Raw genomic sequence first — 57239 nt, forward strand, 5'->3', positions numbered from 1 at the left:
CTGAAACGCCGTATCCATTTTCCTTTTATCTTAAAATCAGCGTATAATGCGCGCCAAATCCCTGGTGAATGGTTTCAGCGCTTGGAATACAAAAAACAACCTAAAACTTCCCCTCTCCTTCGTTGGGCTGTCACTCAGGCACACTTTCTTCTGCACGCTCATTTGATGTCTCCTATCCTTAGTGCGTGTCATATACTCTTTTGCAACACAGGTTTGACTCCGCGGCGGTGCGCCCCCGGAGCGAGATTTCCATATCCTTCCCAACTTAAAGACTAAGACTGTCATGAAAAAGACGAAAATTGTTTGTACTATCGGCCCGAAAACCGAATCCGAAGAGATGCTGAGCAAAATGCTGGACGCCGGCATGAACGTGATGCGTCTGAACTTTTCCCACGGTGACTACGCGGAACACGGTCAGCGTATCCAGAACTTGCGCAACGTGATGAGCAAGACCGGTAAAAAAGCGGCGATCCTGCTCGATACCAAAGGTCCGGAAATCCGTACCATCAAACTGGAAGGCGGTAACGACGTCTCTCTGAAAGCGGGCCAGACCTTCACCTTCACTACCGACAAATCCGTTGTCGGTAACAGCGAAATCGTTGCGGTAACCTATGAAGGCTTCACCACCGATCTGTCTGTGGGTAACACCGTGCTGGTCGACGATGGTCTGATCGGTATGGAAGTGACCGCTATCGAAGGTAACAAAGTTATCTGTAAAGTGCTGAACAACGGCGACCTGGGCGAAAACAAAGGCGTTAACCTGCCGGGCGTTTCTATCGCGCTGCCAGCACTGGCTGAGAAAGACAAACAGGACCTGATCTTCGGCTGCGAACAGGGCGTTGACTTCGTTGCGGCGTCCTTCATCCGTAAGCGTTCCGACGTGGTTGAAATTCGTGAGCACCTGAAAGCCCACGGTGGCGAGAAGATCCAGATCATCTCCAAAATCGAAAACCAGGAAGGCCTGAACAACTTCGACGAAATCCTCGAAGCGTCTGACGGCATCATGGTTGCACGTGGCGACCTGGGCGTTGAAATCCCGGTTGAAGAAGTGATCTTCGCGCAGAAGATGATGATCGAGAAATGTGTTCGCGCGCGTAAAGTGGTTATCACCGCTACGCAGATGCTGGACTCCATGATCAAAAACCCACGCCCTACCCGCGCTGAAGCAGGCGACGTGGCGAACGCCATCCTCGACGGTACCGATGCAGTGATGCTGTCCGGTGAATCCGCGAAAGGGAAATACCCTCTGGAAGCGGTCGGCATCATGGCGACCATCTGCGAACGTACAGACCGCGTGATGACCAGCCGTCTGGACTTCAACAACGACAGCCGCAAGCTGCGCATCACCGAAGCAGTATGCCGCGGTGCGGTAGAAACCGCTGAGAAACTGGAAGCGCCACTGATTGTGGTTGCGACTCAGGGCGGTAAATCTGCGCGCGCAGTGCGTAAATACTTCCCGGATGCCACCATCCTGGCCCTGACCACCAACGAAACCACCGCACGTCAGCTGGTGCTGAGCAAAGGCGTGGTTGCGCACCTGGTCAAAGAGATCGCCTCTACTGACGATTTCTACATTCAGGGTAAAGCAATGGCTCTGGAAAGCGGTCTGGCGCAGAAAGGCGACGTTGTTGTGATGGTTTCTGGTGCACTGGTACCAAGCGGAACAACCAACACTGCCTCCGTTCACGTGCTGTAATAATTCACGAACGAATTAAATTTGATAAAAAGCGCCCAATGGGTGCTTTTTTTATTAGCGGTATTAGCCAAATTCATTCAAAAAGCAAATCGGGTTTTTCTATTTAAATGCGATTTATCTAAGATGAATCCGATGAAAAATGCCTTTTTTTACATAGCTTTTTACTCAAAACGCACTGATTCGATGCTTCTTTGAGCGAACGATCAAAAATAGGCGTATTCCCATCAAAAAAATATTCTCAACCCAAAAAAGTTTGTGTAATACTTGTAACGCTACATGGAGATTAACTCAATCTAGAGGGTATTAATAATGAATCGTACTAAACTGGTACTGGGCGCGGTAATCCTGGGTTCTACTCTGCTGGCTGGTTGCTCCAGCAACGCTAAAATCGATCAGCTGTCTTCTGACGTTCAGACTCTGAACGCTAAAGTTGACCAGCTGAGCAACGACGTGAACGCAATGCGTTCCGACGTTCAGGCTGCTAAAGACGACGCAGCTCGCGCTAACCAGCGTCTGGACAACCAGGCTACTAAATACCGTAAGTAATAGTACCTGTTAATAAAATGGCGCACATTGTGCGCCATTTTTTTTGCCTGCGTCAAACCCCTACTGCGTTACCTTCTCCCCTTCCTCTTCTGCTACCGCAGCAGACACCCGGCTGTTCTGCACTGACAACACGCTGTTGCTGGCCGACGGACCGCTGCCCGCGGATACAACCACCGGGATCCCCGCACGGCGCGCCAGCGCTTTATCAATAAGCGCTTTATCGCTTCCGGACTGAGAAACAAAGGCGGCAAAGTCTGCGGAGTGGGTAATGGGCGAAATTTGCGGGTTCTCGCCTTCCACCTGCGCCAGCGGACGGTGGACCTCAATATAGCGCTTGCCGTCCGGCTCAACCGAGAATTTGACCGGCTCATTGATAATTTGTACCCGCGTGCCGACCCGCACCTGCTCAAACAGGGCTTTAATATCCGGGGCGTTCATTCGCATACAGCCGGAACTGACGCGCAGGCCTACGCTGTCCGGCGCGCTGGTGCCGTGAATAAGATATTCCCCATTACCAATACCCAGACGCAGTGCGTAACGCCCCAGCGGGTTATTTGGTCCTGCCGGGACGACGGGAGGCAATTTAATTCCCTGGGCCAGGGAACGCGCTCGGATGCCCGCCGTTGGCGTCCAGGTTGGATTAGGTATTTTTTGGCTAACGCGGGTGGTGCTTACCGGCGTTTCCAGCCCCAGCTGTCCGATGCCGAGCGGGAATACCTGGACAATATTTTCTCCCGGCGGGAAGTAGTAGAGCCGAAGCTCGGCCAGGTTCACCACAATGCCCTCGCGGGGCGTATCCGGCAGCAGCATCTGCGACGGGATGGTGATAACGGTACCCGGTGCGGGGTTTACCGGCGCAATGGTATTGTTCGTTTCAAGGATCACCTGCGCCGCGGTATTAAACCGACGGGCGATGGTCTGAAGCTTATTATCCCCTTCCTGTATCGTGTAGGTTTGATTTTGCCCAATCAGGCGGCTGCCTGCGGGCGGCAACGGATAGTCCATCGCGCGGGCCGAATTAAACGTACCGAGCGAACTGAGGAGTAATAGAGTTATTAGAGACGCGCGCTTCATGCTGAGATTCCTTATTCACTGGCAGGATGCCAGAAAGCTGAAAAACCAGCGAGGCGGGAACCACCTCGCGAAACAGAATGAATGCTGTTCTGTAAGTCTAGCTAAGGATTGCAGCTTTGGCGCGAATGGCGCGAATCATCGCTTCCAGCCCCTGGGAGCGGGACGGGGTGAGGTGTTGGGTCAGGGCCATTTTTTCAAACCACGGGCGGACATCGAACGCGACAATATCCTGCGCCGACATCCGGTGGTAAAGAATAAAGACCACCGCAATCAGCCCTTTTACAATGGCCGCATCGCTGTCGCCGTGCAGTGCGATTGTGCCGTCATCAGACTGCTCCATCACGATCCACACCTGGCTCTGGCAGCCCTGAATAATGTTTTCCGGGTTATGCGCCTCTTCTCCGAGCGGCGGCAGACGCTGCCCCAGCTCGATGATGTAAAGGTACTTCTCTTCCCAGTTTGCACAACGCCCAAAGTTGCGCAGCAATTTGTCTCTGTCCGGCAGTTCTGCCATCTTTTGCCTCTTCTTAGCCCAACAGCTGGTGAATGCGCTTAAGCCCCGCCACCAGCCTGTCGACCTCTTCCATTGTGTTATACATCACCAGCGATGCGCGGCACATTGCCGGAACCTGGTAAAAGGCCATCAGCGGCATGGCGCAGTGGTGCCCGGTCCGGACGGCCACGCCGTAGTTATCGAGGAAGCTGCCCACGTCATAGGCGTGGTGTTTCCCCAGGTTAAACGCAATTACGCCCTGCCGGTCAGCCGGGCCATACAGGGTAAGATCCGGCACGCTGGCAAGCTCCTGCAGCGCGTAGTGCATCAGCAGCTGTTCGTACTCCTGGATGGCGTCCAGGCCGATTGCTGAGACGTAAGACACCGCCGCCCCCAGGCCGATAATCCCACCGGTATTGGGGGTGCCCGCCTCGAAACGCCACGGCGCTCGGGCGTAGGTCGTCCCTTCCGTCAGGCTGACGGTGGCGATCATCGATCCCCCCCCTTCCCACGGCGGCATCGCCTGCAGGATGTCCTCTTTCACATACAGCACGCCGATCCCAGTAGGCCCATAGAGCTTATGCCCGGAAAATACGTAGAAATCGCAGTCCAGCGCCTGCACGTCCACCGCGTGGTGCATCACCGCCTGCGCGCCGTCAATCAGCACCTTCGCGCCGGCCTGATGGGCTTTTGCGATAATCTCTGCCACCGGGTTTTCGGTGCCCAGCACGTTAGAGACCTGGGTGACCGCCACCAGCCGCGTCCTGTCGTCCAGCAGGGCGTCAAGCTGCTCAAGCTGCAGCGTGCCGTCTTCGTTCAACGGAACGACCCGCAGCTGCGCGCCGACACGCTCGCAGAGCATCTGCCACGGCACAATATTGGCGTGGTGCTCCATCTGGGTGATGATGATGTTATCCCCCGCGCGCACCTGGGCGTTTCCCCAGCTGTTGGCGACAAGGTTAATCCCCTCGGTGGTGCCGCGCACAAACACCAGCTCTTCCGGCAGGCGCGCATTGAGGAAGGCTGCAATTTGCGTGCGCACGTTTTCCATGCGCTGGGTCGCCTCGGCGCTCAGGGTATGAATACCGCGATGCACGGCGGCGTAGCCGTGGCGGTAAAACTCGGCTTCCGCATCCACCACCTGATTCGGCTTCTGCGCGCTGGCCGCGCTGTCAAGATAGGCCAGCGGCAGGCCGTTCACTTCACGGGTCAGAACCGGGAAATCGGCCCGCACTTTTTCTACGGGAAAACTCATGCTTCGCCTCCGGGCAGACGCTGACCAATGCGGGCCAGCACCTGCTGCTTCAATACGCCATCGTGCAGCGCTTCCGTAAGCTCCGCCGCAAAGGCGTAGATGATCATTTTCTGCGCCGCCTGCCGGTCGATGCCGCGCGAGCGCAGGTAGAACATTTGCTCATCGTCGATCCGCCCGACCGTCGCGCCGTGGCTGCATTTTACGTCGTCGGCGTAGATCTCCAGCTGCGGCTTGGTGTCAACTTCCGCCAGGCGCCCCAGCAGCAGATTGTTGTTGGTCATCTGCCCGTCGGTTTTGATGGCGTGCTGGGCCACGTTAATCAGGCCGTTAAACACCGCCCGCCCTTTATCGCTGACGATGGTTTTGTGCAGCTGGCGGCTGTTGCAGTAGCCTTTGTTGTGCTCAAGCCAGGTGCGCGTGTCGCACACTTCTGATTTGACCGGCATCGCCAGGCTGTTGATGCGCAGCGTAGTGTTTTCTCCGTTAAGCTGCGTGCTGGTGTTGTGGCGCAGCACCGCGCCGCCGAGCAGAAAGCTGTGGCTGTACGCCGCGGCATCCTGGCCCAGCAGGATATCGTTATGGGCAAAATGGTGGCTCTGCGGATTCTCAAACGCCAGCTTAATGTGGTGAAGCTGCGCATTCGCGGCGACGTTCATCGTCAGCCTCGACCCGGTAAAGTGGCGGGTTTCGTTGAGACTGACGTAGTGCTCGATTACCGTGGCCTCCGCCCCCTCCGCCAGCTCAAGGTGATGGCGATAGTGCGCGGTATTAATTTCATCGCCGTCCAGTCCCTGGGTGATGTGCATCAGAAGCAGCGGTTTTACCGGGCGCTGGTTACGCTTCACGCGGATATGCGTCACGCTGCGGGCCAGGCTCTCGGTCAGGTGGAGAAATACTTCCGGCTGAACCGGGGCGCTCAGGCTCTGGCGATCGTCGTTAATGATGATATCGAACCCGCTTTCCTGGGCGTCGTCGCTCAGTTCAGGGCGCCAGACGCCGTCGACGAAGACCAGACGCACCGCATCCACCGTCAGCGCCAGGGCGTCGCGCCGGGCCGGGTCAATCTCCGCCAGACGCGTCACAAACTCGCCGTTCAGCAGGCCGTCGAGCGGGGTGTATTTCCAGTTCTCATGCTTACGCGTCGGCAGGCCGAGACGCAGCATCTGCTGCAGGTGCTGCTGCGCCTGCTCGGAGCGCGTATGCCCCTGCTCCTCAAACAGCCTGTGCCACTGCTGGAGCGCATTACTGCTGTTCGGTAAGCCAGCCATAGCCCTGCTCCTCCAGTTGTTTAACCAGCGTGAAATCACCGGATTTCACAATACGTCCCTGGTAAAGCACGTGGACGTAGTCCGGCTTGATGTAGTCCAGAATGCGCTGGTAGTGGGTGACGATAATGAACGAACGCTTGCCGTCGCGCAGGGCGTTCACCCCGTCGGCGACAATCTTCAGGGCGTCGATATCCAGACCGGAGTCCGTCTCATCCAGAATGCACAGCTCGGGCTCCAGCACCGCCATCTGCAGGATGTCGTTACGCTTTTTCTCACCGCCGGAGAAGCCAACGTTGACCGAGCGGGTCAGCAGGTCTTCCGGCATTTTGAGCAGCTTGATCTTCTCTTCCATCAGGTCCTGGAAGTCAAAGCGGTCCAGCGCCTCCTGGCCGCGATACTTGCGCACCGCATTCAGCGCCGTCTGGAGGAAGAACTGGTTGCTGACGCCCGGAATTTCCACCGGGTACTGGAAGGCCATAAAGATGCCCTCACCCGCGCGGTCTTCCGGCGACATCTCCAGCAGATCTTTGCCGTTGAATTCGACCGAGCCGCCAGTCACTTCGTAATCTTCGCGTCCCGCCAGCGTCGCTGAAAGCGTACTTTTCCCGGAGCCGTTCGGCCCCATGATGGCGTGAACTTCACCCGGCTTGACGTCAAAATTGAGACCGCGCAGGATGTCTTTCTCTTCCACGCTAACCTGTAAATCTTTAATGCTTAACATGTGCTTTCCTTAACCGACGCTGTGTTCAAGACTAATGGCGAGGAGTTTTTGTGCTTCAACGGCGAATTCCAGCGGCAGTTCAGAGAACACGTCCTTACAGAAGCCGTTCACAATCATCGAAATGGCATCTTCTTCGCTGATGCCGCGCTGCAGGCAGTAGAAGAGCTGATCTTCCCCGATACGCGACGTGGTCGCCTCGTGCTCAAGCTGAGCCGTGTTGTTGCGACACTCCACGTATGGGAAGGTATGCGCCCCGCAGTCGGCACCGATCAGCATCGAATCACACTGGGTGAAGTTACGCGCGTTGGTGGCCGTCGGCATGATTTTCACCAGCCCGCGATAGCTGTTCTGGCTGTGCCCGGCGGAGATCCCCTTCGAAATGATGGTGGATTTGGTGTTTTTCCCGATGTGGATCATCTTGGTGCCGGTATCGGCCTGCTGGTGCCCGCTGGTGAGCGCCACCGAGTAAAACTCACCGATGGAGTTATCCCCGCGCAGAATACAGCTCGGGTATTTCCAGGTGATGGCGGAGCCGGTTTCCGACTGCGTCCAGGACATTTTGCTGTTTTCGCCTTCGCACAGCGCGCGCTTGGTGACGAAGTTCAGGATACCGCCGGTGTTGCCGTCGCCGGGGAACCAGTTCTGCACCGTGGAGTATTTCACCTCGGCGTCTTTGTGGATGATGACCTCTACCACCGCCGCGTGCAGCTGATAGCTGTCGCGCACCGGTGCGGAACACCCTTCGATATAGCTGACGTAGCTGCCTTCGTCCGCCACCAGAATGGTGCGTTCAAACTGGCCGGTTTTTTCGGCGTTGATGCGGAAATAGGTAGAGAGCTCCATCGGGCAGCGCACGCCTTTCGGCACGTAGATAAAAGTGCCGTCAGAGGCTACCGCGGCATTCAGCGCGGCGAAGAAGTTATCGTTGCTCGGTACCACGGTGCCGATGTATTTCTTCACCAGCTCGGGATGGTCATGAATGGCTTCGCCAAAGGAACAGAAAATGATCCCCTGCTCGGCCAGCTTTTCACGGTAGGTGGTCGCCACCGAGACGGAGTCAAAAATGGCGTCCACCGCCACCTCTTTCCCCTCGCGCACGGGTACGCCGAGCTGATTGAAGGCCTCTTCCACCTCTTTGCTCAGGAAGCTGTTCTCGGCACCGGTCTGCTGGACCGCGCCGGGCTGCGAGGCGCAGGTGTCGTCACAGCTGCCGCAGGAGGGCGCGGAGTAGTAGCTGTAATCCTGATAGTTCAGCTTGTCGTAGTGGGCTTTCAGCCAGTGCGGCTCTTCCATCTCCAGCCAGGCGCGGAACGCGCTCAGGCGGAATTCGAGCATCCACTCGGGCTCGTTACGTTTGGCCGAAATGGCGCGCACGACATCTTCATTAATGCCTTTCGCCAGCTCGTCGGTCTGCAGCTGCGTGAAGAACCCCTCTTTATAGTTGAGGTGTCCGCCGCTCCAGGTGTTTACATCACTCGTTGCTTCAGTATTACGAGACATAGTACCGCCTATACCCCAAAGCTTTCGCCGCAGCCGCATTCGTTCTGGGCTTTCGGGTTATGAAATTTGAATAACTGGTTTAAACCTTCCCGCACGTAATCCACTTCGGTTCCGTCGATAAACGGCATAGCCTGCAGCGCGACGTACAGCTTCGCGCCGTCGGTTTCAAACACCAGGTCATCTTTTTCCGGTGCGGTGACGATATCCAGCACGTAGCCAAAGCCCGCGCAGCCGGTCTGCTTAACGCCTAAGCGTACGCCGAGGATCTCGGGCTTTTTCGCCACCAGCTCGTGGATATGCGCCGCCGCCGCAGGCGTGAGCGTTAATCCGCGCCAGGCAAAATCGGCAGGATTGAAGGTTTCTGAATACAGTTCCATAGGTCCACCTCATCTGATTAGCCATCAGGGCATAACACCATGTTAGTGATAACGATTATCACTTCAACCCTCTGTCAGCAGAGGCATTCGGCTAAACCGCCCTTTTTGTCTACTTTTATTAAGCATAGACCCTGTCAGAAGATGCGGGCGGGATGGATTTAATTGTTCAATACTTTGAAAATTAATGGATTATCTAACGGAGAAAACAGCGAAGAGGGGAAAAGTAAAATATGCATCGGAAATGCCTATTTTTGAGATAGCTTTTGTTCTGGAAGTGACTAAAACAAAAAAAGGCCCTCAAGGCCTCTGATTATTATTGATGAAATGAAACGGTAAAACCCTGCTCACGCCAGTGATCGAGCTGTTCCTGCTGACGCGGTGTTGGCGTTTTTCCCGTCCAGACGAAGATTTTTTGCCCCGGGAAGAGTTCAGGACGCGGGGAATCAATCGGGTCCGCCAGCACGTCAATGTGCCAGCCTTGCTGCGCCAGCCGCGCGGCTTCAAGCCACAGATGAGTACGGTCATCGCATTCCCAGCCGATAAGCAACGCATCTTTACCCGCTTTTTTGCGCGACTCCGCCAGGCTGAGAACCGCGAATTCAATCAGGATACCGTCAAGCATGCTCGCCATGTGGCGTACCGTATTTTGATCCTGATTCATTCGCTGACGGACGGGGGAAATGATGTTATCAATCAGCGCATCCATGGCGTGATTGCGGCGGAATTCGCCGATTTTGGCACGCAGCTTTGCCGGGCTGGCATAACGCAGAACGGTCATCATCTCTTCCTGGAACGAGACCCAGTTACCCTGAGTCAGGACTTCTTTGTTTTCCAGCAAGTCTTTTACTTTTCCGACCGAAACGCCGCTTTTCATCAGGCGCTTGATCTCTTCAATACGCAGGATATCTTCATCGTCAAACTGACGATGACCCCCTTCGCTGCGCTGCGGCTTCAACAATCCATAACGTCGCTGCCAGGCACGCAGCGTAACGGGGTTGATACCGCATCGTTCGGCCACTTCGCCGATACTGTAATAGGCCATTAACTCCCTCACGCTCAGAACTTCCATACCTAACTACACCAACCTTATCAGATTGTACAAACCATTTGTATAACTAAGACCGCATTTTGCCCAGGTGAAAGGTGTCGTTCTCCCTTCACCTGTTAATACATTGTTGTCTAAAATTTGCTTCTCGTACAGCTAAGTCTGCCGAATTCTGTACAGCTTTATCAGAAATCGAATTTTTTCTCCGGCCATGCAATCGCCGGAATTCCGCCATGCCGGGGGCTGGCAAAGAGATGGCCCTGGAACTGGGAAATGCCCGCAGATTCCAGCCACATCCACTCTTCTGCCTTCTCCACGCCGACCGCGCAGAACTGAATTTCAAGCGAGGAACAGCATTTGATAATCGCCTGAATGATGGCCTGTCGAGGGCCACTTTTGTGCACGTTGGCGACGAGATCGCGATTAATCTTAATTCTGTCGGGCTGGAATTGGGCCAGTAGCTGTAGCCCCGCAAAACCGGCTCCAAAGTGGTCGATCGTCACGCTGATGCCCGCACTTTTTAGCTGTCTGACTGAATCCGTGAACTCGTCAAAACGGGAAATGGCTTCACTTTCAGTAAACTCCACCACAATTTGCTCAGGGACAAAACCGTTTGCTTCAATCGCGGTGAGCAGGAAATCTACGGCGTTAGGAATGTTAACCAGCGTCATAGGCAGCAGGTTGAGGGATAACGTCTGGTTCTGCAGCCCGAGCGCGCTGGCCATTGAGAGTGCCACCTGCTTGCTGTGCAAATCAGAGGTATACACGTCGTCACGCGGCAGATTGGCGAAGTAGACTCCCGGTGCGCCGCCGTCAGGCGTGCGCAGAAGCGCCTCCCAGGAGACGACCCGCTGCATAAACGGATCGACTATCGGCTGGAAGGCAAAGCTGCAATCCGCTCCTTTCGCGACCACCTCGGGTTGCGCTGACAACCGCGTTTCTTCGCGAACGAACTCCCAGGAATCCGCTGGCGGCAGTTCAAAATAGTTAGCTTTTTCCGTGGCCTCGACAAAGGTACGGAAAAACTGCAGCGGACGGTCGTTGTAGGTCAGCTGATAGCGAGTGGTTCCCTTGTTCAGCACCTGTTGCAGCACCTCGTTTCTGTCGAACTGGCGCAAATCAAAAAGCTCCATGCCCACCTTGCCAAAACGACGAACAGGCCCGTGATCCCGCATCAGCTCTACCACGTTGTGGTGGCGCGGGTCGTTGCAGATCTCCTCATAAATAGCAGAAACATGATCCACTGGCCCCTCAAGCAACTGAAAAAAATGTGTGCCGTTAAACAGCAAGATCCCCGTGACGTTGGCTTGCCGGTTTTTACTATTTGCAGCAGCGACCATAGCTTCCAGCGCTTTCACTGGAACGTCCTCGCAGATATGACTGCGGTAAATGATGGTTGTAAGCATGCGATTCCTGGGGGGTTAAGGGTTTTGACCACAAAAACAAGTGGAGAGACTTCTCTTATAGCACATTAATTGCCTCACAAATAATTTACATCTCAATCATTTACTGCCGTTAATGGCACGCTCAAAAGCGTTGTACAACTTAACAGCGACCATGCAATTTGTACAATATATTCTGTAGCATTACCGTTCCGTGAACAACAAATAACTTACTGATAAATATGTTATTTATAAAATATATCCTGATTTTATTAAAAATCTGTACATTTTTCACGTACAGATTTAGAAAATGTGTATACCTTAAATGTAACGTTACTGATTACAAAATTTTACAGGAGCGAAACATGCAGCAGAAAGGTTACGTCGCAGATTCCGCAGCAGCGATCGCACAGTACTTCGAAAAAGCCACGCTTCCTACTCAACAGGAAACGCTGGGTCAGGTCGTTGTTGAGATCCTTAGCGACGGGCGAAATCTCAATCGCAAATCGCTCTGTACCAAACTGTTAAGTCGCCTTGAAAGGGCCGAGGGCCCCGAAGAGGAACAGCATTACCACATGCTGCTTGGCCTGCTCTTCGAACGGTAACGTGATGAACAGCAGTGACGCGGACAAACTGACCGATCAGCTGATTGGCGAAGCCGTTCTTTCTCTGTTGAGAGAGCGTGGCCCCGTCACAACTGAAGCTCTGGTCCAGCGTCTGCGGCATATGAAAGCACATGAAAAGAATCCCCGGCGGCGGGAGACACTGGCGAAGGCGATTTCCGATATCGGATCAAAAAGCCTCGGATTAAAACGTCGCAGAACCGCGCAAGGACGAATGAGCAGAGAGGGACCTCTCAATGATAACAGAGGCAATGTAGTGTCGTTGTTTGGAAAGGGAAAACCGTCCGATCCCCAAAAAATACATTGACTGCATTTTAACAGCTACGGTGAGACCAAATGAGACAAAATATTCAGCTGCAACCCGAATACCATTCTGCATTTTTAGAAAGCGCGCTGTCGGAGTATTTCCGTCACGCAGGCGATCGTTTTGCTGAAGAGTCTGCTGTTTTTTCTACTGCAGTACGCTGTGTTCTGGCTTCTGAAGGTCATATTTCTAACAAAGCGATCATCCTGTGGCTTATTCAGACGCTGGAAGCGACCAGCGACGTTGTTCAGGCGGATGTTATTCGTAAGACGCTTGAAATCGTTGTGGGCTACACCATGGATGACGTTTAAACGCCCTGCCATTCAGCACTCATGTCATCGTCAGAACTGACGAACGTTCTGACGATGACATCCCCCTCTCTTCATAACCCCCTGTAAAATAAGCGCAATAAAGATGGCATGGTTTCTGCTTACTCCCTGTTACGGGACTGGGCTTACCAGTCATTTTGCTTCATTTCTTAACAGGTCTGTTATTGATGAAAAAAATCGCCAGCGTCTGCCCTTACTGTGGTGCAGGCTGCAAACTAAACCTTGTTGTTGAGAATAACCGTATCATCCGTGCCGAAGCGGCAGAGGGAGCCACAAACCAGGGCACACTATGCCTGAAAGGATTTTACGGCTGGGACTTCCTTAACGATACTCGCCTGCTCACCCCACGTCTGACCCAGCCGATGATCCGCTACCGCAAGGGAGAGGCATTCACTCCCGTGACCTGGGAGGAGGCTATCCGCTACACCGCCCAGAAGCTCAGCAGCATTAAAGCCCAGTTCGGCCCGCGTTCGATTATGACCACCGGGTCGTCGCGCGGAACCGGGAATGAAACCAACTACGTGATGCAAAAATTTGCCCGCGCGGTGCTGCACACCAACAACGTCGACTGCTGCGCGCGCGTTTGTCACGGTCCTTCCGTCGCCGGGCTACAGGAGACCCTCGGCAACGGTGCGATGAGCAACTCTATCAACGATATTGAACACTCCAAATGCCTGCTGGTATTTGGCTATAACTGCGCAGACTCCCACCCTATCGTCGCCCGGCGCGTGCTAAAAGCCCGTGAAAACGGCGCGAAAATCATCGTCTGCGACCCGCGCCGCATCGAAACGGCGCGCATTGCCGATCAGCATCTGCAGTTGAAAAACGGCAGCAACATGGCGCTGGTGAACGCCTTTGGCTATGTGCTGCTGGAAGAGGAGCTGTACGACAAGAACTACGTCGCGCGGTTTACGGAGGGGCTTGAGGCCTATCGGCAGACGGTCAAAGAGTATGCCCCGGAGCGCGTAGAACACCTCACCGGCATCCCCGCCCGCGACGTTCGTCAGGCAATGCGCACCTTCGCGGCGGCCCCTTCCGCCACCGTTATGTGGGGTATGGGCGTGACCCAGTTTGGCCAGGCCGTCGATGTCGTTAAAGGGCTTTCCAGCCTGGCGCTGCTGACCGGCAACCTCGGCCGCCCTGCCGTCGGCGTCGGTCCCGTGCGCGGGCAAAACAATGTTCAGGGCGCCTGCGATATGGGCGTTCTGCCGAATATGTTCCCCGGCTATCAGGATGTGACCGATCCGGCTGTCAGGCAGAAGTTCGCCGACGCCTGGGGGATTGACGTGAATAACATGGACGATCGCGTCGGGACGCGCATTACCGAAGTGCCTCACCTTGCGCTGGAAGGCAAGGTTAAAGCCTATTACATCATGGGGGAAGATCCGCTCCAGACGGAAGCCGATCTCGGCCTGGTCCGCAGCGGCTTCGAGGCGCTTGACTTCGTGGTGGTTCAGGACATCTTTATGACCAAAACGGCGGAAGCGGCGGACGTTCTGCTCCCTGCCACCTCATGGGGCGAACACGGCGGCGTCTTTACCTGCGCCGACCGGGGTTTCCAGCGTTTTGGCAAAGCCATTGAGGCCAAAGGTAACGTGAAGCGCGACTGGGAGATCGTCAGCCTGCTCGCCACCGAGATGGGCTACCCGATGCACTACGATGATAACCAGCAGATCTGGGACGAGATGCGCGAGCTGTGCCCTCTCTTCTACGGCGTGACGTATGAAAAAATGGGCGAGATGGGCCACGTGCAGTGGCCGTGCCCGACGCTCGATCACCCCGGCACGCCGTACCTGTACAAAAACAATCAGTTCGATACGCCAACAGGCAAGGGGCAACTGTTTGCCGCGCCGTGGCGCGCGCCGGCAGAGACGCCCGATGATGATTACCCGCTGGTACTCTGCACGGTGCGCGAAGTTGGGCACTACTCCTGCCGCTCGATGACGGGTAACTGCGCCGCGCTGCAAAGCCTGGCCGATGAGCCGGGACGGGTGCAGGTGAATCCTGCCGATGCGGACAGGCTGGGGATAACCGACGGCCAGCTGGTCTGGGTACGTTCGCGCCGGGGTAAAGTCATTACCCGCGCCAGCCTTAGCGAGCGCATCAACGCCGGGGCGGTCTATATGACCTATCAGTGGTGGATCGGGGCCTGTAACGAGTTAACGCAGGATAATCTCGACCCCGTCTCAAAAACGCCGGAGACAAAGTATTGTGCGGTGCAGCTGGAGGCCATTGAGGACCAGCGCTGGGCGGAGGATTTTGCAGCGTCGTCTTACCAGTCGATGAAAACGCGGTTGATTAATGCCGTGAACGTCTGATGCACCTGCCGGGGGGGGGGGGGGCGCCCCCGCCACCCGGCAACAGCGCCACGCTTTAGCCCTACTGCGGGTTATCAGCTGTTAGTCAGATAATCACGCAACCGGTTCGGACAGGCATTTTTCTCTACCATCCGGTGAATCAGGGCCATGAGTTCAAAATCGCTGCGCAGGTCGAATTTCTGCATCAGAAGATATTTATGGGTGAAAATGGTTTTATCACTGGTGTTAAGCTTATTCGCAATCTGTCCTACCGATAACCCTCTGTAAAAATGCACCATAACGCGAATCTGCTGCACAGATAATATTTTATGCTGGCATTCTTCGCAGCTTTTATTCTTCCAGCGAAAGCTGGGTAATTGCGTACGATACCAGGCGATAAACAGCGCCTCGGTCATTCTGTCAAGCGAGGTGCGCCGAGAGATAAATATCATATCCTGATAACAGGACGGACATGCCGAGAAACGTTGCTCATCCTCGACAAGGCCAATCACAATCCCTTTTTTTCGCGCCAGTAATTCTGGATAACAGGTCAGGTTTTCCCCCTGACATAACGCGAGAAAAATAATATCGGCGGCGCTGACATATTCATGAGAAAGCTCAACGTCAAAATGGAGCGAATGCCTGAAATTATGCGTGAAGAAATCTACAAGAAAACGCTGCAACCCATCTCTGAAAAATGAATCTTTCTCTATAATCAGAATATTCAACATAGCAGTTACCGACATCTGTCAATCATTAAGAAATATCAACCCATCAACTGATTAGTTGTACTGCATCGTCATGACAACGACTGCGCTGATGCTTCCCGGCGTCGCGCCGCCGGTAAAGGATCTGACCGAAGCCAGCATAGCCATCGTTGCGGTTCTGTCTGCTGCAATAGCTTGTGTAATACTTGTTCCGGTACCCTTCATTGCACCCGTTGCGGCCTCACTCATCGCAATCGCGACGTTCGTGGCCGAACCGCTGTTCATGTAGTAATCCGCCCCGGCGACCGGATCGGGGTTTCCGGTAAATGAAACCGTCACGCTGCTCGTTCCTGTTGGACACTGGGTAAACAGCAGGTTAAACGGCACAGGATCGGATGATGACCCCGGCGTGGCCATGTTTGATGCCTGTATATTGCCGAGATCAATATCCATGTTGTCATTCCCGCCGTTAAATATGCAGGGAGAAGCAATAATATTGCCGGTAACGCTAATATTAACAGCGTCTCCCGCAAAGGTATTGCAGCTTATTAACGTGGCGGCAAGCGCTGCCGCTCGCAAAATATTCATCGTCTTATCCATTACTGATACGTTAAATCAAGAGTTGCTGATGCGTTGGCTTTACCGGTTGAAACATTCGCCTGCGTTTGATAATAGCGGGCAGTTATCGGGAAAGTTTCCTGGCCGCCAGCGGATTGCTTCAAAACAATTCGGTTATTTAATTCTAAAGGCGCTCCATTATATAACAATTGCACGCCGACGCCTTTCGCCACATCCGCGTTTCCCTGACCGGTCAAGGCTAATACGCTGGTAGTACTAACGTCAGGGTTTTGCATTCCCTGCAGCATGACATTAATATTCGCATCCGCATCGCAGTCGAGGCCCAGATTCTGCGTGTTTTGAGCGCCAGAAGGAATAGTGCCGACAGCGTTGCCAAAAGCCGATGCTGAAATATCACCGATAGGAAAACTTAATCCAGGCGTTGTTATTGAGCATGCTAATTGCGTCACTTTGTTACCAATATAGTTAACCGTTAACGACTGAACGTTATCATCACCATGGGCCGTTGCCAGCAGTCCGGAGCCTATCACGCCTGACGTAATATTCCCTGTCTTTATTAAAGTTACCTCCAGAGGGGAAACAACTGTCTGTGTCGGCGTCGAATTTGTATATTGCCTGACCTTTGAAAAATACCAGCTTGCAGAGGTGAATTTTAACGCAATACCCACGCCAGGCACATTTGTATTATAATAATTCGCTATTGACGAAGGCGTACTGAACATACTCATTTCATAGGTAATCGTTCCCGAACCGACGCAGAGATCAATATCACCGCTGCTATTGGTGATAAAGCTACTTATCACTGTGCCAACGGGAGCATCGCGCTGAACCGTCACGGCAGGCTGCTGTATATTGAACGGTTGTGCTGGATTAAATCCACTGCCCCCAAACGTACAGTCTGCTTCAGCACGTAGTGAGCATAACCCTAACAGTGCCAGAAAAATGATTTGCCCATACGGCCGATATTTATTTGCTGAATACATAACTCATCCTCAACGACAATCATAAACAACGTCAGGGATACTGTTGGATCTCTCTTTTTCAGTAATCGCATAGTTAACCTGACATTGTTCTGAATTATCACTACCCCATTTAACCCATAACGTTCCGTTTGGACTTAACCCCGTCAAATAAACCTGGCCTTTATCTCCCACAATAAAGCTGTTCCCGCTCTGCCCTTTGATGGTGGCGATAGCGCCAAACGGAACCGGCTGGCCATTACGGTACTTAAGCGTCATCAACACCCGCATTCCGACATTTGCCACATAATCCGCCCTGACCACCGCACCGCGGGTCGGTATCACCGTCTTGTTGGTCAGCTCGAGCTCCACGTCATCCGGTAGCGTATCGGTCATCAGCGCCACGTCGTTCTTACGGTACGGCGTCAGGTTGCTCACCGCGGTGTAGCCACGCCAGTCGGTTTTTGCGCCGCTCTGATTCTGGATGCTCACCCCTTTCGCGCCGGGTGCTTTTATCAGCACGTTGGTTTCACCCAGAGGCTGCGAGAAGGTCACCCCGTCGGCGTGGGCAACGATCCCACCCTGTAACCCATAGTTCAGACGATCGCCGCCTTTGTCGTAACCGTACCCCCCATAGACTTCACCATAGGTACCTTTAAAATCAGCGCTGGCATTGCCGGTATACCCCACGGAATCCGTTCCGTAACCTTGCTGCACGTTCCAGCTGAGCGCGTTGTTTTCCAGCGCGGTACCGTTAAGGCCGACGCTGTGCGTCGTGCCGTTGTTCCTGCTGGCGTTCATGCTGTAATTGGCCCAGGTACGCGGCAGGAAGGCCTCTAACGGCACGCTGACGTTCAGTGCAATCTGCCGATCCGTATCGTTGCGGGTTGAACGACCGTTGCCGTCAGTGCTGCCGTTTTTACTGTAGGTATAGGTGATCCCATAGTTCACGCTTCCCCACGCATTGTTATACCCGGCGCTGTAAGACGCCGTGGACTTACCGGAATTCCAGTAATCTTCACGTACGGCGCTGAGCATGAGCGAGCCCAGGCTCTGACCGATGTTTTGGCTCATCGTCAGCTCGGCGCGGTTACGACGGCGGTCCTGCAGCGCGCTGCTGTCGCCATAGGAATCCAGCACCTCCTGCATCCCGTAGTAGCCGCTGGTTGAATAGCGGTAGCCCGCGATGGCGAAGTTGGTTCCCGTCTCAACAAAGTTTTTGCTGTAGCGAATGCGCCAGGACTGGCCGCTGCTTCCCGGCAGGTTTTGCGGGGTTGACCACGCCTGGGTGACATCCGTCGAGAAGGCGCCAAAGTCGCCCATGTTTTTACCGATCCCTGCCGCCAGAGACCGATACTTGCTCGACTCCTGGATACCGCCGTAAAGCGTCAGTCCATGCGGCAGGCCGTAGATCCCGGTCAACTGTGCGAACGGGGTTTTATCAACGTCGCTGCTATAGGATCGGTACTGGCCTGCGGTGACCGCATACTTAAAGCGCCCTTCACGCTGCAACACCGGCAGTGAAGCAAAGGCCACGGAAAAGTGCTGCTCGCTGCCGTCGCTCTCTTTCACGGTAACGTCGAGGTCACCCGCGCCGCCAGTGGGGTAGATGTCCGTAATTTCAAACGCGCCCGGCGCCACGTCGCTCTGGTATATCTGGTAGCCATTCTGGCGAATGATGACCTGGGCGTTGGTGCGGGCAATACCGCGCACCACCGGAGCGTACCCTTTCAACGAGTCCGGCATCATGTCGTCGTCAGAGGCCAGCTGCGCGCCCCGGAATGGAATACTGTCGAACACGTCGGCCGGAGAGGTGCTGTCGCCGGTCGTTAGCTGAGCCTTGAGCGGAACGATCGCCCGCTGTACGTAGGTGTAGACCGTATCCCATTTGTCGTTGCCGCTGCTGTCGCGGCTCCAGGTGGAATAGTTGCGGATCCGCCACGGACCGACGTTAATGCCCGGGCGCAGGTTGGCGTACTGGCTGTTCGCGTTACTGCTGTTGCCGTCACGTCCCCAGATGTTTGAGCCGCTCAGACTGTAGTTAAGCAGCGCGGCGGTGATCCCCTCGTCCCACATTTCTGGCGGCACATATCCGCGAGCCTGCGGCGACAGCGCCGCCTGTGGAATCGTCATCTCCAGGTGCTGGGCACTGAAAATGAACGCCGTGGAGGCCTGCGGGATCGCCGAGAGCTTCGCACATTCGCCGCCTGAAGCCAGGTCAGGGAATAGCTCGGTTTTTACCCCCCAGTTTTTCAACAGCGCCACGCTCAGGCAAGGCTGCAAGGAGGTCTCGCCTTCCGCGTTTTTTACCGCGTCAAATTTGATCTCGCGCGTGTCAACAACCTGCCCGTCGATGAGCACATCAACGCGATAGGTGCCGGGCAGCTGCGAGCCGGACTCAAACGCTGAAAGATCGGCGCCTTTCATGCCGGGGTTATCCAGTTCAATCAGCTCAGGGTTAAAATACTCGCCTGCATAAGCGGTCCCGGTAACCGAACCGAGTACGACAGCGATTAACAGTACCGGTTTAATTAAAACCGCCTGCTTATTATGGCTAATCACGACGTTACTCCATACCGAGAATAAAGGGGACATCTGGCACAATGCGAATTACAGGGTGGCGTTATGCACATTTCCGGTGCCGCCGTAATCATTAATTATTTTGAACGTTACCGAACCGCCGGTAATACCTTTCGGCAAATCAAACCGTGCGCTAGCGCCGGGAAGTACATAGGTTACGTCCTCCAGTTTTTTACCGTTGACGCGGATTTCATTGAAGTTCATTACCACGTTCGTTGGGTTAGTGACCTGGATTTGATTCCCGCTACGCTGCCAGGTTAATTTATCTGCCAGATCTTCAGGAATGATCCCTTTCAGCGCCGCTGGACGATAGATCAACTTGATGCGGGTTTTTACCGCAATTTGCAGCGTGTTATCTTTTCGCGATGTCGCCGGAATAGATTTGATATTTAGCCAGTAGAGCGACTCTTTATCCTGGGCCACTGGGCCTGTCAGTACAATACGTTCCACGTTCTGCTGGCCTTTATCCAGTCGGTAGAGCGGTGGCGTAATAATAAAAGGTGTTTTCTCAGCACTTCCGCTTTGCGATTCCACCCACGACTGAATTAAATATGGTGCGGTGTCGGGGTTAGTGACGCTAATAGAAGACTCCTTTTTATTGCCATCATAAATAACGCGCGTTCCACCGATGACCACACCAGCAGTGGCTTCAGAAATACCGGCTAAAAGAAATACGCAGGCAATGAAAGTTTTACTCAGAAAATACATTTTATACCTCAATAACAAAGGGGCCGACAGACGGCCCCCTAATGGTTTCCGTCAAGAAAATCAGTTGTAGACAACGGAGAAGTTAGCCACGGAATTTGCAGGTCCGGCGGTTACCGCTGACGCAGTGGATATATACTGCGCGTAAAAATTCAGCGTATTATCCATCGTACTGCTGAGCACATAGGAATAACTGTTGCTGCCGTGTAACGGCAGATCGACCTTATCCGCCGACATCAGGTTAATTGCTACCCCTGTTGCAGCCCCAGCCACTGACGAATCAATTGCCAGCAGGTTGGCATTGGTTGGATCCGGCGTGCCGTCGAAACGGACTTTTGCGTTGGTCACCGTAACCGGACAGTTTTTCAGTACAATATCAAATCGTGTTGCAGCCGTTCTGGAACCCGCAGCCGGGAATTCCGTTTTATTATAATCGCCCAGCACCACCACCTGGTTCTGAGAAGCCACATCGACATCGCAGGCAGAATCAAGAATATTACCGTTAAAATTAACGGTACCTGCCGCTGCGAATGTATTTGTCATGGTCAGTAAAGAACCGGCTGCAAACATTGCCATCATTAATTGCTTTTTCATAATGCTCTACCCTGTATCACTTTATTTATTACTGAGATTCGTGCAGCAGAAAGCCGATAAAAAACCTCTTCAGATTTTTTATTTCCCAATAAATGGGATAAGGCGTTTCTCACTGATTGGTCAAAATTTATATAATTATTTTCGTGAATACAACTTTTTGATGGTCTAGCTGTAGACTGGAATTTAACCAAAAAGCAACATTTACTTCAGGGGAATCTTATCTGTTATTGCGCCAGGTCTATTATTAGACTCGCCTCACTTTTTCTTTTTATTCAACTGGTTAGATTTCAAGAGTGTCTCGGTCTACTTTTAGACCTCGCCGGAATATTCCCTGAGTTCTTCATTTTTAAGATAATTCTCTTCGCAGATCAAAAAATGATCACACATGAAGTCGCTGTGAGGTAACTTATGAATACGCGTTTAACCACCCCACTAAATAATAACGAATCCTCCGTTCTGGATTTAAAACCGTTCTCCCATATAGACATGCTGATTAAACATGTGTTGCCAGCGGCCAACAGAATGATCATCAGTCGTGGTGAAACCGTCCATTATTATAAAGATGATGTTCGGCAGTGCTTTCTGCTTATCCAGGGCAGCGTGGCGCTTCATCGCCGGGGTGACGGCATTGTGTTAAATTCTGAATGTGCGCCTTTTATTCTGGGCGTAAGCAGTCAATTCTCCTCTGAACATCTGTACGTCAGGGCGCTGGAGACCGCGGAAATCGCCCGCGTGTCGCTGGAAAGCTTTAACCAGATTGTGTCGCAACATGATTTATGGGAGCACTTTTCAAAGCTGCTTATTTATACCGCCTCGCGGGTATACGAGCATTGCGCGCAAATATCGCAAATGTCTGCCTACGATATCATCCGGTTCCAGCTTGTTGAGCTGATGCAGGAGCCGGACGCCATACGGCAAAATACGACGGCGGCAGCCTACATCAAAAGCCGGACGTATCTTTCACGTAGCGGAATTATGCGTATTTTGGCGGAATTACGTACCGGGAAGTACATCACCATGGAGCGCGGCGTGCTGCTTGAAATTCACCATTTACCGCGAAAATATTGATTGCCACCGTGCCTGTACGGGCGAGAAACGCTATAATTAGCCAGGTTATTTTTAAGGTTACCGGCTACCATGTCCCTTCCAGAAACGTCTCACCGCGGCTCGCCCTACGCACAAGAGCTTATTTCTCACTTACTGCCTGATTGCACAACGCGACGCACCGCTCGCGGTGAGCGGCTCGATCTTCAGATCGACGGTCAGGGAATGTGCTATTTAATTCTTGAGGGAACGGTCGCTATCTACAGAAGAAGCGACGACATGATGCTCTCCACCGCCCGCAGCCCCGCCCTGTTCGGTCTCGCTAATCTGACAGATATTTATTTCAACGATTACCTGAAGACCGTTAGCCCGTGCCTGATAGGCACGCTCACCACCGGGCGGGTGAATGAAATTATCAAGGAAAAGGCGCTGTGGGGGCTGCTCTCGAAACAACTTATGTTTGTATATAGTCGTCTTTATAACAACGTGATGCCGCAGGGCGCGCCGACGGCGTATGAGATGATTCGCCAGCAGCTGATAAAGCTGATGGAAGAAGATGAAAGCTATCGCAGCAGCGTGACGGCGGAAAGGTATATTCGGGAGAAAACCCAGCTCTCCCGCAGCGGCGTGATGCGTATTCTGGCGGATTTAAAAACCGGCAGCTTTATTGAAATAGAAGAAGGCCGACTCATCAGGATCAACAAGCTTCCCGCCCGCTACTGAATTCCGGGCACAAAAAAGGCCGCACTCGCGGCCTATTCAACAACACTCACTCAATGGACGTGAACGCCCAACCGCCAGGCAAAGTAGATCTCTTCTTTCAGCTCATTAGAAGAGAGCGCCAGCAAATCCGTGAACTCCAGCTCAAGCTGTTTCAGCTTTTTCAGGTATTGCGCCGGAGACAGGTTGCTCTTATCGCGACGTAAATATTCAATTGCCAGCTGTGTTGGGGTTATTTCAGTATCCATGATGTCCTCGCTTATGTACAAATCCTGACCAGTATATCACATCATGCTGGCTAGTTTTTGACCAAAGGCAATTCATCTGGAAACTTTACACGACCGCCGTCGTCAGCCGAGACGAGCAGCACAGGCGATCCTGCTCGTCGAGAATATCAATCTGCCACACCTGGTGGCGGCTGCCGGCGTGCAGCGCGCGGCAGATACCGCGCACGCGTCCGCTGCGCACCGAGCGAATGTGGTTGGCATTCACCTCAAGCCCGACCACCTTCTGTTCGCCTTCGGTGCAGAGATATCCCGCGACGGAGCCCAGGGTTTCCGCCAGCACAACGGAGGCCCCGCCGTGCAGCAGGCCAAACGGCTGATGGGTGCGACTATCGACAGGCATCGTCGCCTCCAGATCGTCGTCCCCAATGCGGGTGAACTGGATATCCAGCAGCCCCACCATATTCCCCTCGCCCATGGCGTTCAGCGCCTGCAGCGTGACGGCACGTTTCCAGATCATCCAATTATCTCCAGTAAAGCCTGTAATGGGTGGCGTACACCGTTACCCTCTACCCGTTTGACCTGGCTGCGGCAGGAGTAGCCCGTCGCCAGGCAGCGGTTTCTTGGCAATCGCTGCATCGCCTGATGCCAGGAGAGCTCATAAATACCGAGCGAGTTGGCGTGGTTTTTCACCTCGTGGCCGTAGGTGCCCGCCATGCCGCAGCAGCCCACGCTGACGCTCTCCAGCTTCGCGCCGAAGCGCGCAAAAATAGACGCCCACTGCGCCGTGGCGCCGGGCAGCGCCGTCACCTCCGTACAGTGGCCGAACAAATACCACGGTTCACCGCCAGCCTCCTGAATGGCCTTCTCTTCCAGGGCTGCCGGCAGCCACTCGTGCACCAGCATGACGTGGAAATCGCCGCGCTTATCACCCAGCGTCTGCTTGTATTCATCGCGATAGCAAAGCACCAGCGCCGGATCGACGCCGACCATCGGCATCCCAAGTTCGGCGATCCGGTTGAGAAAATCAGCGGTTTTTTGCGCCGTTTTCGCAAAGCGGTTCAGGAAGCCTTTAATGTGCTGCGCCTTGCCGTTTGGCGAGAACGGCAGCACCACGGGCTGATACCCCAGTTTTTCAGCCAGGCGGATGAAGTCAGCGACCACCTGCGCGTCGTAGTAGCTGGTGAACGGATCCTGAACCACCAGCACCACATTCGCTTTTTGCTCAGGAGCAAGCGCTTCGAGCTGTTCCAGGGTCATGTTCGCCGAGCGGTGGCCGACAAGCTGGCGCTGCAGCGACGGCACCGACAGCAGCGGCAGATCGACCATGCCGATGTGTTTTTCGGAGAGCTTGCGCACCAGCGGCTGATTAATAAAGAAGTTAAAGGTCTTCGGCGCGCGGGCCATCAGCGGCGCGTAGCTTTCTACCGTCGCCACCAGATGGTCGCGCACCGGGCGCAGATAGTGGGTGTGGTAGAGCTGCAGGAAGCGCGAGCGGAATTCCGGCACGTCGATTTTAATCGGGCACTGGGTGGAGCAGGCTTTACAGGCCAGGCAGCCGGACATCGCCTCTTTCACCTCGTGGGAGAAATCATATTCGCCCTTGTTGGCATGCCAGCTGTTGCGGGTGCGCTCAATCAGCGAGCGCAGGCTGGCCCGTTTTTCCGGCAGCTCCTGCTCAAGCTTCAGGGGATCGACGCCGCGGTCCGCCAGCAGACGCAGCCACTCGCGCACCAGCGTCGCCCGCCCTTTCGGCGAGTGGATGCGGTTGCTGGTGATTTTCATTGACGGGCACATAGGGCTTTTCACGTCGAAGTTAAAGCACAGGCCGTTGCCGTTACACTCCATCGCGCCGCGCCAGGACGAGCGCACCGCAATCGGGATCTGTCTGTCATACGTGCCGCGCTTCACGGCATCCACCTGGAGCATCGGCGCGTCCACGCCTTCAGGCGGGCAGATTTTCCCCGGGTTGAGGCGGTTATCCGGGTCGAACGCCGCCTTCACCTTGCGCAGCTCCGCGTAAAGCTGTTCCCCAAAGAAGGCCGGGCTGTATTCCGCGCGGAACCCTTTCCCATGCTCCCCCCACAGCAGACCGCCGTATTTGGCGGTCAAAGCCACCACGTCGTCGGAGATCTGCTTCATCAGGATCTCCTGCTGCGGGTCGCACATGTCCAGCGCCGGACGCACGTGCAGTACCCCGGCATCCACGTGGCCGAACATGCCATAGCTAAGGCCGTGGCCGTCCAGCAGGGCGCGAAACTCCACGATATAATCCGCCAGATGCTCAGGCGGCACGCAGGTGTCTTCGGCAAACGGAATCGGCTTCGCCGCCCCTTTCGCATTGCCGAGCAGGCCCACGGCTTTTTTACGCATGGCGTAAATACGCTCGATACCGGCCAGATCGTGACAAAGCTGCCAGCCAATCACGCCGCCTTCGCCTTGAGCAATAAGCTCATCAAGGCGCTGGCAGAGCGTCGTCACCTGGCTTTCAATCAGCTCCGCGTCATCACCGGCAAATTCCACGATGTTGAGGCCAAGCATCTCTTTATCCGGCACGTCGGTAATCAGCTCGCGCACGGAGTGCCAGACGATATCTTCCCGCGCCAGGTTCAGCACCTTCGAGTCGACGGTTTCCACCGACAGCGCCTTCGCGTCCACCATAAACGGCGCATTGCGCAGCGCGGAGTCGAAGGAGTCATATTTGACGTTCACCAGGCGACGCACCTTCGGCAGGCGGGTGATATCCAGCCGCGCCTCGGTAATAAACGCCAGCGTCCCTTCGGAGCCGGTCAGCACGCGGGTTAAATCAAACTGCGTCAGGTCGTCGTTAAAGACGTGGCGCAGATCGTAGCCCGTTAAGAAGCGGTTCAGTTTGGGGAATTTGTCGAGAATAAGCTGGCGGTTGTCGCGGCAGCGCTCCAGCACGGTGCGGTAGATGCGCCCGCTGGCGGTATTGTCTTTACCCAGCGTTTCCGCCAGTTCGACCGGCATCGGCTGGGTATCAAGAATGTCGCCGCCTAACAATACCGCCCGCACGCCCAGCACGTGATCGGAGGTTTTGCCGTAGACCAGCGACCCCTGCCCGGAGGCATCGGTGTTGATCATCCCCCCTATGGTTGCACGGTTGCTGGTGGAGAGTTCTGGGGCAAAAAAGTAGCCGTAAGGCTTGAGGTACTGATTAAGCTGATCTTTGATCACGCCCGCCTCAACCCGCACCCATCCCTCTTCAGGGTTGATCTCAATGATGCGGTTCATATAGCGCGACATATCAATAATGATGCCCTGGTTCAGCGCCTGGCCGTTGGTTCCGGTGCCACCGCCGCGCGGCGTGAAGACCAGAGAGGCAAACCGCTCCTGCGTTGCCAGCCGGGCGATAAGCGCCACGTCGGCCGTTGAACGAGGGAAAACAACCGCATCGGGAAGAAGCTGGTAGATACTGTTATCGGTTGCCATCGTCAGCCTGTCGGCATAGTTCGTGGCGGTATCACCTGTAAAACCCTGTTGCTCCAGTGCCTGCAAAAAATTAAGCACCAGCTGAACGACGCCAGGTGCCTGAGAAATCTGTGGGATCATTACTGTCGACCCTAATTAGAGTTGTGGGAATCGTTTGCGTGTATCTTAAAAGTTTTATCACATTTTTTTCTTATAATCTCTGCTGAATTACAGGCAGAATTCGCCTGTCAAAAACCGCTGATATCGCTAATGATTAGAGAAACGCGGTTTTCCATTCCCGCCAGACGTACTGGCGTTCTTTTAAGGAAAGTTTCATTTATGGTCAATCTTCGCCAGCCCAGGGATGTTGCGCAAATTCTGCTGTCGGTGCTGTTCCTGGCCCTCATGATTATTGCGTGTCTGTGGATTGTTCAACCCTTTATTCTCGGCTTCGCCTGGGCTGCGACCGTTGTCGTCGCCACGTGGCCTTTGCTGCTGCGCTTGCAGAAGCTGCTGTTTGGCCGCCGCGGCCTGGCCGTACTGGTGATGACGCTGCTGCTGTTCCTGCTGTTTATTATTCCGATTGCGCTGCTGGTAAACAGCCTTGTCGACTCCAGCGGCCCGGTGATCCGCGCCGTGACCAGCGGCGACCTGACGCTGCCGGACCTCGGCTGGCTGAACAGCATTCCGGTCGTGGGCGCTAAACTTTACAGCGGCTGGCATAGCCTGCTGGAGATGGGCGGCAGCGCGCTGATGGCGAAAGTGCGCCCGTATATTGGCACCACAACCACCTGGTTTGTCGGCCAGGCCGCGCATATCGGCCGCTTTATGATGCACTGTACCCTGATGCTGGTCTTCAGCGCCCTGCTTTACTGGCGCGGTGAGCAGGTGGCTTTAGGCGTTCGTCACTTTGCCACTCGCCTCGCGGGAAAACGCGGTGACGCCGCGGTCCTGCTGGCCGCGCAGGCCGTGCGCGCGGTCGCCCTGGGCGTCGTGGTGACGGCGCTGGTGCAGGCGGTGCTGGGCGGTATCGGCCTGGCGATTTCCGGCGTGCCGTACGCCACCGTCTTTACCGTGGTCATGCTGATGACCTGCCTTGCGCAACTGGGGCCGCTGCTGGTGCTGGTTCCGAGCATTATCTGGCTCTACTGGACGGGTGATACCACGTGGGGAACGGTTCTGCTGGTCTGGAGCTGCGTGGTTGGCACCATGGATAACGTGATTCGCCCCATCCTCATCCGCATGGGCGCGGACCTGCCGCTGATCCTGATCCTCTCCGGGGTTATCGGCGGACTGATTGCCTTCGGGATGATCGGCCTGTTCATTGGCCCGGTGCTGCTCGCCGTCACCTGGCGCCTGTTCTCCGCCTGGGTTCATGAAGTGCCGCCGCCGGGAACCGACCCGGACGCGATTCTGAGCGAGCTGGAAGAGCTGGAAGAGAAGAACACGCAGTAAGTTTTTCGCCGGGTGGCGCTAACGCTTACCCGGCCTTAACTGTTCCACGCAATACTTAAACACTGCTAAAGTATTTATTCGTTACGCACTGGTCAGACCCGCCATTTCAGCATTAAGTCCGCTATTATCCTCAAGAAATCTTTACGTCTCTTTAACTATTGAGACGAATCCGATCGACGCTAAAAATTACAATGCCTACTATTAGCTCACGGTTATAAATCAACACCTTGATTTATAAGCATGGAAATCCCCTGAGTGAAACAACGAATTGCTGTGTGTAGTCTTTGCCCATCTCCCACGATGGGCTTTTTTTTATCCTGACTACGCGCGCTTCACGTCACAGGCGCTGAGCATCCGCCACTCCGCTGGCAGCACCCGGGCTTCCCCTGCCACATTGACCGTCACCGCCTCGCGGATATCCGCCGACGATGCGCCAATTTGAATTTCAAACTCGCCCGGCTCAACGACGCGCTGGCCGTCACGACGGGTGAAGTTGAACATCTCAACCGGCAGCGTGAAGGTGAGCGTGGCGGTTTCGCCCGGCGAGAGCGTAACGCGCTGGAAGGCCTTAAGCTCCTGAAGCGGGCGCACCTGGCTGGCGACCTTATCCCGCACGTAGACCTGCACGACTTCGCTGCCGCTGCGCTCACCGGTATTGGTGATATCCACGCTCAGCGTCACCTCACCGTCGACCGGCACGCTGCTTTCAGCGACGCGGGCAGTGCCCCAGCTAAACTGCGTCCAGCCGAGGCCGAAACCAAACGGGTAACGCGCACCGAAATGGAATGCAAACGGCGTGCCGCCGCTTTTCAGCTTGTGGTTATAGTAGAACGGCATCGCCCCGGCGCTTTTCGGCACGCTGACCACCAGCCGGCCCTGCGGCTCCGCGCGACCGGTTAACACATCGGCAATCGCCCAGCCCCCTTCCTGCCCCGGCGCCCAGGCCATCATCAGCGCGGCAACCTTATCTTCCAGCCCCTGGAGGTTGTACGGGCGCCCGCCGGTCATCACAACAATTACCGGTTTGCCGGTGGCGACCAGCGCCTCCAGCAGCCGTTGCTGCACGCCGGGCAGATTCAGGGAATCGGTATCGGAGCCTTCCCCTACCGTGCCGCTCTGGAACAGCCCGGCGAGATCGCCCACGCAGGCCACCACCACGTCACTCTCCTGCGCGGCGCTGACCGCCTCGGGGATAAGTGCGGTACTTTGCGAAACAGGAGACTGCTGCATTGGCTTGCCGCCGCTGTCGCCGGGGAATACCGGCGCGCCCGCCATCCGTTTTTCGATAATGTGGCACCCTTTCGCGTAGCGCACGTTCGATGCACCCAGGTACTGCTCCAGCGCCGCGCGCGGGGTCGTCACCTGCGAGGTCTCCTCAACCATATCGCTGATGATCAGATGCACCGGGAAGCTGTAGCCGCTGAGTAACGCCAGCGGATCGTCTGCCGTCGGCCCCACCACCGCCACGCGGGGTTTACCGTTCAGCGGCAGAATACCGTTGTTTTCCAGAAGCGTGACCGATTTTGTCGCCACCTCCCGCGCCGCCTGGCGGGTCATCTCATTTTGCAGATCGATGCCGTTTTCATCGGCATACGGGTTCTCGAACAGGCCGAGGCGGAATTTTTCGGTCAGCGTACGCGCCACGATCTCATCCACCTTCGCCATGGAAATCAGCCCGCGCTCAACGGCGTCTGCCAGATGCCTCGCGCAGTCGTCTTTCGGCAGCTCAACGTCCAGCCCGGCGTTAAAGGCAAGCGCGGCGGACTCCGCTGCGTCGTGGGAAATCCCGTGGTGCTGGTGCAGCAGGCTGACGCCGCCGTAGTCCGCCACAATAATGCCGTCGAAGCCCCACCTTTCGCGCAGGACAGTGGTCAGCAGGAAGCTGTCGCTGTGCCCCGGCTGGTTATCAATGTCGTGGTAGGCGGGCATGACCGAACCGGCGTTTGCCAGCTTGACCGCCATTTCAAACGGCAGCAGGAAGGTGTCGTTCAGCTCGCTGAAGCCCAGATGAACCGGGGCGTGGTTGCGCGCCCCTTCGCTGAACGAGTGGCCTACGTAATGCTTGAGCGTCGCCAGCAGATCGCGCTTGTCGCCCTGCAACCCTTTCACGTAGGCGGTTGCCATCACGCCCACCAGCCAGGGATCTTCCCCGAACGTCTCTTCGGTTCGCCCCCAGCGCACGTCGCGGGAAACGTCCAGCACCGGGGCCAGCCCCTGCTGGCAGCCGACGGAACGCGCCTCTTTACCGATCTGCTCCGCCGCGCGCTGCACCAGTTCAGGGTCCCAGGTGGAGCCGTAGTTCAGCGAGGACGGGAACAGCGTGGCGTCTTTGCACAGCAGCCCCACCAGGCACTCTTCATGGAACAACGCCGGAATGCCGAGCCGCGTCTCTTCCATCATCATCCGCTGCAGGCGGTTAGCGGCGCGCACCCCGGTTTTCGCGTCAACGATGTGGGTGCCGAGCGGACGGGTGATCTGCCCGACGCCCAGCTTTAGCCGTTCGCTCAGCGCCGCCTGCTCGCTGACGCCGGCGAACTCATCGCTGAGGTCGCTGCGCTCCCGGTGGTTGCCGTTTTCATCGAGGATCAGCCAGTAGGCGTGCATCTGGGCGAACTTCTCTTCCGGGGTCATGCGCGCCAGTAAATCGGCGACGCGCTCGTGCACGGGACGTCCCGCGTCCTTATAGATAGCAGTCATATTTTACTCCTGTAGTGCGGAAGGGGTTGCCGGGCCGAGCTGCCCCGCGTCGGGTCTTACCTCACGCTTGCTGGCCAGCTCCCTGGCGATGGAATCCACCAGCCGGCTGTTGAGCTTGTAGATGGAAAGCAGCGCCACCATGCAGAGGAACAGCGCGCACGGAATAAGGGTGAACAGCGCGTTGATGGTAGAGAGCACGTGCGGCGCCTGGGCTGCCTGGCCCGGGGCGTAATCCACCATGCCGAGCACCCAGCCGACCACCGCCCCGCCCAGCGCAAGGCCAAACTTGATGGCGAACAGCGCGGTAGAGAAGACCAGCCCGTCCAGACGGCGGCCGCTGCGATGCTCTTCGTAGTCGACCACATCGGAGAACATGGTCCACTGAAGCGGCGTAGTGAGGTTTTGAATAAAGCTAAAGACGATGTTAAGGCCAAAGATCGGCCACACCTGCGAAGGCGGCAGGAAGAAAATCAGCGCGCCGAAAATGACGAAGGAAATTATCGTCCACTGATAGGCGCGTACGCGGTCAAATTTCCCCAGCAGGCGTTCAGATAATAACGCGCCGCTTAACGAGGCCACCATTCCGGAAACAATAAAGGCAAAAACCAGCTCCGGGCGCAACAGCACATAGTTAACGTAATACATGGTGGCAGAGCCGCGCGTCACCACCGCCGTTAACAGCAAAATATTAAACACGAACACAATGCGCCACTGGCTGTTACCGGCCAGCAGTTTTAAATCGGTGAGCATGGAGCCGGAGGTATCATTGCGCGGGGAATAACGCTCGCGGGTCATCAGGAAACAGCAGAAGAACAGCACAATCCCCAGCAGCCCCATCAGGCTCATGGCATAGAAATAGCCTTTCTGCACGTTGCCCTGGCCCAACAGTGAGACCAGCGGCAGAGCGATAACCGTCACGATCAGCCCGCCGATAAATGACAGGCCAAAACGCCAGGACTGCAGGGAGTGGCGCTCGCGCGGATCCAGCGTCAGCGCGCCCGGCATGGCGCAGTAAGGCACGTTTATGGCGGAATAAATCAGGCTTAAAATCGAGTAGGTCGCGCAGGCATAGACAATTTTTGCCGTCGGCCCCACGTCCGGTACATAGAAGGTGATAAGGCAGCTTGCGCCAAAGGGAATAGCAAACCACAGCAGCCAGGGACGGAAACGACCGTGACGCGTCTGGGTGCGGTCAACCAGCGCGCCAATGCACGGGTCGACAAACGCATCCACCACGCGCACCACTAAAAACATGGTACCCATGATCGCGGCAGGCAAACCAAAAACGTCGGTATAGAAATAAGCAAGAAATAATGTGGCCGTTTGCCAGACCAGCGCGCTGGCCATATCGCCTAAGCCATAACCTATTTTATCTTTGGTACGCAATACAGAGGAGAGTGTCATTGTTATTTGCCTTTTTATCAGGTTAAAACGTATTTCAACCAGTTGCGCATCTTCTGAAGGGAAATGCGCAGTAAGGCTCAAGTATTAGCAACGCGTTGCGCACTAACAATTGTCTTAATTAACAGACAAATTATGATATTTGGTTTTTTAGTTTATTTGTGATGGGGAGCAAATTAGAGGTGAAATAAAAAAGGCGAGGAATAAAACCCTCGCCTTTTTGCGATCGTGTTGCCGTTACTTGTTCAGTTCCGCCAGGCTCAGCCAGGTTTGCACTACCGTGTCCGGGTTCAGGGAGAGGCTATCGATCCCCTCTTCCATCAGCCAGGCAGCAAAGTCTTCATGGTCGGATGGCCCCTGACCGCAAATCCCGACGTATTTGCCCTGCTTCTTCGCCGCGCGGATGGACATAGAGAGCAGCGCTTTCACCGCCTCGTTACGCTCGTCGAACAGCTCGGAGACCACGCCGGAGTCGCGGTCCAGGCCCAGCGTCAGCTGCGTCATGTCGTTCGAGCCGATAGAGAAGCCGTCGAAGTGCTCCAGGAACTGCTCGGCCAGCAGGGCGTTGGACGGGATCTCGCACATCATGATGATCTTAAGCCCGTTTTCGCCGCGCTTCAGCCCCTGACGCGCCAGCTCGTCCACCACCGCTTTCGCCTGATCCACGGTACGCACGAACGGGATCATGATTTCGACGTTGGTCAGCCCCATGTCGTTGCGCACGCGTTTCACCGCCTCGCACTCCAGCGCGAAGCAGTCGCGGAAGCTGTCGGACACGTAGCGTCCGGCCCCGCGGAAGCCCAGCATCGGGTTCTCTTCTTCCGGCTCGTAGCGCTCGCCGCCCACCAGGTTAGCGTATTCGTTAGACTTAAAGTCAGACAGACGCACGATCACGCGTTTCGGGTAGAACGCCGCGCCCAGCGTGGCGATCCCTTCGGTCAGGCGGCCAACGTAGAACTCTTTCGGCGAGTCGTAGCCTTTCATCATCTCGCGGATTTCGTTCTGCAGCTTCGCGTCCTGGTCGTCAAACTCCAGCAGCGCGCGCGGGTGAACGCCGATCATACGGTTGATGATGAATTCCAGACGCGCCAGGCCAACGCCTTCGTTCGGCAGGCAGGCGAAATCAAACGCGCGGTCCGGGTTACCGACGTTCATCATGATCTTCAGCGGCAGATCCGGCATGGTATCCACGCTGGAGCTCTTCACGCTGAAGTCAAGGATATCGGCATACACGTAGCCGGTATCGCCTTCCGCACAGGAAACGGTTACGTTCTGGCCGTCCTTCATGCGCTCGGTAGCGTCACCGCAGCCGACAACCGCCGGGATCCCCAGCTCGCGGGCAATGATCGCCGCGTGGCAGGTACGGCCGCCGCGGTTGGTGACGATGGCCGAGGCTTTCTTCATGATCGGTTCCCAGTCCGGGTCGGTCATGTCGGTCACCAGCACGTCGCCTGGCTCAATACGGTTCATCTCGCTGATGTCGTGGATCACCTTGACCGGACCAGCACCGATGCGGTGACCGATGGCGCGGCCTTCCGCCACGATTTTACCCTGCGCGTGCAGCGTATAACGCTCCATCACCTGGCCGCGAGAGCGAACGGTCTCCGGGCGCGCCTGAACGATAAACAGCTTGCCGGTGTTCCCGTCTTTCGCCCATTCGATATCCATCGGACGGCCATAGTGTTTTTCAATCTGCACCGCCTGCTTCGCCAGCTCCTGCACTTCGGCGTCGGTCAGGGAGAAGCGGTCGCGCTGCTCCTGCGGCACATCTTCAATCTTAACCTGCTTGCCGTGCTCCTGGGTTGGGGCATAGATCATGCGGATTTTTTTCGAGCCCATGGTGCGGCGCACCACCGCCGGACGGCCCGCAGCAAGCGTAGGCTTGTGGACGTAGAACTCGTCAGGGTTCACCGCGCCCTGCACCACCATCTCACCCAGGCCCCATGCGGAGGTGATAAACACCACCTGGTCGAAGCCGGATTCGGTATCAATGGAGAACATCACGCCGGAGGAACCCACGTCCGAACGCACCATGCGCTGCACGCCCGCGGAGAGCGCCACGCCGCGATGGTCGTAGCCCTGATGCACGCGATAGGAGATGGCGCGGTCGTTGAACAGGGAAGCAAACACGTGCTTCACCGCCACCAGCACGGCATCGTAGCCCTGAACGTTCAGGAAGGTTTCCTGCTGCCCGGCAAACGACGCGTCCGGCATGTCTTCTGCGGTCGCGGAAGAACGCACGGCAAAGGAGGCCTGCGCGTCGTCAGCGGAGAGCTGGTTGTACGCGTCATGGATAGCTTTTTCCAGTTCCGGCTGGAAAGGTGTGTCGATGATCCACTGGCGGATCTGCGCCCCGGCTTTGGCAAGCTCGGTGACGTCATCAATATCCGTTTTATCCAGCAGGTCGTAAATGCGCTGGTTTACACCGCTCTGGTCTAAAAACAGGTTAAACGCGTCGGCGGTCGTGGCAAACCCGTTTGGTACGGAGACACCCATACCGGACAGATTTGTAATCATTTCACCCAGGGAGGCATTTTTGCCCCCAACTCTGTCTACATCATTCATGCCGAGTTGGTTATACCAAAGCACCAGCGGTGACGAGCCATTGTTGGACATCGAAACAATCCTTTTGTGATATTTGATCGGAGTAAGTAACACCTGACTACGTATTTATACTGGCATAATTATTTGCGCTAAAAAAACGGTGAATCGTGTAAGCAATTTAAATTTTCAACTTTTCGGATAGTTTCCCACCAGCCAATAAGCTGATGATTCCTCTATATTCAGCCAGAAACCACAAAAATAAAGCCGCTATTTGAAAAATGAAATCCGCTTTTCAGGAAAACCAAAAACATCATTTCATTTTAAATTCAGATAACTTCTTTGCTGTGCAATTAACTTTTTTAATTTATGCTTTCAGACAATTACGTATGATATTCAGGGTGGGTAAAATGGATAATGCTGTCGATCGCCACGTTTTTTATATTTCTGATGGTACGGCGATCACCGCCGAGGTGCTGGGCCACGCGGTGATGTCGCAATTCCCCGTTTCGATTAACAGCATCACGCTGCCGTTTGTGGAAAATGAGAGCCGCGCCAAAGCGGTGAAGGACCAGATTGACGCCATCTTCCAGCAGACCGGCGTGCGCCCGCTGGTGTTCTACTCCATCGTTATTCCAGAGATTCGCCACATCATTCTGCAAAGTGAAGGCTTCTGCCAGGATATCGTGCAGGCGCTGGTGGCTCCGCTTCAGAGCGAGCTGAAGCTTGACCCGACGCCTATCGCCCACCGCACCCACGGGCTGAACCCCGGCAACCTGACCAAGTACGACGCGCGTATCGCCGCCATCGACTACACCCTGGCGCATGACGACGGAATTTCGCTGCGCAATCTCGACCAGGCGCAGGTGATTTTGCTCGGCGTGTCGCGCTGCGGCAAAACGCCGACCAGCCTCTATCTGGCGATGCAGTTTGGCATCCGCGCCGCAAACTACCCCTTTATTGCTGACGATATGGATAACCTGGTGCTGCCCGCTGCGCTCAAGCCGCTGCAGCACAAGCTGTTCGGCCTGACAATTAACCCGGAACGTCTCGCGGCAATCCGCGAAGAGCGCCGCGAAAACAGCCGCTACGCCTCGATGCGCCAGTGCCGCATGGAGGTTTCCGAAGTGGAGGCGCTGTACCGCAAAAATCAGATCCCGTGGCTGAACAGCACGAACTATTCGGTAGAAGAGATCGCCACCAAAATTCTCGACATCATGGGGCTTAACCGCCGCATGTACTAATATGCTAGTACATTGGCTCGGATTCATGTATCATCCTTTTCAACAGCGGGGCGGTGTCGCCCCGAACTTGAAATCAGCAGGGATTGGTTTAATGTGATGCCCATCACTTCCCGGTAGTCTGCCGATGAAGCACAAATTTTCTGAGACACGTCATGAATAAAACCGATGAACTCCGCACGGCGCGCATAGACAGCCTGGTCACCCCGGCTGAACTGGCCGAGCGGCACCCCGTTTCCGCCGCGGTCGCGGAACATGTGACGGCCTCCCGCCGCCGCATTGAAAAAATCCTCAATGGTGAAGACAAACGTCTTCTGGTAGTGATTGGGCCCTGCTCCATCCACGATCTGGATGCCGCGATGGATTATGCAAAACGCCTTCAGGGGATGCGGGATAAATACCAGCATCGCCTTGAAATAGTGATGCGCACCTACTTTGAAAAACCGCGTACCGTGGTGGGCTGGAAGGGGCTGATTTCCGACCCTGACCTTAACGGCAGCTATCGCGTGAACCACGGCATCGAGCTGGCGCGCAAGCTGCTGCTGCAGGTCAACGAGCTGGGCGTGCCGACGGCCACCGAGTTTCTCGATATGGTGACCGGGCAGTTTATCGCCGACCTGATCGGCTGGGGCGCGATTGGCGCGCGCACGACCGAAAGCCAGATCCACCGCGAGATGGCTTCCGCCCTCTCCTGTCCGGTCGGCTTTAAAAACGGGACCGACGGCAACACCCGAATTGCGGTGGATGCGATCCGCGCCTCGCGTGCCAGCCATATGTTCCTCTCGCCGGACAAGAGCGGCCATATGACCATCTACCAGACCAGCGGTAACCCGTATGGGCACATCATTATGCGCGGCGGGAAGAAGCCTAATTACCATGCACAAGATATTGCGGCTGCCTGCGAAACGCTGGCCGAATTCGACCTGCCGGAACATCTGGTGGTGGATTTCAGCCACGGCAACTGCCAGAAGCAGCATCGCCGCCAGCTGGACGTTTGCGATGAGGTCTGTCAGCAGATCCGCAGCGGCTCGACCGCCGTTGCCGGGATTATGGCCGAAAGCTTTATCAAAGAAGGCACGCAGAAAATCGTTGCCGGGCAGCAGATGGTGTACGGCCAGTCTATCACCGACCCGTGCCTGAGCTGGGAAGACAGCGAGCTGCTGCTGGAGAAGCTGGCAGGTGCGGTTGATTCTCGCTTCTGATGTTATTGTCGGGTGGCGCCCTTCTCCCTCTCCCTTTGGGAGAGGGTTGGGGTGAGGGGATCAGACCGCACCTCCCCCTAAATTTGATCCCGTCACACAATTTTCACAAAAACGCTTGCCGTGAAATTGCAGTTTATTGATAATGATTATCATTGTTACATTGATTGTTATTTATAAACATGATGTCACCTACGGATAACAGCGCGGCAACGCCAGCTAAAACACACACAGCACCGTCCCCTACCCCTACCGATCGTCGCATCGACAGCAAAACTTTGCTGGGTGATGAGGGCCGGGTGATTATCGAGCATGACGGCCAGCACTATCTGCTGCGCCAGACGAATGCCGGAAAACTGATCCTCACAAAATAAACCAAAACTTTCGCCAGCCACCCAGGTGATCCCCAGGCAGCCAGCGCTTTCGATACTTTATGGAGAGTTGCTATGCCACACCTGCATACCGCACGTTTACGCCCGTCCCTTCTGGCGCTGGCGATTGTCAGCACCCTGCCGGGCGCCGCGTTTGCTGCCGCAGATGAAATCACCGTCACCGCAACGGGCAACGCCCGTAGCGCCTTCGAAGCCCCGATGATGGTGAGCGTGATTGACGCCACCGCCCCGGAAAAACAGACCGCCAGCTCTGCCGCCGACCTGCTGCGCAACGTGCCCGGCCTGACGCTGGACGGCACCGGCCGCACCAACGGTCAGGACGTTAACCTGCGCGGCTACGACCGCCGCGGCGTGCTGGTGCTGGTCGACGGCGTGCGCCAGGGTACCGACACCGGGCACCTTAACAGCACGTTTCTCGATCCGGCGCTGATTAAACGTATTGAAGTGGTGCGCGGTCCGTCTGCTCTGCTCTACGGCAGCGGCGCGCTGGGTGGCGTCATCTCCTATGATACCGTCGACGCCAAAGATCTGCTGGAACCGGGCAAAAACAGCGGTTACCGCGTGTTTGGTACCGGCGCGACGGGGGATCACAGCCTCGGCCTGGGGGCCAGCGCCTATGGCCGTACCGATACCCTGGACGGCCTGGTGTCGTGGTCCAGCCGCGACCGCGGCGATATCCGCCAGAGCGACGGTGCAACGGCGCCGAACGACGAATCCATCAATAACATGCTGGCGAAAGGCAGCTGGAAAATCGACCAGGCCCAGACGCTGAGCGGCGCCCTGCGCTACTACAACAACGCCGCGCAGGAGCCGAAAAACCCGCAAACCGCTGATGCCAATAGCAGCAACCCGATGACCGACCGTTCCACCATTCAGCGCGATGCGCAGGTTGGCTACCACATTGCGCCGGAAGGGTACGACTGGCTGAATGCCGATGCGAAGGTTTACTGGTCCGAAGCGCGCATTAATGCCCAGAACATCGACAGCACCGGCGAGTTCCGCAAGCAGACCACCAAAGGCGGCAAGGTGGAAAACCGTACCCGCCTCTTCAGCGACTCCTTTGCCTCTCACCTGCTGACCTACGGCGGAGAATATTATCGTCAGGAGCAGCGTCCGGGCGGGGCCACGACCGGCTTCCCGGAGGCGAAAATCGACTTCAGCTCCGGCTGGCTGCAGGATGAAATCACCCTGCGCGACCTGCCCGTTACCCTTCTGGGCGGCACGCGCTATGACAACTATCGCGGCAGCAGCGAGGGCTACGATGACGTCAATGCCGATAAGTGGTCTTCCCGGGCGGGATTAACCGTCAGCCCGACCGACTGGCTGATGCTGTTCGGCTCTTACGCGCAGGCCTTCCGCGCGCCGACCATGGGCGAAATGTATAACGACGCCAAACACTTCTCCATCGGCCGGTTCTACACCAACTACTGGGTGCCGAACCCGAACCTGCGCCCGGAAACCAACGAAACGCAGGAATTTGGTTTCGGCCTGCGCTTTGACGACCTGATGCTCGCCAACGACGCGCTGGAATTCAAGGCCAGCTATTTCGATACCAAAGCCAAAGACTACATCTCCACCACCGTCAATTTTGCCGCGGCGACCACCATGTCGTACAACGTTCCCAACGCCAAAATCTGGGGCTGGGACGTGATGGCAAAATACTCGGCCGACCTGTTTAACCTCGACGTGGCCTATAACCGCACCCGCGGGAAAGATACCGATACCGGGGAGTACATCTCCAGCATCAACCCGGACACCGTCACCAGCAAGCTGGACGTTCCGGTGGCGCAAAGCGGTTTCTCCGTGGGCTGGATCGGCACCTTTGCCGATCGTTCAACCCACGTCAGCAGCAGCTACAGCAAGCAGCCGGGCTATGCGGTTAACGATTTCTACGTCAGCTATAAGGGCCAGGAGCAGCTCAAGGGCGTCACCACCACGCTGGTGCTCGGCAACGCCTTCGACAAGGAGTACTGGTCTCCGCAGGGTATTCCGCAGGACGGTCGTAACGGCAAGATTTTCGTAAGCTATCAGTGGTAATTCCCTTCGGGGCCACTCTTCAGAAGGATAAGACAATGCATCACTACACACGCTGGCTTGAGCTAAAAGAAGAACATCCGGGTAAGTACGCGCGAGACATCGCCGGGTTAATGAACATCAGCGAAGCGGAGCTGACCTTTGCGCGCGTGGGCCATGACGCCTGGCGACTGCGAGGAGAAATCCGCGATATCCTGGGCGCGCTGGAAGCCGTGGGTGAAACCAAGTGCATCTGCCGCAACGAGTATGCCGTTCACGAGCAGGTGGGCAGCTTCACCAACCAGCACCTGAACGGCCACGCCGGGCTGGTGCTGAACCCGCGCGCGCTGGATCTGCGCCTGTTCCTCAACCAGTGGGCGAGCGCGTTTCACCTCAGCGAAACCACCGCCCGCGGCGAGCGCCAGAGCATTCAGTTCTTCGATCGCCAGGGCGATGCGGTGCTGAAGGTCTACACCACGGACAACACCGACCTCGCCGCCTGGGGCGACGTGCTGACCCGCTTTATCTTTGCCGATAACCCGCCGCTTGAGCTGAGCGCCGGGGATGCCCCGGCTCACGCCGAAAACGCGGATGCCGCTCTGGTGGACAAGGAGTGGCGCGCCATGACCGACGTGCATCAGTTCTTCAGCCTGCTCAAACGCCACAACCTCAGCCGCCAGCAGGCGTTTCGCCTGGTGGGCGACGACCTTGCCTGTAAGGTGGAGAACAGCGCGCTGGCACAGCTGCTGGAAGCGGCACGCCAGGACGGCAACGAAATCATGGTCTTCGTCGGCAACCGCGGCTGCGTGCAGATCTTCACCGGCGCGGTGGAGAAAGTCGTGCCGATGAAAGGCTGGCTGAACATCTTTAACCCTGCCTTTACCCTGCATCTGCTGGAGGAGACGATCGCGGAGAGCTGGGTGACGCGCAAGCCCACGGCTGACGGTCACGTCACCAGCCTGGAGCTGTTTGCCGCCGACGGCACGCAAATCGCCCAGCTTTACGGCCAGCGTACCGAAGGCGAGCCGGAGCAGAGCCAGTGGCGCAGCCAGATTGACGCCCTGACGCCAAAAGGGCTGGCCGCATGAAAACGTGGTTAGCCCTGCTGAGCGCCCTGCCTCTGGTGACGTTTGCCGCCGCGCAGGAGAAAATTGTCGCCCTTGGCGGCGACGTGACCGAGATTGTCTATGCGCTTGGCGCGCAGTCTTCTCTGGTCGCGCGCGACAGCACCAGCCAGTGGCCGCAGGCGGCAAACGATCTGCCTGACGTGGGGTATTTACGCCAGCTTAACGCCGAAGGCATTTTGTCCATGCGCCCCACGCTGGTGCTGGCCAGCGACCAGGCGCAGCCGTCTCTGGCGCTGAAGCAGGTCGAGCAAAGTCACGTCAGGGTGGTAACCGTTCCCGGCCGCAACGACCTGAGCGTCATTGACGAAAAGGTTCGCGTGATTGCCGACGCCACGCACCGTGAAGCCGAGGGAGAAGCCCTGCGCCACACGCTGCGTCAGGCGCTGGCGGCTCTGCCCACCGCGCCCCTCAACAAGCGGGTGCTGTTTATCCTCAATCACGGGGGAATGACCGCGATGGCCGCCGGGCAGCAGACCGGCGCAGACGCCGCCATCCGTGCCGCCGGGCTGCAGAACGCGATGCAGGGATTCACCCGCTACCAGCCGCTGTCTCAGGAAGGGGTCATTGCCAGCCAGCCCGATCTGGTGGTGATTTCGCAGGACGGCGTGAACGCGCTGGGCGGCGAGGAGAACCTGTGGAAGCTGCCCGGTCTGGCGCAAACCCCGGCGGGACGGAACAGGCAGGTGCTGGCGATTGATGATATGGCGCTGCTGGGCTTCAGCGTGCGAACGCCGGCTGCCATCCAGAAGCTGCGCGCCAAAGCGGAGCAACTGCCCTGATGTCCCGGCGGATCGCCTTGTCGCTGTGGATGCTGGCCGCGATCCTGAGCATCATGACGCTCACCGCGACCGGGTTTGGGGCACTGCACCTGCCGGTCAGCCTGCTGTGGAGCGGCAGCGATGAGGCCATGCGTCAGATCTGGCTTACCATTCGCCTGCCCCGCGTGCTGCTGGCGCTGGTGATTGGCGGAGCGCTGGCGCTGGCCGGCTGTGTGATGCAGGGGCTGTTCCGCAACCCGCTGGCGGACCCGGGGTTGCTGGGGATCAGCAGCGGCGCGGCGCTGGCGGTGGCGCTGTGGGTGGTCATTCCCGCCGCGTTACCTGCCCTGCTGATGCTGTATGCCCCGATGCTCGCGGCGTTCCTCGGCGCGCTGGCCGCAACCGTCATTATCTTCCTGCTCAGCCAGCAGCGTCACGGCTCCCTGTCCCGCCTGCTGCTGGTGGGGATCGCCATCAACGCCCTGTGCGGCGCGGCCGTCGGGGTGCTCTCATGGCTCAGCAACGATGCCCAGCTTCGCCAGCTTTTCCTCTGGGGAATGGGCAGCCTCGGGCAGGCGCAGTGGTCCACCCTGCTGGCGGTAACGTCGCTGATGGTGCCCGCGGTGCTGGTTATCTGGCGGCTGGCCGGCCCGCTCAACCTGCTGCAGCTGGGCGATGAAGAGGCGCACTATCTCGGGGTGGATGTCGCGATGGTACAGCGGATCCTGCTGCTGTGCAGCGCCCTGCTGGTTGCCGCGGCGGTGGCCGTCAGCGGGGTGATCGGCTTTATTGGCCTTGTGGTGCCGCACCTGATGCGCATGTGGCTGGGGGCCGACCACCGGGCCGTCGTTCCCGGCTCGGTGCTGGCCGGCGCGCTGCTGCTGCTGGTTGCCGACACGCTTGCGCGCACCCTGGTCTCTCCGGCGGAGATGCCCGTCGGGTTGTTGACCAGCCTTCTCGGCGCGCCGTGGTTCCTGTGGCTTATCTTTCGTCGCGGAGGTACGCATGGCTGAACGCTATTGTGCAGAAAACATTTTCTTTCACGCCGGGCAGCGGACGCTGATCGACGATGTGTCGCTTACCCTCTCTCAGGGTGAGCTGGTCGCACTGATTGGCCCAAACGGTGCCGGGAAATCGACGTTATTGCGGCTGCTTACCGGCTATCTCAAGCCCGCAAGCGGACGCTGCACTCTGGCCGGCACGCCGCTTGCGGACTGGCCGCCGGATACCCTCGCTCGCTACCGGGCGGTGATGCGCCAGAATACACAGCCCGGATTCGACTGGCCGGTAGAAGCGGTGGTCGGTATGGGACGCGCCCCCTGGACTCGCTCCCCTGAAGCGTCGGTGGTTGAGGAAGTGATGGCGATAACGGGCTGTCTACCGCTGGCGGGCAGACGCTATTCGACGCTCTCCGGCGGCGAGCAGCAGCGGATCCAGCTCGCCCGCGCGCTGGCCCAGCTCTGGTGCGACGGAGCACCGCGCGGCTGGCTGTTTCTTGATGAGCCCACCTCCGCGCTGGATCTCTACCACCAGCAGCATCTGCTGCGCCTGATGAAATCCCTGACCCGTCGGGGTCATCTTCACGTCTGCGTGGTGCTGCACGATCTCAATCTGGCGGCGCTGTGGGCGGATCGCATTCTGCTGTTGCACAGCGGCAGGCTGGTCTCCAGTGGCGCGCCGCGGGACGTGCTGCAGGCCGGGACGCTGGCGCGCTGGTACGGCGCGCAGGTGCGCGTCGGCAGCCATCCGGATCACCCCGTACCGCAGGTATTTCTCGCCCCCTGAGCGGGCTGGTAAAAATCCTTCAGCGTTTCCAGCAGGGCATGCGCCGCTTTAGAGAGCTGCGTGTGCCCCGGATGGATCGCTCCGATACACTTTTCTATGGGCGGGTTATCCAGCGGAATACAGACCGCACCCAGTGCCGTCATCTGCGCTTCGCAGAGCGCCGGTACGGCGCTGCCGCCCAGCCCGCTGGCGACCATGCGCCCTACCGTCACCAGCTGATGGCTCTCCAGCGCCACGTCCAGCTTTCTGCCGCTTCGCGCCAGCTCCTCCTCCATCATCAGACGTACCGCCGAAGGGCGCTGCAGGGTAATGAAGTCCAGCGTCAGCAGCTCTTCCCAGACCAGCCGCTTTTTGCCCGCCAGCGCGGAGTCCTTCGGCACAATGGCGACAAACCTGTCGAGCCCCAGCGGCGTAAAAAGCAGGTTGTGCGTGGGGGCCGGCTCAAAGGCGATCCCCATCTCAACCCGCCCTTCCCGCACCATCTCAACCACCTGCTCATTGATGACGTCATGCACGGTGACGTTGATCCCGGCGTGGCGATCGCGAAACACCTTGAGCACCTCCGGCAAGACGTTGGCGGCAAATGACGGCATCGCCGCGACGGAGATTTTGCCGCGCTGCAGGGTAAAGCACTGGTGCATCGCCTCTTCCACATTATCCCAGTCGGCAAGCAGCTGCCGCGCCATCGGCAGAAACGTCTCCCCTTCCTGCGTGAGGGCAACCTTGCGCGTGCTCCGCTGCAGCAGCGGGCCGCCGAGCGCGTCTTCCAGACTTTTAATCGTCAGGCTCAGGGCCGGCTGGGAGAGATTTAAGCGTTCGCTGGCGTGCGCGAAATTGAGAGTGTGAGCTACCGCTAAAAACGCGCGTAACTGTTTGACACTCATTCTCATTTTTCATCCTGTTAACTAATTGAAAAGAATTAGTTAACAGGAAATTAATAAGAAAACCAAATGAGTGGGTCACAAATTCAAAATTAACAAATGAGTCGCCGCCCCAAATGATACCGGCACGGTTAACGGGAGGGATGACTATGGCAGGACTGGATAAGCGCGTTGGCAGCTATGCGCAGGCGCTGGATGGGCTGACGGACGGAATGACCTTGCTGGCGGGCGGCTTCGGCCTGTGCGGCATTCCGGAGAACCTGATTGCGGAGGTCCGACGCCGTCAGGTGAGAGATTTGACCGTGGTGTCAAACAACTGCGGCGTGGATGGATTCGGTCTGGGGATACTGCTCGAAACGCGGCAGGTTCGCAAAGTGGTGGCCTCTTACGTCGGCGAGAACGCGCTGTTTGAGCAGCAGGTGCTGAGCGGCGAGCTGGAGATTGAGCTCACCCCGCAGGGCACGCTGGCGGAAAAGGTGCGCGCGGGCGGGGCCGGTATTCCGGCGTTTTACACGGCCACCGGCTACGGCACGCCCGTGGCGGCCGGCAAGGACGTGCGCCAGTTTGCGGGCAAGCACTACATCCTCGAGGAGGCGATCGTCGGCGATTTCGCGCTGATCAAGGGCTGGAAAGCGGACTGGTACGGCAACGTCATCTATCGCCATACCGCGCAAAACTTTAATCCGCTGATGGCAACGGCGGGCCGGATCACGGTGGTGGAGGTGGAAGAGATTGTTCCGCCGGGCGAACTGCCCCCGTCGGCCATTCACACTCCGGGAATTTACGTCGACAGGCTGATTGTCGGCCAGTTTGAAAAACGCATTGAGCAGCGCACCCTGCGCGCGCAAGGAGTGTGACGATGTTAACCCGTGAACAGATGGCCATGCGCGTCGCCCGCGAACTGCGCGACGGTTATTACGTCAACCTGGGGATCGGCATCCCTACCCTGGTGGCGAACTACATCCCGGACGGGATGGACGTGATGCTGCAGTCGGAAAACGGCCTGCTGGGGATGGGGGCTTTTCCTGACGAGCAGAGCCTCGACGCCGACATGATCAACGCCGGTAAACAGACCGTGACCGCGCGGATCGGCGCAGCCATTTTCGACTCGGCCCAGTCGTTTGCCATGATCCGCGGCGGCCATGTGGACCTGACCGTGCTGGGCGCGTTTGAAGTGGACGTGGAGGGCAATATCGCCTCGTGGATGATCCCCGGAAAGATGGTGAAGGGCATGGGCGGCGCGATGGATCTCGTTGCCGGGGCGCAGAACATCATCGTGGTGATGACCCACGCCTCAAAGAGCGGTGAGTCAAAGCTGCTGCCGCGCTGCACGCTGCCGCTCACGGGCGCGGGCTGTATCCGTCGGGTCCTGACCGATCTCGCGCTGCTGGAAATCCAGGACGGCGCGTTCATCCTGCGGGAATACGCCCCGGGCGTCAGTACTGACGAGATCGTGCGTAAAACGGCAGGGAAAATCATTGTGGCGGACGACGTGCGCGAGATGCGCTTCAACTGAGGGGTCAGCATGAACAAGGTCATGATTGTCGGGGTAACGCGAACCCCCATCGGCAGTTTTCGCGGATCGCTCTCGCCCCTTTCTGCGGTTGAGCTTGGGGCCGTCACGGTACGGCGCCTGCTGGAGAACAGCGGTCTCAGCGCAGAGCAGGTAGACGAACTGATTTTCGGACAGGTGCTGACGGCCGGATGCGGGCAAAACCCCGCCCGCCAGGCGGCCATCGGCGCCGGATTGCCCGTCAGCACGCCGGCGACCACCGTCAACCTGGTGTGCGGCGCGGGCTTAAAAGCGGTGCAGCTCGCCGCGCAGGCGATCCGCTGCGGCGACGCGGAGGTGGTTATCGCCGGCGGTCAGGAGAGCATGAGCAACGCCCCGTATCTGCTGGACGGCGCGCGTGCAGGGCTGCGTTTCGGGCACGCGGGCCTCAAGGACAGCATGATTACCGACGGCCTGTGGGACGTATTCAACGATTATCACATGGGGATCACCGCTGAAAACGTCGCTCGCGAGTATGGCATTTCCCGCGAGCAGCAGGACGCCTTCGCCGCCCGGTCGCAGCAAAAAGCGGCCTCCGCCATCGAAGCGGGTCGCTTTGACGCCGAGATAGCGCCGGTGACGGTGAAACAGGGTAAAAAGCCGCCGCTGGTTATCAGCCGTGACGAACAGCCCCGACCGGGCACCGCCGCAGAGCAGCTTGCGCAGCTGCGCCCCGCCTTTTTGCACGAGGAAGGCACCGTCACGGCGGGGAATGCTTCCGCGCTCAACGACGGTGCCGCCGCGGTGCTGCTGATGAGCGAGGAAAAGGCGCGGGAGAGCGGATTTCCTGTTCTTGGCCGCATCGTGAGTTACGCCGTGACGGGCGTTGACCCGTCGGTGATGGGCATGGGCCCGGTCAGCGCCTGCCGGACGGCGCTGGCGCGAGCGGGCTGGACGCTCGACGAGGTGGACCTCATTGAAGCCAATGAAGCCTTTGCCGCCCAGGCGCTGGCGGTGGGCCAGCAGCTCGGCTGGGACGAGCGCAAGGTCAACGTTAACGGCGGCGCCATCGCCCTGGGCCATCCGATTGGCGCCTCCGGCTGCCGCATCCTCGTGACCCTGCTGTACGAAATGCAGCGCCGTGACGTTAAAAAAGGGCTCGTCACCCTGTGCGTAGGCGGCGGACAAGGCATTGCCCTGACCGTCGAGCGTTAAACCTCTCGTTGGTACCCGAATAATAATTAAAGTGAGGAGTCGTAATGAGTGTGTTAATAGCCCTGGCGGCGCTGGCACTGCTGATGCTGGCGGCCTACCGCGGATACAGCGTTATTTTGTTTGCGCCGATCGCGGCGCTCGGCGCCGTGCTGCTGACCGATCCGGGTGCCGTCGGCCCGACGTTTACCGGCCTGTTTATGGAAAAAATGGTGGGTTTCGTCAAGCTCTACTTCCCGGTGTTCCTGCTGGGGGCGGTGTTTGGCAAGCTGATTGAGCTTTCCGGTTTTTCACGCTCCATCGTCGCCGCCGCGATCCAGATCCTCGGGCGTAGACACGCCATCCCGGTGATTGTCCTGGTGTGTGCGCTGTTAACCTACGGCGGCGTTTCGCTGTTCGTGGTGGCGTTTGCGGTGTACCCGTTTGCCGCCGAGCTGTTTCGCCAGAGCGGCATCCCCAAGCGGCTGATCCCGGCCACCGTGGCGCTTGGGGCATTCTCGTTTACCATGGACGCCCTGCCCGGCACGCCGCAGATCCAGAATATCATCCCTACCAGCTTCTTCGGCACGAACGCCTGGGCGGCCCCGTGGCTGGGGCTTATCGGCTCTCTGTTTATTATCGTCTTTGGGCTGCTCTGGCTGGAGCGCCAGCGTCGGAAGGCGCTCAATAACAATGAAGGTTACGGCACGGATCTGAAAAATGAACCCGAGACGCCGGATAACATTAATCTCCCGCATCCGCTGATTGCTATCTCCCCGCTGCTGGTGGTAGGCATACTGAACCTGCTGTTTACCCGCTGGATCCCCGGCTGGTACGGCGTGACTCACGAATTAACCCTGCCCGGCCTGGCGAAACCGATTGTGACCGAGGTGGGCAAGATCACCGCCATCTGGGCCGTGGAGGCGGCGCTAATCGCCGGTATCGTGCTGGTGCTGATTTTTGGCTTTCGCAATATTCGGGGGCGTCTGGCTGAAGGCAGCCGGACGGCGGTGAGCGGAGCCATTCTGGCGGCGATGAATACCGCCTCGGAATACGGTTTCGGCGCGGTTATCGCGGCGCTGCCTGGGTTCCTGGTGTTATCCAAAGCGCTGGCGGCCATTCCGAATCCGCTGCTGAATGAGGCCATCAGCGTGACCGTCCTCGCGGGGATCACCGGTTCGGCTTCCGGCGGAATGAGCATCGCCCTTGCGGCGATGGCCGATACCTTTGTTGCTGCCGCCCATGCGGCCAATATTCCGCTTGAGGTGCTGCACCGCGTGGCCTCGATGGCGAGCGGCGGGATGGATACCCTTCCCCATAACGGCGCGGTGATTACCCTGCTGGCTATCACCGGCCTGAGCCATCGCCAGGCCTACGGCGGCATTTTCGCTATCACCATCATTAAAAGTCTGGCAGTGCTTTTTGTCATTGCCGTGTTCTATCTGACCGGCATTGTGTAAGGAGAGAAGAATGAATCTGAACGGTAAAACCGCCCTGGTAACCGGCTCGACCAGCGGCATTGGCCTGGGGATCGCCCGCGTGCTGGCGAAGGCGGGCGCGCAGCTGATCCTCAACGGCTTCGGCGACAGCGCATCGGCACGGGAAGAGATTGCGCAACTGGGCAAAAAGCCGGGCTATCACGATGCGGATCTGCGGGACGTACTGCAGATTGAGGCCATGATGCGCTACGCCGAATCGCAGTTTGGCGGCGTGGATATTCTTGTGAACAACGCCGGGATCCAGCACGTGGCCCCGGTTGACGCCTTTCCGGTGGAGAAATGGAACGACATTATCGCCATTAACCTTTCCGCGGTGTTTCACACCAGCCGGCTGGCGCTGCCGGCCATGCGGGAGAAAAACTGGGGGCGCGTCATCAATATCGCCTCCGTTCACGGGCTGGTCGCGTCGAAAGAGAAATCGGCCTACGTTGCGGCCAAGCACGGCGTGGTGGGCTTTACCAAATCCCTGGCGCTGGAAACCGCCCGCACGGGGATTACCGCCAATACTATTTGCCCCGGCTGGGTACTGACCCCGCTGGTGCAGCAGCAAATCGACAAGCGTATCGCAGATGGTGTACCGCCGGAGCAGGCCCGCGAACAGCTACTGGCGGAGAAACAGCCTTCAGGGGAGTTTGTTACCCCGGAACAGCTGGGCGAGCTGGCGCTGTTTTTGTGCAGCGACGGCGCCGTGAACGTTCGCGGCGCCGCGTGGAATATGGATGGCGGCTGGGTTGCTCAGTGATGAACAGGCCGGGTAAGGCAACGCCGCCGCCCGGCCAACATCTCTAGCTTGAGCAGCTGACCTCCAGCCGCTTGCCCCAATCGGGCGGGCGGCTGACGTAGTCATCATCCCGGTCGGCAAACGGCGTGCGCAACGCCAGATGCAGCCGGTGTAACTCGTCGTACTTGCCCTGCTCTGCCTGCTCAATCGCCCGCTGCGCCAGCCAGTTGCGTAATACCATCGCGGGATTCGCTGCGTTCATCTGCGCCTGACGGGTAGCGTCGTCTACCTGCTCCTGCTGCAGCCGCGTGCGGTACTGTGCAAACCAGTCGTCAAACGCCTGACGGTCAATAAACTCGTCGCGCAGCGGCGAGGCGGCGCTGTGCAGCTCCGTCTGGCCCAGCATGCGGAAGGTGCGGGTGTAATCGCTTCCCTCACGCGCCATCAGGGCAAACAGGCCGTTGAGGATGTCGTTGTCGCCCTTCTCCTGGGTCATCAGCCCCAGCTTGTTACGCATCAGCGTGCCGTACTCCCGCAGCAAAAGGTCCTGATAGCTGTCGAGCGCATCGTTCAGGGCATCAACGTCGATAAACGGCGATAAGGTCTGTGCAAGCCGCTGAAGGTTCCACAGCCCAACCGCGGGCTGATTATCAAAGCTATAACGCCCCTGATAGTCGGAATGGTTGCAGATATACCCCGGCTGATAATCGTCAAGGAAACCAAACGGACCGTAATCAAAGGTCAGGCCGAGAATCGACATGTTGTCCGTGTTCATGACCCCGTGAGCAAAGCCTACCGTTTGCCAGCGCGCAATCATCGTGGCGGTACGGGCAACCACGTCCCGGAACCAGAGAACGTATTTATCCGCCTCATCCTGCAGATGCGCCCAGTGGTGGCGAATGGCGAAGTCCGCGAGCTGGCGAACCTTGTCCGGCTCGCGGCGATAGTAAAAGTGCTCAAAATGACCAAAGCGCAGATGGCTTTGCGCAATGCGCATCAGCATCGCCCCCTTTTCCACCGTTTCGCGCGCCACCGGCGTGTCGCTGGTGACAATCGACAGCGCGCGGGTGGTGGGAATACCCAGCGCATGCATCGCTTCGGATGCCAGACTTTCGCGTATTGTTGACCGCAATACCGCGCGCCCGTCGCCCATGCGTGAGTAAGGGGTAAGGCCTGCGCCTTTCAGATGCCAGTCAACCGTCTCCCCGTTGGGAAGCCGTTGTTCGCCGAGCAGGATCCCCCTGCCGTCGCCCAGCTGCCCCGCCCAGACGCCAAACTGGTGCCCGCTATAGACCTGAGCCAGAGGCTGCATGCCGGGGAGAAGCGTCTCGCCTCCCCAGACGCCAGCGCTCTCTGAACGCTGAAATAGATCGGGCGGAATGGCCAGCTCATCGGCCAGCCGATCGTTATGCCAGATAAGACGTGAATTATGTAACGGTGTTGGTTTGAGTGCGGTGTAAAAGCCAGGCAACTCGTCATGCCAGTGAGCAGTAAAAGACAGGGTCATAAGTCCTCCTGCTTTTAGTGTAGAGGGTTTACCCGGACTTAAACACGGGCGAAAGGCAGGGTTATCGCTGCTGAACGAGCGTCGTGACGTGCTCCGCCGAGACGGCTGGCCAGAGCGCGCCCTGCATGGCACCAAAATTGAAGGACAGAACGCGCTGCAGCAGGCCGTGGGCGTCAATGCCGGAGACGATCACCGACTGGCAGTGCGGGGTTATTTGCCAGAGGATCGCGCGCATAAAAGGCTCGAAAGAAAGCTCTGAAGCGCGCTGCTGGATGAATCCTTTATCAAGAATAACCCGTTTAAATAATCCATCATAGACGGCCTTGAGCGATGCCGCACCGGCACCAAAGTTTGCCAGCACCAGCGGAAAATGGATTGCCATTCTTGCCAGTTGCAGATCGTCCTTTCCGTTATTTAAATCTGGATAGTTCTCATTAACAGTAAACTCAAGAAACGGATAACGCTCAAGAATTGAAACAGCATTCCCATTACTTAATAAAAACTCAACAATTGCTGGTGTAATATTGATCCATGCAATTAACTGATGCTGAATAAAAAACAGTTTACAGGTATCAAGCAATTGCAGTTTTTCGTTAAACAGCGCTAACTCCTCTGCTGCTGAAAGCCGAGGGATAACGAGCTCGGTGGGGATCCTCACATCGGTGCCGACGCCAGTAAAGTTAACCAGTATTTCTAAACCTTTTAGCTCGCCTGCGCTATTACGGGCAGGCAGAAGCATCAGTTCAGACTGGTAAGCATTATCTAGCGTAATAATCATTGCACTCGCCCCGCATTAAAGATGAGAGAGGACATCCTGGAGCAATTGCTGACACAATTCCACTGTCTTGATTTTAATAAGTTTAATTTCATTAGTTCCGTATTAATTTTCAGATTTATCCCTGAATCTAAAATAATCTTATCCTGGTTACTGAATAATAGCCAGTTTTAGATAAAACAGACACATAAGGATGTTGCTAATTTAGGTAAATTTAACTTTAATCAGCTTATTTGAGAAAAACGGCATGGCTTAATAGTTACCATGCCGACATAAGAATCGTGTACGGGCAGTCTAAATACGTCGCGCCTGCCAGAAATTTTTACGCCAGTACACGTTATCAAGAGAAGAGCGCATCACGCCGCGACTGGTAGAGGCGTGAATAAACTGGTTGTCTGTATCATATATCCCAACATGGAGGCCGCTTTCTCCCGAGCCGGTTTTGAAAAAGACCAGGTCACCGGGCAGGAGATCGTCTTTATCAATTTCAGTGCCTATTTCCGCCTGTTTGCGCGTGTCTCGCGGAAGCTGTAAATCAAACTTGTCACGAAACGTCATCAGCACAAAGCCTGAGCAGTCCACCCCGCCGCGGCTCATGCCGCCGTAGCGATAAGGCGTGCCGCGCCAGTTGCTCAGCTGATCGTTAAGGCTGGCAATGACGGTGATAGAATCTGATAGCCGCGGATTAGGCGGCGGTGCACGATGGCTGCTGCATCCAGCAAGAAAGAGTGCCGCCACGAGGAGAAACCAGAATCGCATTTTCAGACGAATCCTCTGCTTTTATTGTTCTTTCGGTAATTTAGCGTGCAATTGTGTCAACAGGCAAGAAACGGTTACTCCAGCCCGGTAGAAATCAGCATCTTATGCCCCTCTATATCCAGCCTGCGGAACGACATGTTGTAGGCACGGGCGAGATTGGGCGGCGTCAGGACCCGATCCCGCGTACCGCTGGCGACCATCCTGCCGTGCGACAGGAGCCACACGCGATGGGCGTGACGTAACGTATGGTTAAGATCGTGGCTGCTCATCACTACGGCGATACCTTTCCTGCTCAGCGCGCTTAGCAGGCTATCCAGCGCCGCCTGCTGGGCAACATCCAGACCGCTCATCGGTTCATCCAGCAGCAGCATCCTCCCGTGAGGGTTGCCCGCGGGATGGATCTGCAGAATGACCGCCGCCAGACGCACCCGCTGCCATTCCCCCCCGGAAAGCTGGCTGGCATGCCGGGAGAGTTTATCTTCCAGCCCTAACGCCGCAGCCACCTCCTCCAACAGTGCCGTATGCTGTTTGTCGTGCAGATGCAGCATCAGATAATGCCAGACCGGCATCGCAAAAGGCGGTACCTGCTGCTGCACCAGGTAGCTGCGCCGATGTGCCAGCGAGGCGGGTGACCAGTCGACCAAAGCCTGTTCCAGCAGAGTAATCTGCCCTGGCCCGGTGGTCAGCCCCGCCATCCGCGCCAGCAGCGTGCTTTTACCCGCGCCGTTTGGCCCGACGAGATGCAGGATTTCCCCCGAACTGATGTCGCAGGTTATCGGCTCCAGACGCCCCTTCTCGGCGACGTCCGTGAGCTGCATCAGCAGCGTCATTATTTCGCCAGCGCCAGCTTAATAGATTCCATGAGGATCGGATCCTCAGGCGTCATATCAGGCGAAAAACGCTGAACGACCTGGCCGTCACGACCAATCAGGAATTTTTCGAAGTTCCACAGAATGTCGTCCGGATAGAGCGGCGCGCGGCCTTTGCTGGCCATACGCTCGTAAAAACCGCTCTCTTCCGGCGCAACGGCCTTCGGCGCGGCAGCAATCAGCTTCGCATACAGCGGATGGCGGTCTTCACCGTTGACGTCAATTTTGCTGAACATCGGGAACGTCACGCCATAGGTGGTGCTGCAGAAGGTTTTAATCTCTTCTTCGCTGCCCGGCTCCTGGCCCAGGAACTGGTTGCACGGGAAGCCCAGCACGGTAAAACCGTCTTTCTCCCAGGCCTTATGAATATTCTCCAGCTGCTCGTACTGCGGCGTCAGGCCGCATTTCGATGCCACGTTGACGATGAGCAACACCTTGCCTTTGTAGCCTTCCAGCGTGGTGTTATCCCCATCAATGGTGGTCACTTCGGTATTCAGGATATCTGACTGCATAGCATTTCCTCAGGTTATCGATTTAACGTCCAGCTTTTAATAGTAGCCAGATAAAGACTGGCGCGCCCAGCGTAGCGGTCACCACGCCAACAGGCAATTCTGCGGCCGTCAGGGCGAGACGGGCGATGATATCGGCCACCAGCAGCGTGGCAGCCCCGGCAACCGCCGAGGCCGGAAGCAAGGTTCGATGATCCGTGAAGCCGCACAGACGCAGCATGTGCGGAATGACCAGCCCGATAAAGCCAATCGCCCCCGCCAGGGCCACGCTGACGCCCACCAGCCAGCCAATGGCAATGACCAGTACGTTACGCCAGAAACCAATCGGCATGCCGAGCTGGCGGGCAGAGATTTCCCCCAGCGCGAGCCGATTCAGCGGCTGGGCCTGCAGCGCAGCCCACGCGATGACCGGCACCAGCAGCGCCATTAGCCAGCCCTGCTGCCAGTCAACGCCGCCAAAGCCGCCCATCATCCAGTACATGAGCTGGCGCAGGTCAAAGGAGGTCGAGAAGTAGACTGCCCAGGTCATCAGCGCGCTACAGATGATCCCCAGCGCAACGCCGGCAAGCAGCAGCCGGCTGGTCGACAGGTGCCGTCTGGCGAAGCGAAGAAGAATGACGGTGATCAGCAGTGCGCCAAGAATGGCGCTCAGGCTAATACTCCAGCCGGAGAGTTCTCCCCCGCCCAGCATCACCGCCGCAATCAGCCCGACGCCTGCACCGTTCGACACTCCGAGCAGGCCGGGCTCCGCCAGCGGGTTTTCGAACAGCGCCTGCATAATGGTGCCAGACAGCGCCAGCGCGGCGCCGACCAGGATCACCGCAACGGTGCGCGGCAGGCGAATTTGCCAGACGAAGAGCTGCCCGTCAGGCCCCAGCCAGCGTTCAGGCCCGATCCAGCTGTCGCCCGCGCAGAGGCTGATACCCGCGGCAAGAATAAGCAGCAGCACCAGCAGAAGCAGGCGACGCCGGTCGGAACGGTGCTGGCGATGAGCATAATCAAGCATGTGTACGGTTTGTTAGCGAGTGATGTAATTGATTTTACGGCGGGTTTGCCGGAGAGCGCAAAGAAAAAAGGCCGCGTGGGCGGCCTTTTTGGTTAGTTCATATTACTCTGCTTTAGGCGTTGCGTTTTCGACGCGGCTCTTTAACTTCTGGCCGGGTCTGAAGGTCACCACGCGGCGGGCTGTAATGGGAATATCTTCCCCCGTCTTCGGGTTACGGCCCGGACGTTGGTTTTTGTCTCGCAAATCAAAATTGCCAAAACCGGAGAGTTTTACCTGCTCACCATTTTCCAGAGCACGACGGATCTCTTCGAAAAACAGCTCTACCAGCTCTTTGGCATCCCGTTTGCTAAGCCCAAGCTTATCAAACAGATATTCTGACATTTCAGCTTTTGTAAGCGCCATAGGTTCAATCCCTCAATGATGCCTGGAATCGCTCTTTTAATGCCTCTACACATTTGGCGACGGTAGCGGCAATCTCCTCTTCTTCGAGTGTACGGCTGGTATCCTGAAGGATAAGGCTGATAGCGAGGCTCTTGAAACCTTCTGCTACGCCCTTGCCGCGGTACACGTCAAATAAGTTTACGCCAACTACCTGATTTACGCCAACTTTCTTACATTCGGCCAAAATATCTGCTGCAGGCACGTTTTCAGCGACCACAACCGCGATATCACGGCGGTTCGCCGGGAAGCGGGAGACGTCCTGCGCCTGAGGAATGACGCGGTCTGCAACCGGGCTCCACTCCAGCTCGAACACGATGGTACGGCCGTTCAGGTCCAGCTTACGCTCCAGCTCAGGGTGAACAACCCCAATGAAACCAACGCGTTTGCCGTCTAAATAAATCGCCGCGCTCTGGCCTGGATGAAGCGCAGGAATCGCTTCCGCGCGGAATTCAATTTCAGATAATTTACCGGTCAGATCCAGAATTGCTTCCAGATCGCCCTTCATATCGTAGAAATCAACCGTGCCTTTTGCCAGGTCCCAGTGCTCTTCGTAGCGGTTACCGCTGATGGCACCAGCCAGCATGAGATCCTGACGGATGCCTAAATTTGCCTGATTATCCGGCACAAAGCGCAAACCGCTTTCGAAAATGCGCACGCGGTTTTGCTGGCGGTTCTGGTTGTAAACGATAGTCCCCAGCAGGCCCGTCCACAGGGACAGACGCATCGCGGACATTTCGCTGGAGATTGGGCTTGGCAGGATCAGCGCTTCCTGACCCGGGTGGATCAGCTGCTGCAGCTTAGGATCAACGAAGCTGTAGGTGATCACTTCCTGGTAGCCTTTGTCGTTCAGCATGGTTTTCACACGCTTCAGGGACAGGTCGGCTTCACGGTGGGTGCCCATCACCAGACCCGCCTGCACAGGCTCGTCAGGAATGTTGTTGTAGCCGTAGACGCGGGCCACTTCTTCCACCAGATCTTCTTCGATCTCCATGTCGAAACGCCAGGATGGCGCAACGGCCTTCCACTCGTCCTGGCCTTCGGTCACTTCACAGCCCAGGCGCGTCAGGATGTCGGTCACCTGCGCATCGGCAACGTGATGGCCAATCAGGCGATCCAGCTTGCTGCGGCGCAGGGTAATGGTGGCGCGCTTCGGCAGGGTCGCTTCGTTGGTGACGTCGATAACCGGGCCCGCTTCGCCGCCGCAGATGTCGATCAGCAGGCGGGTTGCACGCTCCATCGCTTTGTACTGCAGCGCCGGGTCAACGCCGCGCTCGTAGCGGTGAGACGCGTCGGTGTGCAGGCCGTGACGGCGCGCGCGGCCGGTGATGGAGAGCGGGCTGAAGAACGCACATTCCAGCAGGACGTTTTGCGTTTCGTCGTTGACGCCGGAGTGTTCGCCGCCAAAGATACCGCCCATCGCCAGCGCTTTGCCGTGGTCAGCAATCACCAGAGTGTCGGCGTTCAGTTTGGCTTCAGTGCCGTCCAGCAGCACCAGGGTTTCCCCCTCTTTCGCCATGCGCACAACGATGCCGCCGTCGATACGATCTTTATCGAACGCGTGCATCGGCTGGCCCAGCTCCAGCAGAACGTAGTTGGTCACATCAACCACGGCGTCGATTGAGCGGATACCGCAGCGGCGCAGCTTCTCTTTCATCCACAGCGGGGTTGGCGCTTTAACGTTAATGCCTTTTACCACGCGACCGAGGTAGCGCGGGCAGGCGTCTGCAGCGTCAACCTGAATCGGCAGCACGTCACTGATGGTCGCTTCAACCGGCACAATTTCCGGCGCGTTGAGTTCGGTCTGGTTCAGCACGGCCACGTCGCGCGCCACGCCGATAATGCCTAAGCAGTCCGCACGGTTTGGCGTAACGCTGATTTCGATGGTGTTGTCATCGAGCTTCAGGTATTCACGGATATCGGTGCCGATCGGCGCATCCAGCGGCAGCTCAATGATGCCGTTGTGATCGTCGGAAATACCCAGCTCGGAGAAGGAGCACAGCATGCCTTCAGACGGCTCGCCGCGCAGCTTGGCCGCTTTAATTTTGAAATCACCCGGCAGCACGGCACCGACGGTCGCCACGGCCACCTTCAGGCCCTGACGGCAGTTTGGCGCGCCGCAGACGATGTCCAGCAGGCGGTCACCGCCAACGTTCACTTTTGTCACGCGCAGTTTGTCAGCATTAGGGTGCTGGCCGCACTCGACCACTTCACCCACCACTACGCCGTTGAAGGCACCTGAAACCGGCTCAACGCCGTCAACTTCCAGGCCCGCCATGGTGATCTGGTTGGAAAGCGCTTCGCTGTCCAGCGTGGTGTTCACCCACTCGCGTAACCACAGTTCACTGAATTTCATTGTTCTGTCCTGCCCTTATTTAAACTGTTTGAGGAAACGCAGATCGTTTTCGAAGAATGCACGTAAGTCGGTCACGCCGTAGCGCAGCATGGTCAGACGCTCCATGCCCATGCCGAACGCAAAGCCGGAGTAAACTTCCGGATCGATACCCACGTTGCGCAGTACGTTTGGAT

General features: G+C 57.1%; 53 protein-coding genes and 1 other RNA gene (1 of these 54 running past the window's edge). 23 read left to right on the forward strand and 31 right to left on the reverse strand.

Annotated features, from left to right (window positions below; all coding sequences use genetic code 11):
• Nucleotides 1-283 precede the first annotated feature (283 nt).
• Both pykF and lpp read left to right on the forward strand, forming a co-directional pair.
• The gene (gene pykF / locus UTO39_RS04560; protein ID WP_151413248.1) at nt 284-1696 is read left to right on the forward strand and encodes a pyruvate kinase PykF; all 1413 of its coding nucleotides are present in this window, start codon (nt 284-286) and stop codon (nt 1694-1696) included.
• 309 nt (nt 1697-2005) lie between these two features.
• Nucleotides 2006-2242, forward strand: coding sequence for a murein lipoprotein Lpp (gene lpp, locus UTO39_RS04565; RefSeq protein ID WP_001082307.1), 237 nt, complete (start codon nt 2006-2008; stop codon nt 2240-2242).
• Nucleotides 2243-2302: 60 nt separating this feature from the next.
• Here the strand turns inward: lpp and UTO39_RS04570 are convergent, their stop codons facing one another.
• The 9 genes from UTO39_RS04570 to UTO39_RS04610 all read right to left on the reverse strand — a co-directional run bounded on the left by UTO39_RS04570 (nt 2303) and on the right by UTO39_RS04610 (nt 11381).
• Nucleotides 2303-3316: a L,D-transpeptidase family protein gene (locus UTO39_RS04570; protein WP_061098455.1), complete on the reverse strand. Its 1014-nt coding sequence runs from the start codon at nt 3314-3316 to the stop codon at nt 2303-2305.
• Nucleotides 3317-3413: 97 nt separating this feature from the next.
• Complete coding sequence (gene sufE / locus UTO39_RS04575) at nt 3414-3830, reverse strand: cysteine desulfuration protein SufE (RefSeq protein WP_028012869.1); 417 nt, start codon at nt 3828-3830, stop codon at nt 3414-3416.
• Between the two features lie 13 nt (nt 3831-3843).
• On the reverse strand, nt 3844-5064 hold the full coding sequence (gene sufS / locus UTO39_RS04580) for a cysteine desulfurase SufS (RefSeq protein WP_151413247.1): 1221 nt from the start codon (nt 5062-5064) through the stop codon (nt 3844-3846).
• Nucleotides 5061-6332, reverse strand: coding sequence for a Fe-S cluster assembly protein SufD (gene sufD, locus UTO39_RS04585; RefSeq protein WP_320726586.1), 1272 nt, complete (start codon nt 6330-6332; stop codon nt 5061-5063). The genes sufS and sufD overlap by 4 nt, the downstream gene beginning before the upstream one ends.
• Nucleotides 6307-7053 carry a Fe-S cluster assembly ATPase SufC gene (gene sufC, locus UTO39_RS04590; protein WP_116340441.1) on the reverse strand — a complete coding sequence of 249 codons (747 nt, stop codon included), beginning with the start codon at nt 7051-7053 and terminating at the stop codon, nt 6307-6309. The genes sufD and sufC overlap by 26 nt, the downstream gene beginning before the upstream one ends.
• Before the next feature lie 9 nt (nt 7054-7062).
• A complete protein-coding gene (sufB, locus tag UTO39_RS04595) occupies nt 7063-8553 on the reverse strand; it encodes a Fe-S cluster assembly protein SufB (protein ID WP_032657798.1) in 1491 nt (496 codons plus the stop codon).
• An 8-nt stretch (nt 8554-8561) separates the two neighbouring features.
• A complete protein-coding gene (sufA, locus tag UTO39_RS04600; protein ID WP_320726587.1) occupies nt 8562-8930 on the reverse strand; it encodes a Fe-S cluster assembly scaffold SufA in 369 nt (122 codons plus the stop codon).
• Nucleotides 8931-9243: 313 nt separating this feature from the next.
• Nucleotides 9244-9972: a MerR family transcriptional regulator gene (locus UTO39_RS04605; protein WP_151413246.1), complete on the reverse strand. Its 729-nt coding sequence runs from the start codon at nt 9970-9972 to the stop codon at nt 9244-9246.
• Between the two features lie 188 nt (nt 9973-10160).
• The gene (locus UTO39_RS04610; protein ID WP_320726588.1) at nt 10161-11381 is read right to left on the reverse strand and encodes a diguanylate phosphodiesterase; all 1221 of its coding nucleotides are present in this window, start codon (nt 11379-11381) and stop codon (nt 10161-10163) included.
• A 341-nt stretch (nt 11382-11722) separates the two neighbouring features.
• Here UTO39_RS04610 and ycgZ point away from each other — a divergent pair, with 341 nt between their 5' ends.
• The 4 genes from ycgZ to fdhF all read left to right on the forward strand — a co-directional run bounded on the left by ycgZ (nt 11723) and on the right by fdhF (nt 14931).
• Nucleotides 11723-11962: a regulatory protein YcgZ gene (gene ycgZ, locus UTO39_RS04615; RefSeq protein WP_028012861.1), complete on the forward strand. Its 240-nt coding sequence runs from the start codon at nt 11723-11725 to the stop codon at nt 11960-11962.
• A 4-nt stretch (nt 11963-11966) separates the two neighbouring features.
• A complete protein-coding gene (locus tag UTO39_RS04620; protein ID WP_320726589.1) occupies nt 11967-12287 on the forward strand; it encodes a hypothetical protein in 321 nt (106 codons plus the stop codon).
• Nucleotides 12288-12316: 29 nt separating this feature from the next.
• Entirely contained in the window at nt 12317-12595 is a 279-nt protein-coding gene (locus tag UTO39_RS04625; RefSeq protein WP_320726590.1) for a biofilm/acid-resistance regulator YmgB/AriR, read from the forward strand.
• A 185-nt stretch (nt 12596-12780) separates the two neighbouring features.
• The gene (gene fdhF, locus UTO39_RS04630; protein ID WP_320726591.1) at nt 12781-14931 is read left to right on the forward strand and encodes a formate dehydrogenase subunit alpha; all 2151 of its coding nucleotides are present in this window, start codon (nt 12781-12783) and stop codon (nt 14929-14931) included.
• A 74-nt stretch (nt 14932-15005) separates the two neighbouring features.
• Here fdhF and UTO39_RS04635 read toward each other — a convergent pair whose 3' ends face one another.
• Genes UTO39_RS04635 through UTO39_RS04660 form a run of 6 tightly spaced genes read right to left on the reverse strand, consistent with a single transcriptional unit; the run spans nt 15006 to nt 21034 of the window.
• A complete protein-coding gene (locus UTO39_RS04635) occupies nt 15006-15641 on the reverse strand; it encodes a LuxR C-terminal-related transcriptional regulator (protein WP_151413242.1) in 636 nt (211 codons plus the stop codon).
• Nucleotides 15642-15692: 51 nt separating this feature from the next.
• Entirely contained in the window at nt 15693-16205 is a 513-nt protein-coding gene (locus tag UTO39_RS04640; protein ID WP_320726592.1) for a fimbrial protein, read from the reverse strand.
• Nucleotides 16206-16216: 11 nt separating this feature from the next.
• Nucleotides 16217-17179: a fimbrial protein gene (locus tag UTO39_RS04645; RefSeq protein ID WP_151413240.1), complete on the reverse strand. Its 963-nt coding sequence runs from the start codon at nt 17177-17179 to the stop codon at nt 16217-16219.
• Nucleotides 17180-17188: 9 nt separating this feature from the next.
• Nucleotides 17189-19750 carry a fimbria/pilus outer membrane usher protein gene (locus UTO39_RS04650; RefSeq protein ID WP_407065096.1) on the reverse strand — a complete coding sequence of 854 codons (2562 nt, stop codon included), beginning with the start codon at nt 19748-19750 and terminating at the stop codon, nt 17189-17191.
• 15 nt (nt 19751-19765) lie between these two features.
• Nucleotides 19766-20443 (reverse strand): molecular chaperone, encoded by a 678-nt coding sequence (locus tag UTO39_RS04655; RefSeq protein ID WP_320726593.1) that lies wholly within the window; start codon nt 20441-20443, stop codon nt 19766-19768.
• Between the two features lie 60 nt (nt 20444-20503).
• Nucleotides 20504-21034, reverse strand: a complete 531-nt coding sequence (locus tag UTO39_RS04660; protein WP_320726594.1) for a fimbrial protein — start codon at nt 21032-21034, stop codon at nt 20504-20506.
• 408 nt (nt 21035-21442) lie between these two features.
• Here UTO39_RS04660 and UTO39_RS04665 point away from each other — a divergent pair, with 408 nt between their 5' ends.
• Together UTO39_RS04665 and UTO39_RS04670 are read left to right on the forward strand one after the other, a co-directional pair.
• Entirely contained in the window at nt 21443-22102 is a 660-nt protein-coding gene (locus tag UTO39_RS04665) for a helix-turn-helix domain-containing protein (RefSeq protein WP_061098468.1), read from the forward strand.
• 69 nt (nt 22103-22171) lie between these two features.
• Nucleotides 22172-22801 carry a helix-turn-helix domain-containing protein gene (locus UTO39_RS04670; protein WP_320726595.1) on the forward strand — a complete coding sequence of 210 codons (630 nt, stop codon included), beginning with the start codon at nt 22172-22174 and terminating at the stop codon, nt 22799-22801.
• Between the two features lie 50 nt (nt 22802-22851).
• Here the strand turns inward: UTO39_RS04670 and UTO39_RS04675 are convergent, their stop codons facing one another.
• The 3 genes from UTO39_RS04675 to UTO39_RS04685 all read right to left on the reverse strand — a co-directional run bounded on the left by UTO39_RS04675 (nt 22852) and on the right by UTO39_RS04685 (nt 26595).
• Entirely contained in the window at nt 22852-23046 is a 195-nt protein-coding gene (locus UTO39_RS04675; RefSeq protein ID WP_003857766.1) for a YdiH family protein, read from the reverse strand.
• A gap of 85 nt (nt 23047-23131) precedes the next feature.
• Nucleotides 23132-23542 (reverse strand): 1,4-dihydroxy-2-naphthoyl-CoA hydrolase, encoded by a 411-nt coding sequence (gene menI, locus UTO39_RS04680; protein ID WP_151413236.1) that lies wholly within the window; start codon nt 23540-23542, stop codon nt 23132-23134.
• Nucleotides 23539-26595: an FAD-binding and (Fe-S)-binding domain-containing protein gene (locus UTO39_RS04685; protein ID WP_320726596.1), complete on the reverse strand. Its 3057-nt coding sequence runs from the start codon at nt 26593-26595 to the stop codon at nt 23539-23541. Before UTO39_RS04685 ends, menI begins: the two co-directional genes overlap by 4 nt.
• Nucleotides 26596-26793: 198 nt before the next feature.
• On the opposite strand from UTO39_RS04685, the gene ydiK reads away from it, so the two are divergent.
• Both ydiK and rprA read left to right on the forward strand, forming a co-directional pair.
• Nucleotides 26794-27909: an AI-2E family transporter YdiK gene (gene ydiK / locus UTO39_RS04690; RefSeq protein WP_253541656.1), complete on the forward strand. Its 1116-nt coding sequence runs from the start codon at nt 26794-26796 to the stop codon at nt 27907-27909.
• 208 nt (nt 27910-28117) lie between these two features.
• Nucleotides 28118-28225, forward strand: an RNA gene (gene rprA, locus UTO39_RS04695) — antisense sRNA RprA.
• A gap of 5 nt (nt 28226-28230) precedes the next feature.
• Here the strand turns inward: rprA and UTO39_RS04700 are convergent.
• The 3 genes from UTO39_RS04700 to ppsA form a co-directional block, all read right to left on the reverse strand.
• Nucleotides 28231-30606, reverse strand: a complete 2376-nt coding sequence (locus UTO39_RS04700; RefSeq protein ID WP_320726597.1) for a glycoside hydrolase family 3 N-terminal domain-containing protein — start codon at nt 30604-30606, stop codon at nt 28231-28233.
• A gap of 3 nt (nt 30607-30609) precedes the next feature.
• A complete protein-coding gene (locus UTO39_RS04705) occupies nt 30610-32010 on the reverse strand; it encodes an MFS transporter (protein ID WP_320726598.1) in 1401 nt (466 codons plus the stop codon).
• A gap of 234 nt (nt 32011-32244) precedes the next feature.
• Nucleotides 32245-34623, reverse strand: coding sequence for a phosphoenolpyruvate synthase (ppsA, locus tag UTO39_RS04710; RefSeq protein ID WP_028012836.1), 2379 nt, complete (start codon nt 34621-34623; stop codon nt 32245-32247).
• 335 nt (nt 34624-34958) lie between these two features.
• Between ppsA and UTO39_RS04715 the strand changes: the two genes are divergently transcribed.
• From UTO39_RS04715 to UTO39_RS04750, 8 genes are all read left to right on the forward strand, one after another.
• Nucleotides 34959-35792 (forward strand): pyruvate, water dikinase regulatory protein, encoded by an 834-nt coding sequence (locus tag UTO39_RS04715; protein WP_028012835.1) that lies wholly within the window; start codon nt 34959-34961, stop codon nt 35790-35792.
• A 152-nt stretch (nt 35793-35944) separates the two neighbouring features.
• Nucleotides 35945-36991: a 3-deoxy-7-phosphoheptulonate synthase AroH gene (aroH, locus tag UTO39_RS04720; protein ID WP_320726599.1), complete on the forward strand. Its 1047-nt coding sequence runs from the start codon at nt 35945-35947 to the stop codon at nt 36989-36991.
• Nucleotides 36992-37173: 182 nt separating this feature from the next.
• Nucleotides 37174-37362 (forward strand): hemin uptake protein HemP, encoded by a 189-nt coding sequence (gene hemP / locus UTO39_RS04725; RefSeq protein WP_151413273.1) that lies wholly within the window; start codon nt 37174-37176, stop codon nt 37360-37362.
• 72 nt (nt 37363-37434) lie between these two features.
• Entirely contained in the window at nt 37435-39417 is a 1983-nt protein-coding gene (locus UTO39_RS04730) for a TonB-dependent hemoglobin/transferrin/lactoferrin family receptor (protein WP_253541648.1), read from the forward strand.
• 35 nt (nt 39418-39452) lie between these two features.
• The gene (chuS, locus tag UTO39_RS04735; RefSeq protein WP_320726600.1) at nt 39453-40481 is read left to right on the forward strand and encodes a hematinate-forming heme oxygenase ChuS; all 1029 of its coding nucleotides are present in this window, start codon (nt 39453-39455) and stop codon (nt 40479-40481) included.
• Nucleotides 40478-41299 carry a hemin ABC transporter substrate-binding protein gene (locus UTO39_RS04740; protein ID WP_320726601.1) on the forward strand — a complete coding sequence of 274 codons (822 nt, stop codon included), beginning with the start codon at nt 40478-40480 and terminating at the stop codon, nt 41297-41299. Before chuS ends, UTO39_RS04740 begins: the two co-directional genes overlap by 4 nt.
• Nucleotides 41299-42291, forward strand: a complete 993-nt coding sequence (locus UTO39_RS04745; RefSeq protein WP_320726602.1) for an iron ABC transporter permease — start codon at nt 41299-41301, stop codon at nt 42289-42291. The genes UTO39_RS04740 and UTO39_RS04745 overlap by 1 nt, the downstream gene beginning before the upstream one ends.
• Complete coding sequence (locus UTO39_RS04750; RefSeq protein ID WP_320726603.1) at nt 42284-43063, forward strand: heme ABC transporter ATP-binding protein; 780 nt, start codon at nt 42284-42286, stop codon at nt 43061-43063. The genes UTO39_RS04745 and UTO39_RS04750 overlap by 8 nt, the downstream gene beginning before the upstream one ends.
• Here the strand turns inward: UTO39_RS04750 and UTO39_RS04755 are convergent.
• Nucleotides 43030-43953, reverse strand: coding sequence for a LysR family transcriptional regulator (locus UTO39_RS04755; protein WP_320726604.1), 924 nt, complete (start codon nt 43951-43953; stop codon nt 43030-43032). The two genes, UTO39_RS04750 and UTO39_RS04755, sit on opposite strands and share 34 nt — an antisense overlap.
• 140 nt (nt 43954-44093) lie before the next feature.
• On the opposite strand from UTO39_RS04755, the gene UTO39_RS04760 reads away from it, so the two are divergent.
• The 5 genes from UTO39_RS04760 to UTO39_RS04780 are packed head-to-tail and all read left to right on the forward strand — an operon-like array spanning nt 44094 to nt 48868.
• Nucleotides 44094-44801, forward strand: a complete 708-nt coding sequence (locus tag UTO39_RS04760; protein ID WP_320726605.1) for a CoA transferase subunit A — start codon at nt 44094-44096, stop codon at nt 44799-44801.
• Between the two features lie 2 nt (nt 44802-44803).
• Nucleotides 44804-45460 carry a CoA transferase subunit B gene (locus UTO39_RS04765; RefSeq protein ID WP_266178237.1) on the forward strand — a complete coding sequence of 219 codons (657 nt, stop codon included), beginning with the start codon at nt 44804-44806 and terminating at the stop codon, nt 45458-45460.
• Between the two features lie 9 nt (nt 45461-45469).
• On the forward strand, nt 45470-46651 hold the full coding sequence (locus UTO39_RS04770; RefSeq protein WP_320726606.1) for an acetyl-CoA C-acetyltransferase: 1182 nt from the start codon (nt 45470-45472) through the stop codon (nt 46649-46651).
• 44 nt (nt 46652-46695) lie between these two features.
• The gene (locus UTO39_RS04775) at nt 46696-48087 is read left to right on the forward strand and encodes a GntP family permease (protein WP_320726607.1); all 1392 of its coding nucleotides are present in this window, start codon (nt 46696-46698) and stop codon (nt 48085-48087) included.
• 10 nt (nt 48088-48097) lie between these two features.
• The gene (locus tag UTO39_RS04780; protein WP_253541633.1) at nt 48098-48868 is read left to right on the forward strand and encodes a 3-hydroxybutyrate dehydrogenase; all 771 of its coding nucleotides are present in this window, start codon (nt 48098-48100) and stop codon (nt 48866-48868) included.
• A 43-nt stretch (nt 48869-48911) separates the two neighbouring features.
• Here UTO39_RS04780 and selO read toward each other — a convergent pair whose 3' ends face one another.
• From selO to pheS, 9 genes are all read right to left on the reverse strand, one after another.
• A complete protein-coding gene (gene selO / locus UTO39_RS04785) occupies nt 48912-50354 on the reverse strand; it encodes a protein adenylyltransferase SelO (protein ID WP_320726608.1) in 1443 nt (480 codons plus the stop codon).
• Nucleotides 50355-50415: 61 nt separating this feature from the next.
• Complete coding sequence (locus tag UTO39_RS04790; RefSeq protein ID WP_320726609.1) at nt 50416-51132, reverse strand: EAL domain-containing protein; 717 nt, start codon at nt 51130-51132, stop codon at nt 50416-50418.
• Between the two features lie 291 nt (nt 51133-51423).
• On the reverse strand, nt 51424-51888 hold the full coding sequence (locus tag UTO39_RS04795; RefSeq protein WP_061098488.1) for an NlpC/P60 family protein: 465 nt from the start codon (nt 51886-51888) through the stop codon (nt 51424-51426).
• Nucleotides 51889-51962: 74 nt separating this feature from the next.
• Nucleotides 51963-52718 carry a vitamin B12 ABC transporter ATP-binding protein BtuD gene (btuD, locus tag UTO39_RS04800; RefSeq protein WP_151413224.1) on the reverse strand — a complete coding sequence of 252 codons (756 nt, stop codon included), beginning with the start codon at nt 52716-52718 and terminating at the stop codon, nt 51963-51965.
• Nucleotides 52718-53269, reverse strand: coding sequence for a glutathione peroxidase (locus tag UTO39_RS04805; protein WP_061098490.1), 552 nt, complete (start codon nt 53267-53269; stop codon nt 52718-52720). Before UTO39_RS04805 ends, btuD begins: the two co-directional genes overlap by 1 nt.
• A 22-nt stretch (nt 53270-53291) precedes the next feature.
• Complete coding sequence (btuC, locus tag UTO39_RS04810; RefSeq protein WP_061098491.1) at nt 53292-54272, reverse strand: vitamin B12 ABC transporter permease BtuC; 981 nt, start codon at nt 54270-54272, stop codon at nt 53292-53294.
• A gap of 102 nt (nt 54273-54374) precedes the next feature.
• Nucleotides 54375-54674 carry an integration host factor subunit alpha gene (gene ihfA / locus UTO39_RS04815; protein WP_003857805.1) on the reverse strand — a complete coding sequence of 100 codons (300 nt, stop codon included), beginning with the start codon at nt 54672-54674 and terminating at the stop codon, nt 54375-54377.
• Nucleotides 54675-54678: 4 nt separating this feature from the next.
• Entirely contained in the window at nt 54679-57066 is a 2388-nt protein-coding gene (pheT, locus tag UTO39_RS04820; RefSeq protein WP_320726610.1) for a phenylalanine--tRNA ligase subunit beta, read from the reverse strand.
• A gap of 15 nt (nt 57067-57081) precedes the next feature.
• Nucleotides 57082-57239 carry the end of a phenylalanine--tRNA ligase subunit alpha gene (gene pheS / locus UTO39_RS04825; RefSeq protein WP_020884406.1) on the reverse strand. The gene runs 826 nt beyond the window's last position, so the window shows 158 of its 984 coding nt (coding positions 827-984); its start codon lies beyond the right edge, outside the window; it ends in the stop codon at nt 57082-57084.

The sequence above is a fragment of the Enterobacter sp. 118C5 genome (genome assembly GCF_034107645.1).
GTDB classification, from domain to species: Bacteria; Pseudomonadota; Gammaproteobacteria; order Enterobacterales; family Enterobacteriaceae; genus Enterobacter; species Enterobacter nematophilus.

Coding starts and splice junctions, on each gene's coding strand:
- aroH (WP_320726599.1), top strand. CDS start 35,945: ATGAATAAAACCGATGAACTCCGCACGGCGCGCATAGACAGCCTGGTC.
- fdhF (WP_320726591.1), top strand. CDS start 12,781: ATGAAAAAAATCGCCAGCGTCTGCCCTTACTGTGGTGCAGGCTGCAAA.
- UTO39_RS04740 (WP_320726601.1), top strand. CDS start 40,478: ATGAAAACGTGGTTAGCCCTGCTGAGCGCCCTGCCTCTGGTGACGTTT.
- sufD (WP_320726586.1), bottom strand. CDS start 6,332: ATGGCTGGCTTACCGAACAGCAGTAATGCGCTCCAGCAGTGGCACAGG.
- UTO39_RS04765 (WP_266178237.1), top strand. CDS start 44,804: ATGTTAACCCGTGAACAGATGGCCATGCGCGTCGCCCGCGAACTGCGC.
- UTO39_RS04610 (WP_320726588.1), bottom strand. CDS start 11,381: ATGCTTACAACCATCATTTACCGCAGTCATATCTGCGAGGACGTTCCA.
- UTO39_RS04730 (WP_253541648.1), top strand. CDS start 37,435: ATGCCACACCTGCATACCGCACGTTTACGCCCGTCCCTTCTGGCGCTG.
- UTO39_RS04665 (WP_061098468.1), top strand. CDS start 21,443: ATGAATACGCGTTTAACCACCCCACTAAATAATAACGAATCCTCCGTT.
- UTO39_RS04780 (WP_253541633.1), top strand. CDS start 48,098: ATGAATCTGAACGGTAAAACCGCCCTGGTAACCGGCTCGACCAGCGGC.
- btuD (WP_151413224.1), bottom strand. CDS start 52,718: ATGACGCTGCTGATGCAGCTCACGGACGTCGCCGAGAAGGGGCGTCTG.
- ihfA (WP_003857805.1), bottom strand. CDS start 54,674: ATGGCGCTTACAAAAGCTGAAATGTCAGAATATCTGTTTGATAAGCTT.
- UTO39_RS04755 (WP_320726604.1), bottom strand. CDS start 43,953: ATGAGAATGAGTGTCAAACAGTTACGCGCGTTTTTAGCGGTAGCTCAC.
- UTO39_RS04625 (WP_320726590.1), top strand. CDS start 12,317: ATGAGACAAAATATTCAGCTGCAACCCGAATACCATTCTGCATTTTTA.
- sufA (WP_320726587.1), bottom strand. CDS start 8,930: ATGGAACTGTATTCAGAAACCTTCAATCCTGCCGATTTTGCCTGGCGC.
- UTO39_RS04805 (WP_061098490.1), bottom strand. CDS start 53,269: ATGCAGTCAGATATCCTGAATACCGAAGTGACCACCATTGATGGGGAT.
- UTO39_RS04670 (WP_320726595.1), top strand. CDS start 22,172: ATGTCCCTTCCAGAAACGTCTCACCGCGGCTCGCCCTACGCACAAGAG.
- selO (WP_320726608.1), bottom strand. CDS start 50,354: ATGACCCTGTCTTTTACTGCTCACTGGCATGACGAGTTGCCTGGCTTT.
- UTO39_RS04675 (WP_003857766.1), bottom strand. CDS start 23,046: ATGGATACTGAAATAACCCCAACACAGCTGGCAATTGAATATTTACGT.
- UTO39_RS04790 (WP_320726609.1), bottom strand. CDS start 51,132: ATGATTATTACGCTAGATAATGCTTACCAGTCTGAACTGATGCTTCTG.
- UTO39_RS04795 (WP_061098488.1), bottom strand. CDS start 51,888: ATGCGATTCTGGTTTCTCCTCGTGGCGGCACTCTTTCTTGCTGGATGC.
- menI (WP_151413236.1), bottom strand. CDS start 23,542: ATGATCTGGAAACGTGCCGTCACGCTGCAGGCGCTGAACGCCATGGGC.
- ydiK (WP_253541656.1), top strand. CDS start 26,794: ATGGTCAATCTTCGCCAGCCCAGGGATGTTGCGCAAATTCTGCTGTCG.
- chuS (WP_320726600.1), top strand. CDS start 39,453: ATGCATCACTACACACGCTGGCTTGAGCTAAAAGAAGAACATCCGGGT.
- hemP (WP_151413273.1), top strand. CDS start 37,174: ATGTCACCTACGGATAACAGCGCGGCAACGCCAGCTAAAACACACACA.
- UTO39_RS04745 (WP_320726602.1), top strand. CDS start 41,299: ATGTCCCGGCGGATCGCCTTGTCGCTGTGGATGCTGGCCGCGATCCTG.
- ppsA (WP_028012836.1), bottom strand. CDS start 34,623: ATGTCCAACAATGGCTCGTCACCGCTGGTGCTTTGGTATAACCAACTC.
- UTO39_RS04605 (WP_151413246.1), bottom strand. CDS start 9,972: ATGGCCTATTACAGTATCGGCGAAGTGGCCGAACGATGCGGTATCAAC.
- UTO39_RS04640 (WP_320726592.1), bottom strand. CDS start 16,205: ATGAATATTTTGCGAGCGGCAGCGCTTGCCGCCACGTTAATAAGCTGC.
- sufE (WP_028012869.1), bottom strand. CDS start 3,830: ATGGCAGAACTGCCGGACAGAGACAAATTGCTGCGCAACTTTGGGCGT.
- UTO39_RS04655 (WP_320726593.1), bottom strand. CDS start 20,443: ATGTATTTTCTGAGTAAAACTTTCATTGCCTGCGTATTTCTTTTAGCC.
- sufB (WP_032657798.1), bottom strand. CDS start 8,553: ATGTCTCGTAATACTGAAGCAACGAGTGATGTAAACACCTGGAGCGGC.
- sufC (WP_116340441.1), bottom strand. CDS start 7,053: ATGTTAAGCATTAAAGATTTACAGGTTAGCGTGGAAGAGAAAGACATC.
- UTO39_RS04715 (WP_028012835.1), top strand. CDS start 34,959: ATGGATAATGCTGTCGATCGCCACGTTTTTTATATTTCTGATGGTACG.
- ycgZ (WP_028012861.1), top strand. CDS start 11,723: ATGCAGCAGAAAGGTTACGTCGCAGATTCCGCAGCAGCGATCGCACAG.
- UTO39_RS04760 (WP_320726605.1), top strand. CDS start 44,094: ATGGCAGGACTGGATAAGCGCGTTGGCAGCTATGCGCAGGCGCTGGAT.
- UTO39_RS04635 (WP_151413242.1), bottom strand. CDS start 15,641: ATGTTGAATATTCTGATTATAGAGAAAGATTCATTTTTCAGAGATGGG.
- UTO39_RS04660 (WP_320726594.1), bottom strand. CDS start 21,034: ATGAAAAAGCAATTAATGATGGCAATGTTTGCAGCCGGTTCTTTACTG.
- UTO39_RS04750 (WP_320726603.1), top strand. CDS start 42,284: ATGGCTGAACGCTATTGTGCAGAAAACATTTTCTTTCACGCCGGGCAG.
- sufS (WP_151413247.1), bottom strand. CDS start 5,064: ATGAGTTTTCCCGTAGAAAAAGTGCGGGCCGATTTCCCGGTTCTGACC.
- btuC (WP_061098491.1), bottom strand. CDS start 54,272: ATGCTTGATTATGCTCATCGCCAGCACCGTTCCGACCGGCGTCGCCTG.
- UTO39_RS04685 (WP_320726596.1), bottom strand. CDS start 26,595: ATGATCCCACAGATTTCTCAGGCACCTGGCGTCGTTCAGCTGGTGCTT.
- UTO39_RS04700 (WP_320726597.1), bottom strand. CDS start 30,606: ATGACTGCTATCTATAAGGACGCGGGACGTCCCGTGCACGAGCGCGTC.
- pykF (WP_151413248.1), top strand. CDS start 284: ATGAAAAAGACGAAAATTGTTTGTACTATCGGCCCGAAAACCGAATCC.
- UTO39_RS04650 (WP_407065096.1), bottom strand. CDS start 19,750: ATGTCCCCTTTATTCTCGGTATGGAGTAACGTCGTGATTAGCCATAAT.
- lpp (WP_001082307.1), top strand. CDS start 2,006: ATGAATCGTACTAAACTGGTACTGGGCGCGGTAATCCTGGGTTCTACT.
- pheT (WP_320726610.1), bottom strand. CDS start 57,066: ATGAAATTCAGTGAACTGTGGTTACGCGAGTGGGTGAACACCACGCTG.
- UTO39_RS04775 (WP_320726607.1), top strand. CDS start 46,696: ATGAGTGTGTTAATAGCCCTGGCGGCGCTGGCACTGCTGATGCTGGCG.
- UTO39_RS04645 (WP_151413240.1), bottom strand. CDS start 17,179: ATGTATTCAGCAAATAAATATCGGCCGTATGGGCAAATCATTTTTCTG.
- UTO39_RS04620 (WP_320726589.1), top strand. CDS start 11,967: ATGAACAGCAGTGACGCGGACAAACTGACCGATCAGCTGATTGGCGAA.
- UTO39_RS04570 (WP_061098455.1), bottom strand. CDS start 3,316: ATGAAGCGCGCGTCTCTAATAACTCTATTACTCCTCAGTTCGCTCGGT.
- UTO39_RS04705 (WP_320726598.1), bottom strand. CDS start 32,010: ATGACACTCTCCTCTGTATTGCGTACCAAAGATAAAATAGGTTATGGC.
- UTO39_RS04770 (WP_320726606.1), top strand. CDS start 45,470: ATGAACAAGGTCATGATTGTCGGGGTAACGCGAACCCCCATCGGCAGT.